The sequence below is a fragment of the Enterobacter soli ATCC BAA-2102 genome, assembly GCF_001654845.1.
In the GTDB taxonomy this organism is placed as follows: domain Bacteria; phylum Pseudomonadota; class Gammaproteobacteria; order Enterobacterales; family Enterobacteriaceae; genus Enterobacter; species Enterobacter soli.
In genome coordinates, this window is the sequence record NZ_LXES01000035.1 from 1 (window position 1) to 47,155 (window position 47,155).

The window sequence follows — 47,155 nt, forward strand, 5'->3', positions numbered from 1 at the left end:
TGGGGAGCCCTCGAAGAGGGAGCTTAAGCATTACGCGAGTTTCGGATACCCATCCGCAATATCATCACCGGTAAACTGCGCCACCCAGCCTTCCGGGTTATCGAAAATACGGATCGCCGTAAAGTTCGGCTCTGAACCCATATCAAACCAGTGCGGCGTGCCGGCCGGCACAGAAATCAGATCGTTTTTCTCGCACAACACCTGATACACCTCGTTGCCAATGTGCAGGCAAAACAGCCCGGCACCTTCAACAAAGAATCGCACTTCGTCTTCACCGTGGGTGTGCTCGTTCAGGAACTTCGCGCGTAGCGCTTCTTTTTGCGGGTTATCGGCGCGCAGGCTTATCACATCCCAACTCTGATAACCTTTCTCGGCCACCAGTTTGTCGATCGCGTGCTGATAGGCGTTGATCACCGTTTCCGGCGCAGGATCGCGGCCTAAATCACGATCGGCGACCCAGCGTTCAAAGCGGACGCCTTTCGCGTTGAGCTGTTGAGCGATCTCGTCGGCATCGGTGCTGTGCCAAAGGTATTCGCTCGCGTCTTTATCAGAATAAATGGTTAATGCGCTCATGAAGGGATCTGCTCCGGGTTAATCTCATCAAACTGGTGAACCTGATGGTGGTGGCTTGCGCCATCATCATCGCCACGAATAAGTTGCAGGGTACGGAAACCTGCCTGTTCAGCGGCGTCCAGCTCCTGATGAATATCCGACAGGAACAGGATCTGCGACGGGGCAATGCCCGTTTGCGCCGCAATATTCTGATATGACTGCACTTCTCGCTTGGCGCCAATGTGGGTATCAAAATAGCCGCTGAACAGATGAGTAATATCACCTTCGTCGCTGTAGCCAAATAACAGTTTCTGCGCTGCTACTGAGCCTGAGGAATAAACATACAGATCAATGCCTTGCGCTTTCCATTTTTCCAGCGCAGGCAGCACATCCGGGTAGAGATGGCCGGTAAAGTCGCCATTCACGTAGCCGTCATGCCAGATGATGCCCTGAAGGGCTTTCAGCGCCGTCGATTTACGGTCTTCATCCATAAACGCAAACAATGCTTCGGTCAGTTCGCTGGCGCTGGCGTGCGGATTGCTGATTTCATCACGCAGGTTGTCCAGAATGGATTTGACCGGCTCGGCGTACTGCTGAGCGGTCACAAAGGCCGCCAGACGCTCACGCGCATAGGGGAACAAAACATTATGGACAAAACGGATATCGCTGGTCGTCCCTTCAATATCCGTCACAATCGCGCGAATCATACTCTCTCCAGTTGTCGTAAACGCATTTCGCATTCAAATAAGAATTCAAGGCCTTCCAGGTGACGGCGGGCTTCTGCCACGTCACGTCCCCAGCAGGTTAAGCCATGACCGCGAAGAAGAAAACCATAATTAAGAGTACGTTCTTGTGCGTAATGGGCGATTCGCGAGGCGAGGGCGTCAATATCCTGGTCATTATCGAATACCGGGATGACAACGGTATCCAGATGCGTGGTCTGGCCGCTGAGAGATTTTTGCATTTCAAAACCGCTGATGTGCAGCTCGGGCGCTTTCACCAGACGCGACAAGACTGTGGCGTTTACGGTATGGACATGCAGCACGGCGTTAGCTTGCGGGAACAGGCGATAGATTAATGTATGTAGCCCGGTTTCTGCCGAAGGTTTACGCCCCGATGGCGCACGGTTAGTGGCGATCTCCACTTGCAGGAAATCATCTGTGGTAAGACTGCCTTTGTCTTTGCCTGATTCACTCAGCCAGCAAAGTTCATGATCCTGGCGAACGGACATGTTGCCGCCGGTTGCCGGAGCCCAGCCTTTTGCGCCAATCCAGCGGCAGGCGTCAACAAGGTGTGTGAGTTGCAGGTTGTCTGTCATGTTCCTTTTACCCTCTGTCTGCCAGGAATAATTATATGATATAGACGTCTAAGCGTCTTGATTGCCAAAGACTAACATCGTGTTATAGTGGCAGCAACATAAGTATTACAAGCAGGCACGACACAATGAGCAATAACGTATTGATTCCGCAGAGTAAACTCCCCAACCTTGGCACGACAATCTTTACCCAGATGAGCGCACTGGCACAGCAGCACAATGCCATTAACCTGTCGCAGGGGTTCCCTGATTTTGATGGCCCGGCGTATTTACAGGAGCGCCTGGCGTATCACGTTGCACAGGGCGCGAACCAGTATGCCCCGATGACGGGCGCACCGGCATTACGCGAAGCCATTGCGGATAAGACTGCGGAGTTGTACGGCCACAAGCCTGACGCTGGCAGCGAAATCACGGTAACGGCGGGGGCGACAGAGGCGCTGTATGCCGCTATAACGGCACTGGTGCGTACGGGTGATGAGGTTATCTGTTTTGACCCAAGCTATGACAGCTACGCCCCGGCGGTTGAGCTGTCTGGCGGCGTGGTAAAACGTGTGGCGCTCCAGCCTCCGCATTTCCGCCCGGACTGGCAGGCTTTTGCCGGATTGCTGAGTGAGAAAACCCGTCTGGTGATCCTCAATACCCCGCACAACCCGTCAGCAACAGTCTGGCAAAAAGCCGACTTTGCGGCGCTGTGGCAGGCGATTGCTGAACGTGAAATCTACGTGCTGAGTGATGAAGTTTACGAACACATCTGTTTTGCCAAAGAAGGCCACGCCAGCGTCCTTGCGCATCCTGAGCTGCGCCAGCGCGCCATTGCGGTGTCCTCGTTTGGTAAAACTTACCACATGACCGGCTGGAAAGTGGGTTACTGCGTGGCCCCTGCGGTGATAAGCGCAGAGCTACGTAAGGTGCATCAGTATCTGACATTTGCCGTAAACACCCCGGCACAGCTGGCGCTGGCGGATATGTTAAGAGCGGAGCCAGAGCACTACCGTGAGCTGCCGGAATTCTACCGGGCGCGCCGAGACCTGTTTGTGGATGCCCTGAGTGCCAGCCGTCTGGAGATTTTACCGAGCGAAGGGACTTACTTCTTACTGGCAGATTACAGCGCAATATCTGACCTGGATGACGTGAGTTTTTGCCAGTGGCTGACTAAAGAAGCCGGCGTGGCGGCTATTCCGTTGTCGGTATTTTGCGCCGATCCCTTCCCGCATAAACTGATTCGTCTCTGTTTTGCGAAACAGGAATCGACGCTGCTGGCGGCGGCAGAGCGTCTGAATACGCTCTGATTATTTCACCGTCCACGCTTCTGAGTAGCGACGGTCTGCAAACAGTTCCAGCAGGCCGTTGATTTGTTTCAGACGTAACACCTCGTCGCTATCCATTCCCAGTTCCTTGCCAATTTTTGTATCGTTCCAGCCCAGCAACGCCAGTTCGCTTACCAGTTCCGACATTGCATTAATCTGATGGCGCCCACGCGCACGGTTATGGCGAATGGTGGCCGCCATCCGGTCAAATTTTTGCTGACGTGTTTTACGCAGGCAAGTGACGGGTAGATAGCCTTTTAACTGACGCTTCATGGCGGCCCTGTTTTTACCGATCTCATGTCGATGAAAACCGTCCACAATCTCGTAATCCTGCGGGGCATTTTCCGTCACCACGATAGGCTGAGTGAAACCGTCGAGCTCCAGCGACGTGCTGAGCAGGCGCATTTCCGGTGGTGCAACGTTGTTAGGGTTGTAATCATTCACGGTAATGTTTTCTTGCTTGACCCACAGCACGCAGTCGATGGGCTGCTCGCGAAAGGGGCTATTGTTGTGAATGGCCTGACGAAAGGCATTGATGGCATCGATACGCTCCTCTTCCGGGAGCGATTGCAGGTAGCTTTCCATTTCTTTGATCAATCGTTGTTGCATAAGATCCCCCATTTCTGGCGTTTCGATTTTATCCGTTCGCTATAGCGCTGATAATGCTTGGGTTTGTTCGGGCTGAACGATAGCGCCCGGCACCAGTAGTCGTTATTCAGAAGCACTTTGCAGACACGTCGCCAGGAGGGGATATCTTTTGCGCCGATGTCGCCTTCCTGGGTGTCGGGGATATCCTCCATCCCTCTCTTTTGATACCAGTGCAGATAAATAGCTATTTTGTTGCGGTAATGCTCAGCCGTTTTTTGCGGCATACTGTCGAGCAACAATATGGCGTACTCTCGCCAGCAGAGGTGGTCAGGCTTGAGGATTTTGCGGTGGCCATAAAAGTGGTTATCCTGTCCGGCGTAGATGCCACCGCTACGTACACCGCTGACCCGTTCGCACATGGCTGCCCAGCGTTCCGGCTCGACAACATGGTAGAGCCACAGTCCCTGTCGCTGTTCAGGACCAAAAGGTTCACAAATGCGCATATAACGTGGCGGGACACCCGCCTGAAACATCAGATTGTAGAGCGGGTTGTAACAGTTGCCTGTCTTTGCAAACCACGTCCAGATATCCGCCGTTTTCCAGTCATAGAGCGGGTAGATATACCAGGCATGTCCACCTGGCGCGGTCGTAGTCCAGGGTTTATCGTCGGCAAAACGCTTTTTGCGCGCGTTCGCGATAGTCAGAAAACGGTTGAAGGACTCATCGGCGCGAATGCCGACTAAAACCGCCGCGGGCCGATTCTGGGCAAACCAGTCGGAAAACGCACGAACAAAGGCTTCAAATGTCATCCCTGGCTGATAAAAGTCAAAGTAACTAGGGTCGGTAATGGCCTCTTCAGGTGGTTGGCGTACCCAGTTTATACCAGGCTCCCAGCACTGCCATTCAGGTTGAAACTGAGACAGGGCATTTTGCGTGGTAAGCGGTAGTGCAACCCACCAGCATTTCTCAATAACATCGGCGTATTGCTGTTTCATGTTATTCACATGCTGAATGGTGCATGTGAACTGTGCCTCCCAGTCAATAAATAACAGATGAATTTTCTTGCCCTTTTTTCGGGCCTGCTGGGCCGTTAAATGGAGCATGATGGTGGAGTCCTTCCCGCCGGAAAATGAAACGCAGACTCTGGGTAAATTATCAATAACCCAGTTAATACGGTCCAGAGCGGCTTCAAGGACGTTTTTATCAAGTGGATATTTATACATTGACATAAGCAAACTCCTCCTGGAAATAAAAACCGGATAGGGCGTGTCAATACAGGAAGAGAGTAATAGTAGTGAAAAATTAAGTCAGGTAAATGAAAAAAAGAATTGTTTTTATAATCTATAAATGGCGGTTATATTTTGCCGGAAATGTAATAGCTGTGACAATCACAGCTATTTGCAGTTATTTCTTAGTGATTTTCTCAATGAACGCGGAGAATACCGAGCTGTTTAGTGCTGAACGGTTATAAATCATGAACACTTCTGTGGTGGGAAGTGTGTAGGGCCCATCTATTTTTTTGATCATTAATACGTCTTTGTATTTTTCATACAGAGACTCAGGTACATATCCGATTAAATGTGAAGCGCTGATCATAGTGAGAATCGTTAAAAGGGAGTCACAGCGAAAGCCGATGGTTTTGTTAGCATGTAGTTGCTCCGCTTGGGACTGATACGTCTTGATACCAGGTTCGTTACTCAGGAAAAACGTGAATTTTTCATCCTGGAGCTCCTCCACCGTGGCGGTATCTTTGATGCGCGGATGATCCTGACTGCACACAAGAATGACTTTGTATTGTGCGTAGGGAACACAGACCATTGAGCGGTTGTTTACAGGTGCCATTGAGAAAATTAAGTCTGCTTTACGGTAAGCTAGCAGGTCTTCCGCTGAATCCGCTGAAAGCAGCATATCATGAAGCTCAACTTCATAATTATGCTCTCTCATCAATATTTTCATTGGATATAGAAAGTGATTTGAAGTCAGAACCTGTGGGCAATAGATGATAAAATTCTTTTTCAACTCTGAGCCGTGCATAATGTTAATGGTTTGCTCAAGCTGGTTGAGGTTTTGCTCAAGGTGATGATGCAGATTGGTTCCGACAGTGGTCGGTGTGATCCCTTTACCGGAACGAATAAACAGATGGTCGTTGAGCTGTGTGCGCAGTCGCTGGAGCGACTGGCTGACTGCCGAAGGTGTGATAAAGAGTGTTTCAGCCGCCTTGCTGATACTCAGGTGCTGGTAGATACACTCAAAAATCACCAACAGGTTAAGGTCGAATTTTTTAAGGTCATAAAGATTTGCCATGTTTCATCCTGAGTGAGTTGTATTGCGTTATCACATCACTGATAACTATAGAACGAAGTTAACCATTTATCATCCGTGTGGTTAATTCGCTTAATCCAAATTGAACTAAGACTAAATATATCACGAAGACAGATTAATGAAATAGAACTTCAATCTTGATTAAGATGTTTTTATCTTTAAAAGTAAAAAATAAAATGAATAAAAATGGTTTCATTTATATGTTGATACTTAAATATCACTCGTTTTTATTTTTCCAGATCATAAGTTTCACCCTTTAAGAGACGAACTGTTCGATAAAACCTATCACAGCCATAGACCAGAATGCCTCTGCGATGCATTGCCCAAAGCGTGAACGGGTGTTGTAATCAGGACGCTGTTACGACCTTGATGTAAAGGTATGTAGAGCGCAACGCAACGCCAGTGTTTCTGGCACTGAAAGTTCCTGTGGGAAGTTCAGGTATCAGGGCCGCCCACCAGGGCGGCCTTTTTACTTTGGGGCTTTTAATCATTCAGTTCACAAGGTTGGTTCGTTCGGGTTGTTAGGTATGGCTGATTGATTTGATAAAGCAAACGCATTAGCCCACTTAACGAAAGTTGGTTACCTTACATCTCAACGAAAACACGGAGGAAATACAGATGTCCTTAATTAACACCAAGATTAAACCTTTTAAAAACCAGGCGTTCAAAAACGGTGAGTTCGTAGAAGTCACCGAGAAAGATACCGAAGGCCGCTGGAGCGTCTTCTTCTTCTATCCGGCTGACTTCACCTTCGTATGCCCGACTGAACTGGGTGACGTTGCAGATCACTACGACGAATTGCAGAAACTGGGCGTGGACGTTTACTCCGTATCAACTGATACCCATTTCACCCACAAAGCATGGCACGGCAGCTCTGAAACCATCGCGAAAATCAAATACGCGATGATCGGCGACCCGACTGGCGCCCTGACCCGTAACTTCGACAACATGCGTGAAGATGAAGGTCTGGCAGATCGTGCCACCTTCGTTGTTGACCCGCAGGGTATTATCCAGGCAATCGAAGTTACCGCTGAAGGTATCGGCCGTGATGCATCTGACCTGCTGCGTAAAGTGAAAGCGGCTCAGTACGTTGCTTCTCACCCAGGCGAAGTTTGCCCGGCAAAATGGAAAGAAGGCGAAGCAACGCTGGCTCCATCTTTAGATCTGGTTGGTAAGATTTAAGCCGCATAATTTGTAGGCCGGGTAAACGAAGTGCCACCCGGCAATCCATGGGCGCAACCTGCGCCCATTTCATTCCAGCACCATGATGCAAGTTGCATTCAGGCCGCCTGTATAAGGCAGCTTGCATGATGACGTTTTAAGAGAGGGAAGAACAATGCTCGACACTAATATGAAAACCCAGCTCAAGGCCTACCTTGAGAAACTGACTAAACCTGTTGAGCTGATTGCCACGCTGGATGACAGCGCTAAATCGGCGGAGATCAAGGAACTGCTGGCAGAGATCGCCGAACTGTCAGCAAAAGTGACCTTCAAAGAAGATAACAGCCTGGCAGTACGTAAACCGTCTTTCCTGATAACTAACCCAGGTTCAGACCAGGGGCTGCGCTTTGCCGGTTCCCCACTGGGTCACGAATTTACCTCACTGGTGCTGGCACTGCTGTGGACCGGTGGTCATCCGTCGAAAGAAGCGCAGGCGCTGCTGGAGCAGATCCGCGATATCGATGGTGATTTCGAATTTGAAACCTATTACTCGCTCTCTTGCCACAACTGCCCGGACGTAGTGCAGGCGTTGAACCTGATGTCGGTACTGAACCCGCGTATTAAGCACACGGCGATTGACGGCGGTACCTTCCAGAATGAAATCACCGATCGCAACGTGATGGGTGTTCCGGCGGTATATATGAATGGTCAGGAATTCGGCCAGGGCCGTATGACACTGACGGAAATCGTTGCCAAAGTGGATACCGGCGCAGAAAAACGTGCGGCAGACGAGCTGAACAAACGCGATGCTTACGATGTGCTGATTGTAGGTTCCGGCCCGGCGGGTGCAGCGGCGGCGGTTTACTCCGCACGTAAAGGTATTCGCACTGGTCTGATGGGCGAACGCTTTGGCGGCCAGGTGCTGGATACCGTGGATATCGAAAACTACATCTCCGTACCGAAAACCGAAGGCCAGAAACTGGCGGGCGCCCTGAAGGCACACGTCAGCGATTACGAAGTGGATGTGATCGATAGCCAGAGCGCTAGCAAGCTGGTTCCCGCGGCGGTTGAAGGCGGCTTACACCAGATTGAAACCGCCTCCGGCGCGGTGCTGAAAGCACGCAGTATTATCATTGCCACCGGCGCAAAATGGCGCAACATGAATGTGCCTGGCGAAGATCAGTATCGCACCAAAGGGGTGACCTACTGCCCGCACTGCGATGGCCCACTGTTTAAGGGGAAACGTGTTGCGGTCATTGGCGGCGGTAACTCCGGCGTGGAAGCGGCAATCGACCTGGCGGGCATTGTTGAGCATGTAACGCTGCTGGAGTTTGCGCCAGAGATGAAAGCGGACCAGGTGCTTCAGGATAAAGTGCGCAGCCTGAAAAACGTCGACATCGTGCTGAATGCGCAGACCACAGAAGTGAAGGGCGATGGCAGCAAAGTGACGGGGCTGGAATACCGCGACCGCGTAAGTGGCGATGTGCATAACGTGGCGCTTTCGGGCATTTTTGTACAGATTGGCCTGCTGCCGAACACCACCTGGCTGGAAGGGGCAATTGAGCGTAACCGCATGGGTGAAATCATCATCGACGCAAAATGCGAAACCAGCGTGAAGGGCGTATTTGCGGCGGGCGACTGCACCACCGTACCGTACAAACAGATTATCATCGCCACCGGTGAAGGCGCGAAAGCCTCTCTGAGCTCGTTTGATTATCTGATCCGTACGAAGACAGCATAATAAAAGAAAGTAAGACGACACCTGCAATACTAAAAGGCCACCGAAAGGTGGCCTTTTTTTATCTGACGACCAGCACCGGGATGTGGGTATGACGGATCACGCTGGAGGCATTCGAGCCCAGCAGGTGAGTGGTAATCGATGGATTTCGTGAGCCGATGACGACCATATCCGCTTTCAGTTCGTTCGCCAGCTCATTCACGGCATCACGCACGCTGCCAAATCTGACATGCGTTTTGATGCGGGCCGGATCGATGCTGAAATGCCCCACCATGGTTTGTAAACGCGTTTCGGCTTCATGTTGCAAATGCTCTTCGAAACGCCGCACATCGGCAGCAAAGCGATGCAGACTCAGGCTGGCGGACCCCGGTAAAACATGTAAAAGATGAATAACTCCGTTCTGCTGCGCAAGGAACTCGGCGTGGCGTACGGCCTTATCGCTTAGCTCCATCTCAAAAACATCAACTGGCATTATGATTCTCTGATACATACCCGTTTCTCCTTGTTTATAAACGCTAAAACCATTCAAGCACAAAATAATAGTGGTTTCTGATAGCTGTCTGGCACTTTTTCATGCCATATATTTATTTACTGTTTGAGAGGTTAAGCAGAAAGAGGGGTTACCAGTGACGTTCAAGATAAAGCACGGCCATGACGATAATCGCCAATAAAAACAGGAAAAACAGTACGATAGCCAGTTCTTCGAGCATGACCGTCCCCGCGGCACCAAAACAGATTAAGCGTGGATTAAGGGGGTTTTGCACGATATAAGACAAATGGGTGAATTTCGGAAAGAGGATGCGCGGGCATCCTCCGGGCAAAGCGGTGAGTCGCTTGTTCAGAAGGGATTAACGAAGGTAATCGCCGGCCGCTTCTGGCTGGTAAAGCAGTTCGAGCACTTCAAGATGCGCAGAAGTACCGCCAGGTAACTCCCAGTGGATGGTGTCGCCGGTACGCAAACCAATTAACGCGGCACCCACAGGAGCCAGAACAGAAAGCTGTGTGCTGCTGTCGGTCATTTGCGCCGGGTAAACCAGGGTGCGGGTGCGCTCTTCACCGGTGGTCAGGTCGCGGAATTTCACCTGGCTGTTCATCGTCACCACGTTATGTGGCATCGACTCAGGCGTACACATTTGCGCCCGATCCAGCTCCGCATTGAGCGCATCGGCAATCGGCAATGCTGCAAATTCTGGCTTCTCAAGAAGCCTGTCGATACGTTCTGCGTCGAGTTCATTAATGATAATAGTGGGTCTGGACATTTATTACTCCATGTCGTTAATGCTGCGCGTAACGCAGAAACCAATCCAAAAGAAAACCCTCGCCGTCTGGCAGCGAGGGTTTAACTCTCCCGATGATACTCACTGAGCACGCAAGTTTGAAGTGATGAAGGTCACATTCATCGGTCATATGAATTTTTGGCGAAAAACGTGATCACTCGCAAATTTGCATTATCCTTTTTAAGCGCCCTTATCAGGCGACTATCCGTATTCAGTGTTCCGTTGAGGAGATCTCATGAGCGATTACGACAAACTTACCTTGAAAGACGGCAGTTATTTGCATTTTAAAGACTGGGGCAGTGGGCAACCCATTGTGTTCAGTCACGGCTGGCCGCTGACGGCTGATGCCTTTGAAGATCAAATGTTGTTTCTGGGGTCAAAAGGATTTCGTGTGATTGCGCATGACCGGCGTGGGCATGGCCGTTCGGCACAGCCCTGGGACGGGCATAATATGGATCAATACGCTGACGACCTGGCTGAACTGACGGCGCATCTTAATCTTAAAGATGCGGTGCATGTGGGTCATTCAACAGGCGGTGGGGAAGTGGCGCGTTATATTGGCCGCCATGGTACGCAGCGTGTCGCGAAAGCCGTGCTGATAGGCGCGGTTACGCCGATTATGATCAAAACCGATTTCAACCCAAATGGGGTGCCGAAAGAGGTGTTTGATGGTATTCGGGAAGGCGTGGTTAACGATCGTGCGGCATTCTTCTACGAGCTAACCGCTGCCTTTTACGGTTATAACCGCCCGGGCGCGAAAGAGTCAAAAGCGGTACGTGAAAGCTTTGTGGAGCAGGGACTTCAGGGCTCAATTAAAGCACTGTATGACTGTATCAAAGCTTTCTCGGAAACCGACCTGCGCGGCGATCTGAAAAAGATGACCATCCCGACGCTTGTGATCCACGGTGATGACGATCAAATCGTACCGATCGATACCTGTGGCCGCGTGGCGGCGGAGATCCTGCCAGACGCGCAGCTTAAGGTTTATGCGGGCGGCTCGCACGGCATCTGCACCACGCATAAGCACCAGATTAACGACGATTTGCTGAAATTTATTCAGTCTTAATTTCTGGCGGATTGCGTTACGCTGAGTGTCCTGAAACAGGGCAATGAGCGAAGCGTAATTCGTGTCTGCCCCACCAATGAGAGAGCAACATGTATTTCTACCAACCTTCTCAGGGGCACGGCCTGCCGCATGACCCGTTGAACGCCATTATCGGCCCACGCCCGATTGGCTGGATCTCCTCTTGCAGTAAAGAGGGGCAACTGAATCTCGCGCCTTATAGCTTCTTTAACTGCTTTAACTATCGTCCGCCGATTATTGGATTTTCCAGCAATGGCTGGAAAGACAGCGTTCGAAATATTACTGAAACCGGCGAGTTTGTCTGGAACCTGGCAACGCGTGACCTGGCCGAGGCGATGAATGAAACGTCTGCCACGCTTCCCCACGGCGAAGATGAATTTACCTTTGCAGGATTAACCCCCGTTGCCAGCCAGCTGGTGAATGCGCCACGTGTGGCGGAAAGCCCGGTGAATTTTGAGTGTCGCCTGTCGCAGTGCATTCAGCTGACGGGAGCCGATGGCACGCCGGTGGACACCTGGCTGGTGTTGGGAGAGGTAGTCGGTATTCATATTGCCGAAACGCTGCTGGAAGAGGGCATTTACCAGACTGCGAAGGCGCAACCGATTCTGCGTGCGGGCGGACCGACGGCTTACTATTCCATAAGTGACAGCCACCGCTTTGACCTGGTGCGCCCTGATGCACGCAGGGGATAAGATGCCTGATAGCCGGCTTCCCGCCGATCAGCAGTTTTTTGCCGACCTGCTTAGCGGGCTGGTGCTGAACCCGCAGCAACTGGGACGTGTCTGGTTTGCGCACTCACCCGCTTCAGCCCCGGCCGGGAGTTTCCGTCTCGAATGGCCGCGGCTCGACGTGGTGCTGCGTGGTGTTTATGGCAATCCTCTGATCCCTGAGCAAAAAGCGATTCGTCAGGGAGAGATGCTGTTTATTCCTTCTCAGGCGGTAAACATGCCGCTGTTTGAAAAGCCGGTTATGCTGTTGAGCATTGTTTTTGCACCTTCCTGGCTGGGGCTGGCGTTTCAGGCTCCCCACAATGAACAGCCGCAGCGGAAAGTTGAGCTCCCTTATCCTGAAAAAGGCGAGTGTGCGGCTATGCTGATGGCGCTCACGTATCTGAGCGCGTCACCACAGGATCAGGACATTATTCAGCCTCTGGTGCTCAGCCTGCTTCACTGGTGTCGTAAAGCCGTCTCTTCACGTTCTGAGTCTGGGCTCTCGCGGGGCGATTTTCTTTATCAGAGTATTTGTAACTGGCTGCAAGATAACTATGCAGAAGTGGTTTCGCGCGAAAGCGTTGCGGCGTTGTTTAACATTTCCCCTAACCATTTGTCGCGCTTGTTTTCACAGCAGGGGACGATGAGTTTTGTCGATTACGTTCGCTGGGTACGAATGGGGAAAGCGCGCACCATCCTGCAAAAATACCATCTGCCGGTAAGCGAGGTGGCGAAGCGCTGCGGTTATCCTGACAGCGACTATTTTTCCCGGCTGTTCCGACGTCAGTTTGGACTGACGCCGGGGGAGTATCGCGCGCGTTTTCAGTAGCGGTCAGAAGCTGATTTCGGCGTTCAGCAATTCCAGGAGGCTATGCGGTGAATCCGCTGCGAACAGCGCCTCACGAAATGCTTTATTGACCAGCTTACGTGCCAGTTGGGAGAAGACTTTGACGTGGTTAATCCCTTCCTGGGTACCGAGCGTCAGCATGATAACCAGCCCGACGTCACCCATATCTGACTCCCAGTCAATCGGCTTTTCCAGACGAGCGATGCTAATGCTGGAGTGGCGGATCCACTGAGACTTGGTGTGCGGAATGGCTACCCCAAACCCGACGGCCGTCGTAACAATCTCTTCGCGCTGCCAGAGATCTTCCTCCAGCTCCAGCGGGTTTTCGGTGCGTCCCTGAATAGCCAGATTGCCGCACAGGAACTGGAGCACCTGCTCTTTTGAGGTGAGCGGCTCGTTGAATACGATAGTCTCCAGCGCCAGTAACGGGCGCGAGGGTTCTTCCGGGGTAAAATCACCCAATAACGTTTCGATTTCCTCTGCACTGCGACATTCACAGGCTTTCTCTGCGAGCTCCCGGCAGGCATTGTTCTCAAGCACGCGAAGCTGTGCTTTTACCGCCGGAATACGGGGCCCGCTCATACTGAACTCATCAATGCCCAGCCCCAGAAGAAGAGGAAGATAACGGCGTTCGCCGCCAAGCTCGCCGCATATCCCGACCCATTTTCCATGGCGATGTGCTGCGGTGACAATCTGGCGCACCATGCGTAAAAACGATGGGGTAATCGGATTATAGAGCGGGGAAACCCGCGGGTTGTTGCGATCGACCGCGTAAAGATACTGGGTCATATCGTTTGAACCAATGCTGAAAAAATCGACCTCCTCGCAGAAGTGGTCGATGATAAAACAGACGGACGGCACTTCGACCATAATCCCCAACGGCAGGTGTGAGGTATGCCGTAGCCCTTGCGATACAAGCTCCTCACGGACTTTTTGCAACTCTTGTTTAACCCACAAAATTTGATCAAGGCTGTGCACCATTGGGATCATTAACAATGCATTGCCGCTGGCACCTGCGCGTAAAATAGCGCGAAGCTGAGTGCGAAACAGATGAGCAAACTCCGGATAAATGCGTACCGCGCGATAGCCGAGGAATGGATTCTCTTCCTGCGGAATATTGAGATACGGGATCTGCTTATCGCCGCCAATATCCATGGTGCGGAAGATGACCGGGTTACCCACCGCCGAGAGCAACACCTGCTGGTAGGCTTCAAATTGTTCCTGCTCGTCCGGAGCTTTATCGCGATCCATATAGAGCATTTCAGTACGAAACAGGCCAACACCCTGCGCACCGCAGGCAAATGCGCCGGGTGCTTCCAGGGCACTGCCGATATTCGCCGCGATATCTACCGGAACGTTATCCCGGGTAAGGGCTGGCAGCCCGGCATCTTTGATTTGCTGCTGGTGGCGAATGTCGGCAAGGCGTTGCGCTACGCTGTAGTAGTGATGAACGGCCTCGTTGGGCTCCATTATCAGTACGCTACAGATCCCGTCCAGAATCACCGGTTTTCCTGTAAAGGGTTCCAGCGAGGCCACCGTCATGCCGCTCAGCACTGGAATCGAGGCGGCGCGGGCGAGAATTAAGGTGTGCGAGGTACGGCCCGTTTTTTCCAGTACCATCCCTTTCAGGTATCGGGTATCGAGGCTTAAAAACTGGCTGGGAGTTAAATCTTCTGCCACCAGAATGGTGGGCTCGTTCATGATAAAGGCAGATGCAGACTGAAGTTCAGGCCAGGTGATGCTCAGCAGTTGTTCAGTAATGTCGCGGATATCACTGACGCGCTCGCGAAGATAGTCGCTTGCCGAGAGCGAAAGCTTATTGCAGATCTGCTCCATGTTACGAATGATCGCCTCTGCAAGGCTCAGGCGTTCTTCATTCATCAGACGGCGGATGTTGCCACCGAACTCGTCATCCTGAATCAGCGACAGATGGGCGCTGATTATTGTTTTACTTTCGCCGCCCAGCTCGCGCAGGCGCAGGTTGAGCTGTTCTGCAAGCGTGGCCAGGCTGTGTTCCAGGCGCGTAATATCTTCCGGGGATGCCGGGTTCTGGCGATAACGTTGCAGGTTATCGCTCTGCCAGCCCCGCAATGTACCGGTGCCAATACCGCTGGCCAGCGTGATGGCGTGCTGAAGCTGCGGGTTAAGTCGCACGAGTGAGCGGGGAAGGGGATGCGCAACGTGCGGCGCATCGCCAGATGGGATACTGTCGCTGTCGATAAATGCCGAATTGACGTACAGCTCAAGCGCGCGTCTTGCCTGCTCTTCGTCGCTACCGCTGATTTCCAGCACGCAGCTGTCGTTAAACAAGGTACCTGTACTGATCAACGCCAGCGAACTTTTGCCATCGGCGTGGGTGTTGAGTCGTTTATTGATAAACCGTATATCGCTGCGCCACGCGCTGCACTGCTCTTTTAACGCCCAGGCCGGACGGGCGTGCAGGCCGTTAGGGAGTGGGCAGAAAAACTCAATCGAAAGCATACTTCCTCCTGACTGCGTGAGATCAGCATCTGAAATCCGTCAGATGAGCCACGGTCTCACGGTTCATACATGCCGCCAGCGCGACAAGCAATTGATGGGTACGGTCAATGTCTGTTTCATCGGCAATGGATGCCGCGCAATGTCCATGTCGGGTCGGGGGGCCCAGCACCACGGTTGGCACGCCTGTGCCGGACAGGTGTACCGCACCGCCGTCGGTTCCGCCGTTGCTGAACATATCTTTTTGCAACGGGATCCCTAAGGGACGCGCCACCTTTTCAATGAACGCCGTCAGTTTTGGCGGCGCAATAAGCGTCTTGTCATACAGCACCAGCATCGGCCCTGCGCCAATCTGGCGGTGATTTGCGTTGCCATAATCGAAGTTTTTTGACCAGCAGGCGGTATCGAGCACCAGCGCGATATCGGGATGAACGGCCCGGGTAGCAGTCTGCCCGCCGCGCAAGCCCACCTCCTCACTGGAACTTGCTACCAGCCAGAGCTCACAGTCGAGCGGGGCCCGGTGCAGTTCGCGCAGAAGAGTCATTAACAAGTAACAGCCCAGACGGTCATCGAAGGCTTTGCCCATCACCCGGTTGTGGGGGAGGAGGTGAAAAGGCGTATCAAAGGTGACTGAGTCGCCGGCATCAATACCACAGGCAAATACCTCTTCCGCGGAGGTTGCGCCAATATCGACGCGCAGGTTTTCGACCGAACTGCCTTTCACATCCCCATCCAGCAGTCCGGGGATTTTGACGCCAGCGCGCGTGGTGATCCGTACCGGCTGAAGTGTGCGCGCCATCATGCGCACATTGCCAATGGGCAGGACATCGATAGCCCCTTCCCGGGATATACTGCGCACCATAAAACCGACTTCATCCATATGGGCGCAAATCATCACCTTCGGTCCGTTGCTCTGGTTAACGCGAATCAGGACAGAACCCAGGCCGTCAAACTGCACCTCTTTGTGGTACTTATGCGCTTGTGCGATCAGGATGTTGCGCACCTCCTGCTCTGAGGCGGCAATGGCATCGGCTTCGCTCAATGCGCGTAGCAATTCTCTGTCCATCAGTGTTCCCCCGTCAGCATCAGTGTTTTGTCCATGGTGTAGAGCACCTCTGCGCCCGTTTCGGTCACCAGTACTACATCCTCAATGCGTACACCGCCAAGCCCTTCAAGATAGATGCCGGGTTCGACGGTCAGCAACATGCCGGGCCGCAGGAGTGTGATATCGGTTGGGGAGAAGCGCGGGTTTTCATGGACATCTATGCCGATGGCGTGCCCGGTATTGTGACCAAACTGCGGGCCATAACCGGCGCGCTCGATGACCGAGCGTGCCGCGCTATCAATCTGATAGCAGGGAACTCCCGGGCGAATCGCATGAATGGCGGCGAGTTGCGCCTCCAGCACGGTCTGGTAGAGGGCATACAGCGGATGATCCTCTGGACTCTGGTTTAGACCGGCGACAAGGAACGTCCTCGTCATATCCGAGCAATATCCCTGGTGTTGGGCGCCAAAATCGAGGGTGACAAACTCTCCGGCCATCAGTACTTTGTCCGACGCTTTCCCGTGCGGTAACGCGCTGCGTGCCCCGCTGGCAACGATGGTGTCGAAAGAGGGTTTATCCGCCCCCTGTTGTTTCATAAACCACTCCAGCTCGGCGGCAACGTCGCGCTCGCGCATTCCCGGCTGGATAAAGCGCCGGATATGTTGCGCGGCGCTGTCGGCAATCCGGCACGCCGCACGGATATGCGTGATTTCTTCCGCGCTTTTTATTTGCCGCAGATCGTCGAGGGAGATACTGCAAAGCGTCGCATTAAGCGCATCTCGCCACTGGCAGCCCGTGTGCCAGCTGACGTGATCGCCTTCGAAGCCGATTCTGGCGAGGTGTTCATCAGCAATAAGACGATTTATCGTGATGCTAAACGGGTTAGCGGCATCGATCAGATGCATCTGGTAGCCCGCCGTACGCGATGCGATATCGTTGTAGTAGCGAAAATCCGTAAGGATATGCGCACTCGTTCGCGTTACCAGCACGTAACCTGACCCGGTTGAAATGCCCAGATGAGGCTGTTTGTTCTGACGCGAGGAGATCAGCACGCCATCCAGTTTTTCTGCTGCCAGCCAGTCGCGAAGCCTTGTCAGTAAATCCATCTCGTTAACTCCGTTACAGCGTATCGATGGCGAGTTTTCCGCGCTTATGCATGTTATTGCGGATAGCCACTACCAGCAGGGCAGTAATAACGGCCCCCACCAGGATGCTGAGCATGTAGGCGCCCAGATTCGTGACCAGCGGCCACGCCCAGATGGCGGATTCCGGGAACCACTGAACGGCACCGAGTGCAGTCGCAGTCATTGCCCCGGCGATAGCACCCGTCATGTAAGCAGGAAGCGTAGCGAGCGGGTTTTCCAGCAGGAACGGAATTGCCCCTTCGCTGATCCCCATAAATGCGAGGAACATGGCGGTTTTCCCTTGCGGATAGAGCTGCGGGCTGAACAGACGTTTGCCGGTCAGTCGGTGGTCGATAAGCGTTGCCAGACCCAGGCCAATCGGTGGGATGACGATGGCCACGGCGCGTGAGGTAATCGGCAGCACGTGATCGGTAGTTAACCCCAGGCCGACAAAACCGGCCGCCTTGTTGATTGGCCCGCCGAGGTCAATGGCGGTTGCGGCGGCCATGCCGATGGCATACATCATCGAACCTGCCTGGCCTGCGGCGAGCAGCAGAGCGCGCATTCCGGCGTTTAACCAGCCACCAATTGGGGTAATGACGTAGTACATCGCCAGCATCACGAACAGCGCGGACAGAATGGGGATCAGGAAGGTACTTTTGAATGCCAGCAGATACTGCGGCACATTAATACGGGTGTTCAGCCATTTCACCAGATAGCCTGCCGCAATCGCAATAATCAGCGCACCAATAAAGGTGGACGGCACGGGTTTGGTGGCAAGCCAGGTGAGTTTTTCAGGATCAAAGTTCAATACCAGCGTTGGCTGAGTGGCGACCAGACCACCAATAAACCCGGCCGGGAAGGCCAGCTTACCGCCGATAGAGTTAGCGACAAACGCCGAGAACATCGGGATCGCAAAGCTAAACAGCAGCCCGCCGAACGATTCTGTCAGATACCCGAATTTTAATACGGAGAGGTTAAAACCGGTGAATTTGCCTGAGTTCAGCGCATCCATAATGCCGGTATCCGGCGGGATTTCCAGCCAGACATAGGCGATAAGTTGTGAAATGGCGAGGATCACCCCGCCCATAATCAGCGTTGGCACCATGCGGGAAATTCCCGACATAATGTGCTGTGGAAGTTCTTTCCAGAAGGTATTGCCTGTTACCGTGGGCGTTGATTTGATGGCGAGTGTACCGCCTTCATGATTTTCCGGGCGAACCGCACTGCGTTTTTTAATTGCCATGACGAAAACCCCTGAGTGTGAAGATTATTATTGTTCTGCGGCAATCAGCTCTTCGATCTCTTTCAGGGTGCCTGGCGCATTTTTGATGGCATCCTGAAGCGTGATTTCGTAAACATCGCGCGTTTCAAAACGTTCGTTATCTTCCGGGGTGATAGCGATGGCATGGATGATGATGTCGGCTTCGGCAATATCTTGCGCCGTTAAGCGATTCTGAATACCGTCCGCGCCCTGGGTTTCAATTTTGACTTCATAACCCGCTTCTACCGCGGCTTCTTCCAGTGCCTGAGCGGCCATAAAGGTATGTGCCAGTCCCATTGGGCACGCGCACAATGCAATCAGTTTTTTAGCCATGTGAAATTCCTCCAGTTGATGTCGATCCGATTATGGCGGTGAGGTTTGACCGGTGTTTATCGGATAAATGATGCAATAGCTGGAGAAATGAAGCAGGTGCGCGGAAGTGTGACGTTTATCGCCATATAACGGAAATCAATGAAATACCGGGCGAATGTCCGCCCGCTAGAAGATCAGTAGCCGACTTTATCGATAACGAACTGTTTGCCACAGTTGCCCGGGTGAGGCTGCGGCGCAAAGGATGATGCAGAGAGAGGCGCATTGATGGTGCCGGCGTTCAGCGAGAGCTGTATTTCGGTGAGATAGGCCGGATTACCGTTGCAGGTCAGTTTGACGGCTTTGATACTCTCTTTCCCCCAGGCCTTGCCGACGGCATCATCAAAATTGCTACGGTTAACGGTCTTACCGTAGTTATCCGACAGAAATTGCCCCAGCGGGCTGCTTTTCACTTCCTGGTTCATCCGCACCATGGTGCCGAAATAGGCGTCGGGGTCGAAGCCAAAGCAGACGCCGTGTTTGGCATATTCGTAGCGCTCAAGACAAGAGTTACCGCCGGCTCCCGGCATCACGCTATTGAGCTTAGCTGCCCCCGACAGGGATAACCCGGTTTCGGCGGCGGAACATTTACGGCTGGCTTTTACTTCCGGCATGTTGGGTATTGGGCGAGTGGCGCAGCCATAACGCATCCAGCGGCGTTCATCCACTCCGCGCGAGGCAATGGATTTTGGCAGGCCCGGCCACAGACCGTGCACGGTCAGGAAATCGGTTTTGGTCTTGCTCTCTTTTTGCAGGCGACACTCGTCCGGTTCGTTACGGTTGCGCTCAACCATGCTCTGACAAAACCCGGTTTGCCAGGAGAGCGCCAGAACGTAGCGATCGAAATCCCCATACTGTGTAGCCTTAAGAGGCTCAGCCTGGGTGGAGAAAACGCAGAGTGCAAGCGCCAGAGCGCCAGACGGAAAAACAATATCCTTCCTGAACATTTGAATTCCTGAATGATTGAAAACGGATTATTTCTGGAAGTTATTAAAGCACAAAAAGCGCCCGCAGGCGCTTTTTTGCGGGGGAAGAACTTATCCCACCGCCGTGCCTGGTACCAGCACTTCGGTGGCAATGATGACCACGATCAGGCCAACAAGGACGGGAACAGAGGTCCGTTTCACCACTTCAAACGGCGATATTTTTGCCATCCCGGCAACCGCAACCACCACACCGGAAACCGGGGAAATGGTGCGGCCCAGGTTGGACGCCTGCAACATCGGAATGGACAGATACGCCGGGTTGATGCCGGAGGAGTGCGCCAGTTTAGGGATCATCTCAACAAAGGCGTAGAACGGCGCATTACCGGAACCGGTGGTCATCGCGGCCAGCATGGTCAGGACCACCAACACCAGCATCAGGATAATGCTTGCTGAGCCGAAGGAGGTAGCAATGGAGATCAGGCTCTGGATAAAGCCGATGGTGCTCAGCCCCTGGGCAAATACGCCGGCGGCAACCAGCAGCATTACTACGCCTGCAAAGGCATCCGCCATACCGCGGTAGGCCACTTCCAGGCCGGAAAACACTTTCTGTGTATTGAAGCCACGTACAAATTCCAGCACCGCCGCCAGCAGAATACAGATCACCAGGATCGTAATGATATGCAACTGAGGGCCCCATTTGCCGTCAAAAATCAGCACGCCAATAATCGGTGTAAAAGGCAGGATGGCGTAGAAGGTTGGTGCGGTCGTGGTGATTTCAGCCACATCCAGCATTTCGTGGCTGATGTTCTCTTTTTTGTCGAGATAGCGCTGCCAGAAAAAGTGAGCAATCGCCATGGCGATAATGGCGGCAATCGAAATAGGCAGCGTGGTTTTAAACGCAAAATCGATCAGCGACATTTCGGCGGCTTTTGCTGCCAACACCACATCACCGGAAGTTGGCGAAAGAATAATAGCTGCCGGAGAGGCGCAAATAGCGGCCGCTGCGCCACGGCTGATCCCCACGTTGACCATGATAGGGAACAGTGTTGCCATTAACAGCACGCCAAGACCGGTGGCAGAAGAGACGGCCAGTGACATCAGGCAGGCCAGGAAATACGCGGCGATCATCAGCAGGTAAGGGGAGTTGATGAATTTCAACGGCCGGGATGCCAGCTTAACGACCATATCATTCGCGCCGATGTGGGTCATAAATGCTGCAAAACCGCACAGCATCATGATCATCATACCCAGGTCGCCGCCACGGCTCATGAGCAGGATTTTGATGTATTCGACAATGTCGGTCGCGGTATAACCCGTGCTGGTTTCGCTGGCGGGTAAGACTTTATGGCCCATTAAGGCGCTAACAATGAGCAGCGTCAGGCCGCCGACAAATAAAACCCCGGTGGCTGAGTAGCCTTTAATGATGTAGCGGGCTACACCGACAATGACAACGACTCCGATAAGGAGCTCGATAAACGTAAGCATGGTTTCCCCTGTATCCCTGCTGCCCGAGAGCACAAATAATCAATAAAAAAGAAGGATGAAATGTGCCGAATTAATGGTCTGCCATTGCTGATTAAAATCAATAAATATACTACTAAAGGAGAGAGTAACGATATTTTGCCATTGCCCTAACATTTGCATCGTGGCGATATTGACTCATTGCATCATTATTATATGTCATGGAAATGATATTGAAGTGTTAATGTATTTGAGGCTATTTATCAGGGGATTGATAAAGAACGTAAATCTCTTTAAAAGCACTTTCTATTCCTTCTTTACCCTGCATATACTCTGAGCACTTTTTTCAACCTGATGACGCCGATATGCACGCCAGCTGGACTTATCGCCTGCGCTTTTTCAAAAAACATCTGCTGATGTTTTTGATAGCCTTTGGCTGGCTGTTGATTCAGAGTCAGGTTGCTGTTGCCTCTCACGATTGTTCTATCGACCTTCGGGGTAACGTCGCGGCAATACAGCATATGGATATGATGGCTAAACCTGGCCCTGTTCATACTGCTGATGTCTCGCCGCTGTGCGAAAAGCACTGTGTGCCCGATCAGGCGCCAAAAGATCCCGCTCAGCCCCAACTGGTGGCGCTCCCTGCCGCCATGACCCTTACCCTGAATACGCCAGATTGCACGGTTGTACGTCAGTCTGCCTGGTCAGTCACCCCGCCCGCAGTGGGGCCACCGGCAACCATTCGGTTTTGCCGGTTCAGAGAATGAAAAAACCTGTTAATCCGTTGATTTTATTTTTAATTTACGTTTAACAGGAGCTTTATCATGCGTGCTTTATTCCTTTCCGCGCTGCTTGGCGCGTCCGTCTCTTTTTCTTCTTTTGCCGTCCAGGCGAATGAGGTGTCCACTCCGGCTGGACAACGCTGGCAAGGCCATGGCGTCGTCCAGGCGTTTTCCGCGCAGTCTGTCACTCTCGAACATGACGCCATTCCTGAACTGAAATGGCCTGCCATGACGATGCCCTTTACCTTGTCATCCGGTGCAGCGCTCAATGGTGCGAAACCCGGTGATCGTGTGACGTTCATCCTTGAACGTTCAGGTGACGGGTTCCAGATCGTCTCGCTGACGCCACAGCGCTAAGCGAGGACTTCATGAAACAACACACACTGGGCCTGTGGCTCGGTGGGGTGATGTTCGGGCTAATCAGCTCCGCCGTACAGGCGGAGCCGTGGACGCTCGACCAAACCCTGACCGAAGCGCAACGCTATTCCGCGGAGTTATCTGCCAGCCGTAATGAAGCACAGGCGCTGGATGCTATGGCGGATTCCGCGACTCAACTACCCGACCCCAAACTGAAGTTTGGAATTGAAAACGTACCGGTGCAGGGGAACAACGACAGGCGTCTGACGCGTGAAGGCATGACCATGCAAAAAATTGGCATCATGCAGAGCTATGTCAGTTCCGAAAAACGCGAACGTAAAGCGCAAACCTTCCAGGCACAGGCGCGAGGCGTGCTGGCCAAAGGAGAGGCTATTCGCGCAGCGCTTCAGCGTGATACCGCCCAGGCCTGGCTCGAACTGGCGTTAACGCAGCAGGCGCTGAAAAAAGCGAAAGCGCTGGTCAGCGAAACCGGGCGTCAGCGTGGTGTGCAAAAGGCAAGCGTGGGGGCGGGCAGTTCCACGCCAGACAGCGTACTGGCGCTGCAAATGACTCTGAGCGCAATGCGCGATAAAGAGACGCTTGCTCAGCGTGATGTGCAACTGGCGCAAAGCCGTCTGTTTCAGCTGACGGGGCAAACTATCACCGATGTGAGCGGGCCTTTGCCGCGTTACCAGCGGCTTCCCGCCGATGAAAAAACGCTGGAGGAGGGAATAGTACAGCACCCGGAGGTGGAAGCCGCCCGCCGGGAGGCCGACACCGCGAAAGCCCGCTCCGCGCAATCGGCTATTGCCGCCATACCTGACGTGGATGTTGAGGTGTTCTACGCCCATCGCGCGGAGGGCTATGACGATATGGCTGGGGTGATGTTCAGCGTTGATTTGCCGATTTTCCAGTCCAAAAGGCAGGACAAAGATTATGCCGCGGATGTCTCCCGGTCGATGCAGGCGGTAGACCAGCTCACGCTGATTAAACGTGAGCATATCGCTCAGGTGCAGTCGCTGGTGGCGCAGTATCAGGCGGCACAAACCTTATGGCAGCGTCAGAGTGAGGAGATCCTCCCGTTACAGCGGCAACGGCTGGATGTGCTGACGGCGCAGTATCGTTCGGGACAGTCCGAACTGCCTGCGTTACTGGAAGCACGCCGTAGCGTGCTGGATACGGAGCTCGCGGCGAATCAGGCGGAGCGTGAGATGGCGCGTAACTGGGCGGCGATCCAATGGCTGATCCCACAGGAGCTGGCAAAATGAAAACAACGACCTTAACCGCAGTCGCGATTGCAGTGTTAGTGGCGGCCGGGGGCGGCTACTTTTTGGGGCAAAAGCAGTCTCATCAACCTGAGGCGCAGTCGCAACCCACTGAGCGTAAAGTACTTTACTGGTACGATCCCATGATGCCCGGCCAGCGTTTTGATAAGCCTGGAAAATCCCCCTTTATGGATATGCAGCTGGTAGCGCGATATGCCGATGAGGAAAAGGCAGCGGCTGGCGTTGGGATCAGCGCGCAGCAGCAACAAAATCTGGGCATGAAGACAACGAAAGCCCAGTTGCACCAGCTGAATGTCCCGTTCTCCGCTTTCGCCACGGTATCAACGGATGAACGGGGAGTGACCGTGGTTTCAGCGCCTGCTAACGGCGTGGTAAAACGGTTGTATGTCAACGCCCCGCAGCAGCAGGTGAAAGCCGGTGAAGCGCTGGCGCAGCTGTGGATCCCACAATGGACCACCGCACAACAGGAATATCTGGCGGTACGTCAGCTTGGCGATGCCGGGCTGACCCGCGCCGCACGTGAGCGACTGGCGCTGCAATTTATGCCAGAGGAGGTGATCCGGGCACTGGAACGAAGCGGCAAACCGCAAACCACGCTGACGCTTAGGGCGGCGAAAGCAGGATATGTCGTTAAGCTGGATGTGCGTGAAGGCGCGCAAATTACAGCCACAGCGCCGCTGTTTGAAATCGCCAGTCTTGATCCAGTGTGGCTAGTTATTGATTACCCGCAAACGCAGGCGCAGTCCCTGAGCGTGGGCACTGAAGTGGTTGCCACGACGCAGAGCTGGCCGGGTGAGCAATTCCACGGCACGGTCAGTGAGTTACTCCCGCAGATGGAAACCACCACGCGAACGCTGAAAGCGCGCATCGTGTTGAACAACGCCGGGCAGAAATTAAAACCCGGGATGTATCTCAACGTGTCGCGCGCCCAGACAGCAGAACGCCCGCCAGTACTTGCTGTACCTGAAGAAGCGGTCATCAACAGCGGGGAATCCACACGCCTGCTGCTGGCTACCGGGGACGGCTATTTCCGCCCGGTCAATGTCAAAACAGGGTTGACTGCCCAGGGCTGGACGGAGATTACGTCGGGCCTGAAAGAGGGTGATGACGTTGTCACCTCAGGGCAGTTCCTGATTGATTCAGAAGCGAATCTGCGCAGCGTGATGCCGGAGGTGACCCAATGATTGCCGCGGTGATTCGTGCTTCATTACGTAACCGGCTGCTGGTGATCCTGGCGGCACTGATTATGGCCGGGTGGGGCTGGTGGGCGGTGCAACGTGCGCCGCTGGATGCGCTTCCCGATCTTTCTGATGTGCAGGTTATTGTCAAAGCCAGCTATCCCGGCAAAGCGCCACAGGTGATAGAGGACCAGGTCACCTGGCCACTGACCACGTCGATGCTCTCTGTGCCGGGGGCTAAAACGGTGCGCGGCTTTTCCATGTTTGGTGATGCCTATGTCTACGTGCTGTTTGAAGATGGCACGGACTTGTACTGGGCTCGCTCCCGCGTGCTGGAGTATTTAAGCCAGGTGCAGTCGCAATTTCCGGCGGGAGTGAAAGTCTCGCTGGGGCCAGACGCCACCGGAGTAGGCTGGATTTACGAATACGCCCTTGTCGATCGCAGCGGAAAACACAGCCTGGCAGACCTGCGGGCCATTCAGGACTGGACGCTGAAGTTTGAACTTAAAACCGTGCCGAACGTGTCGGAAGTCGCCAGCATTGGTGGGATGGTGCGTCAGTATCAGATTATGGCCGATCCGGCCAGGATGCGTGCGCTGAACATTACGCACAGCCTGCTTTCCAGCGCAGTGCAGGCGGCCAACAAAGAGAGTGGCGGCGCATTGCTGGAAATGGGTGAGGCTGAGTATATGGTGCGCACCACCGGCTATTTGCGGTCGCTGGATGATTTTCTCAACGTGGTGATCGCCAGCCGGGACGGTGTGCCAGTGCTGCTAAAAGACGTCGCGACCATTGGTTTTGGCCCGGAAATTCGCCGGGGCGTGGCGGAGCTGAACGGTGAGGGAGAGGTTGCCGGTGGCGTGGTCGTGATGCGCTATGGGCAGAATGCGCTGGACACCATTCACGCGGTGAAAGCAAAGCTCAGTGAATTGCAGAAAACGTTGCCAGAAGGTGTGGAAATTGTCCCGGTCTATGACCGCTCAACCCTGATTGAAGAGTCGGTTAAGACGCTGACGCATAAGCTGCTGGAAGAATTTGCGGTCGTGGTGGTGGTGTGTGCACTGTTTTTATTCCATTTCCGTTCGGCGCTGGTGGCCATTGTCTCTCTGCCGCTGGGGATCCTGGGGGCATTTGTGGTGATGCACTATCAGGGGATCAACGCGAACATCATGTCGCTTGGCGGGATCGCTATTGCTATCGGGGCGATGGTCGACGCCGCGATTGTGATGATTGAAAACATGCACAAAGTGCTGGAGCAATGGCGGCATGATAACCCGGATAAAACGCCGTCGTCCGGGGATTACTGGCACCTGGCGGAGCGCGCCGCCGTGGAAGTTGGTCCGGCTCTGTTTTGCAGCCTGCTTATCATCACCTTGTCGTTCATCCCTGTGTTTTCGCTCGAGGCGCAGGAAGGGCGTATGTTTTCCCCGCTGGCGTTTACCAAAACCTGGTCAATGGCGGTGGCGGCAGGGCTTGGCATTACCCTGGTGCCGGTCCTGATGGGCTATTTTATTCGCGGGCAAATCCCTGATGAAAAAGCCAACCCCATCAACCGGGTGCTGATCCGCCTGTATGAACCTTTGCTGGATAAGGTGCTCTCTTTTCCGAAAACTACGCTGGTGCTGGCTTTTGCGCTTTTGGTGGCGACACTCTGGCCGTTAAGCCGCCTGGGAAGTGAGTTTATGCCACCTCTGGATGAAGGGGATTTGCTGTATATGCCATCCACGCTGCCAGGCATTTCCGCCCGCGAGGCTTCGCGGTTGTTGCAGCAAACAGACCGGCTGATTAAAAGCGTACCGGAAGTGGAAAGCGTATTTGGTAAGGCCGGAAGGGCAGAATCGGCAACCGATCCGGCGCCGCTTACCATGCTGGAAACGACTATCCACTTTAAACCGCGCGCTCAGTGGCGCCCGGGAATGACAACGCAAAAACTGGTCGAGGAGCTGGATAAAACGGTGTCCATCCCCGGCATTGCTAACGTGTGGGTGCCACCTATCCGTAACCGCCTGGATATGCTGGCCACAGGGATCAAAAGCCCGGTAGGCATTAAGGTGAACGGCAATAATATTGCGGATATCGAGCGGGTCGCCCAGCAGATTGAACAGGTGGTGAAGCAGGTGCCAGGCGTCACTTCAGCTTTGGCGGAACGCCTGGCGGGTGGGCGCTATGTGGATATTCGTATCGACAGGCAAAAGGCTGCGCGATACGGCGTGTCCGTCGATGAACTACAAAGCATGGTTTCTACCTTAGTAGGTGGCGATAACATTGGTGAGGTCATTCAGGGGCGCGAGCGTTATCCCATCAACCTGCGCTACCCACGAGACCTTCGTGATAATGTGGATAAACTGCGCGTCTTACCCGTGATCGCCGCGAACGGCAGCCAGATTGCGCTTGGCGAGCTGGCGGATATCGTGGTGACGGAAGGTCCGCCAATGTTGAAAAGTGAAAATGCGCGACTGTCTAACTGGATTTATGTCGACCTGCGCGGGCGAGATCTGAAGTCTGCGGTAGATGAAATGCAAAAGCGGGTGGCGGAGCAGGTTGTTTTACCGCAGGGCGTGTCTCTCTCCTGGTCCGGACAATTCGAATATCTTGAGCGGGCCACGGCGAAGCTAAAAATAGTCCTGCCAGTGACCCTCATGATTATATTTATACTGCTTTGGTTAACCTTTAAACGCGTTTCAGATGTCCTGATAATAATGGGGACATTACCGTTTGCACTTATTGGGGGCGTGTGGTTACTGTGGCTGCTTGAATATAATCTGTCGGTGGCGGGGGCGGTAGGATTTATCGCGCTTTCCGGTGTCGCGGCAGAATTTGGCGTAATAATGGTGCTCTATTTAAATCATGCGCTGGATAAGTACCGTCAGCGGGAACCTGACGGCGGAAGTGCAATGGTTATGCGTGCTATCCATGAAGGAGCCGTGCTTCGCGTTCGCCCGAAAGTGATGACTGTAGCCACCATCATGGCAGGGCTGCTGCCCATTATGTGGGGGGGCGGCAGCGGTTCGGAGGTGATGCAGCGCATCGCGGCGCCAATGATAGGTGGGATGGTGACTGCGCCATTGCTGTCAATGCTGGTTATTCCTGCGCTGTATAAATTGTTACATCGACGTTAAATATGCATCCTGTATGCGCTTATTCAGACATACAGGATGACGCAACTTAAGAATATTCCCAGAACGAGTGGTGTTAATTAGGAATAACGCTGATGTCGTTAAGTCATCATTCAACTATTCTATGGTAAACTTTGCCCCGAATACTAAGAATGGTAATTGCATTGTGATCGTACGAAATAAGTTTTACTTGATTTTATTGTTTATTTTTGGGCAGTTAACATTTTCTTCTGTTGCTATGGCAGAAGAAAGCGCGGCGGATAAAGGCTGGTTCTCAACTTTTACGGATAACGTCGCGCAAACCTGGAAGGAGCCAGAGCACTATGATCTGTATATTCCGGCAATAACGTGGCACGCGCGTTTTGCGTATGACAAAGAAAAGACTGATAAATACAACGAGCGCCCGTGGGGGGCTGGTTTTGGTCAGTCCCGCTGGGACGAAAAAGGGAACTGGCACGGCATCTACCTGATGGCCTTTAAAGATTCCTTTAACAAGTGGGAACCGATAGGTGGCTACGGTTGGGAGAAAACCTGGCGACCATTAGCAGACGATAACTTCCACGTGGGTCTGGGCTATACCGCAGGGGTTACCGCACGCGATAACTGGAAATACATTCCTATTCCGGTGATCTTGCCGCTGGCGTCCATTGGCTATGGTCCGGCAACGTTCCAGATGACGTATATTCCAGGGACTTACAACAACGGTAACGTTTACTTCGCGTGGATGCGTTTTCAGTTTTAACTGAAAAAACTTTACGTGATGGCGAAAAAACGTACTGCCTTTGAATCATAAAGGATAAAAATCCGTCAGTGAAAATTAACGCGACTTTTGTCACTTTTTATCAAAGATCCGCTGGACAAAACGTCCCACAATTGTTGTACTGATACCCGACACAGCATTTGTGTCGTTTTTTAATGTAAAGGTAATTTTGATGTCTAAGATTAAAGGTAACGTTAAGTGGTTTAATGAGTCCAAAGGATTCGGTTTCATTACTCCAGAAGATGGCAGCAAAGACGTGTTCGTACACTTCTCTGCAATCCAGACTAATGGTTTCAAAACCCTGGCTGAAGGTCAGCGCGTTGAGTTTGAAATCACTAACGGTGCCAAAGGCCCTTCTGCTGCTAACGTAATCGCTCTGTAATTCAGACGCGTCAGCAAGAATTTCAAAACCCGCTCATTGAGCGGGTTTTTTTCGTTTTAAATCAGCCAAGAAAATAAATTTTCAGAAAGCTGGCGATGATCAGCACGCTCAGCAACACCATTCCTGCGCTCATCAAACTGTCTTTCATTCCGTCACCCTCGTTCAGTATTGCAACCAGAGTGACAGAGAAAAGTTAAGCCAACATTAACGCTCCTGAAGTTATTGAGGGCTGGCGGAGGAAAATAACCAAAATGCGATTGCCGTCATCGCAAATGAACCCAGCATGTTGACCGCAATGTTGGTCAATGCCCAGGTGAATCGCCCTTCCTGGAACAGGAACACCACCTCAGCGGAGAAGGTAGAGAATGTTGTCAGGCCGCCACAGAAACCGGTGGTGATCAAAACCTTCCACATCGGGTCGATATTCGTCATTCGGTTGAACCAGGCCAGCCCCATACCAATGATAAATGCGCCAATCAGGTTAGCGGCAAGCGTACCCATAGGGATTGCCTGATGCAGCGGATTAAACCGCATACTTAAGAACCACCGCGCAACGCTTCCTGTACCACCACCGATAAAAACGGCTAAAAGTAGTTGTAACACGCTAAATACCTGCTATTTGATGTGTAAGAGCATCGAGTTTAACGCTGATGATGAGTGAGGGACAAATATGTATGTTGCGGTAGGGCAGTTTGCGGTAACGCCGCGCTGGGAAGAGAATGCGCAAAAATGCGTGGCCCTGATGGCTCAGGCGCGGCAGAAGGGGGCATCGTTGCTGGTGCTGCCTGAAGCGCTGCTGGCACGTGATGATAACGACCCGGATATGTCGGTGAAATCAGCCCAGCCGCTGGATGGCGGTTTTTTGCAGCTGTTGCTTCATGAAAGCGCCGGTAATCAACTGACCACGGTGCTGACTATCCATGTTCCGTCTTCGCCGGGAAGGGCAGTGAACACCCTTGTAGCGATTCGTGACGGTGCGATTATCGCAAGCTACGCTAAATTACATCTCTACGATGCATTCAGTATTCAGGAGTCACGCCTGGTTGACCCTGGCGATGTCATGTCGCCATTGATTAACATCAGCGGCCTGAACATCGGGTTGATGACCTGCTACGATTTACGTTTTCCTGAGATGGCATTGAGCCTGGCTCTTAAAGGGGCTGATGTGTTGGTATTGCCTGCTGCGTGGGTTAAAGGCCCGCTTAAAGAGCACCACTGGGCAACGCTGCTTGCCGCCCGTGCGCTCGACACCACATGTTACATAGTGGCTGCCGGAGAGTGTGGGAATAAGAATATTGGCCAGAGCCGGGTTGTTGATCCGCTGGGGGTAACGGTCGCCGCGGCTGCGGAAGTACCGACTTTGCTGATGACCGAGATATTTTCAGCCCGAATAGCTCTTGCGCGCCAGCAATTACCTGTTCTGCAAAATCGCCGGTTTGCGCCACCGCAATTATTCTGATGTTTTTTTCAACAGTGCTTGATTCACCTTGTTACAGATTGCTATTGTGTGCGCGCGTCAAATGACCGTTAATAAGATCAGGTTTTTTGGCGCTGAATGCAGCCTGTTTTATGTAAAGAAGGTATCTATGGGTGAGATTAGTATTACCAAACTGCTGGTGGTTGCCGCACTGGTCGTCCTGCTGTTTGGTACCAAGAAGTTACGCACGCTGGGTGGTGACCTGGGTGCAGCAATTAAAGGCTTCAAGAAAGCGATGAATGACGATGATGCGGCTGCGAAGAAAAGCGCCGAGGATGACGTCCCTGCAGAGAAGCTTTCTCACAAAGAGTAAGAGCAATGCCTGAGGGCTTGCGAAAAAAAACCGGCTCAATGGCCGGTTTTTTTATGACGTAACTGTAAGTAAATATTTCTATATTATTTAACTTCTTCGCCTTTCGCCTGCATATCAGCGTGGTATGACGAGCGAACAAACGGGCCGCAGGCTGCATGGGTAAAGCCCATTGCCATTGCTTCGGCTTTCATTTCATCGAACTCATCCGGGCTAACATAACGCTGCACTGGCAGGTGATGGCGGCTAGGTTGCAGATACTGGCCCAGCGTCAGCATGGTAACGCCATGACGGCGCAGATCGCGCATAACTTCAATGATCTCGGCATTGGTTTCACCGAGGCCAACCATCAGGCCTGACTTGGTCGGGATATGCGGGTGCGCTTCTTTAAAACGCTCCAGCAGCTTCAGGGACCAGTTGTAATCTGCACCAGGGCGAACCTGACGGTAGATACGCGGTACGTTTTCCAGGTTGTGGTTGAACACATCCGGCGGCGTTGCGGTCAGGATATCCAGCGCGCGATCCATACGTCCACGGAAGTCTGGTACCAGCGTTTCGATTTTAATGTTTGGACTTTTCTCACGGATAGCAGTGATACAGTCAGCAAAGTGCTGAGCACCGCCATCACGCAGATCGTCACGGTCAACAGAGGTAATGACCACATAGCGCAGCGCCATGTCAGCAATCGTCTGAGCCAGTTTTTGCGGTTCGTTAGCGTCAGGCGCAACAGGGCGGCCATGTGCTACGTCGCAGAACGGACAGCGGCGGGTACAAATTGCCCCCAGGATCATAAAGGTCGCTGTGCCGTGGTTGAAACATTCAGCAAGGTTGGGGCAAGAGGCTTCTTCACAGACAGAGTGAAGGCCATTTTTACGCATCGCCGCTTTGATCCCCTGGATACGCGAAGAGTCTGCCGGAAGTTTGATTTTCATCCATTCCGGTTTTCTTAACAGCGCTTCGCGCTCTGTAGCCACGTTTTTAACCGGGATAAGGGCCATTTTATCGGCATCGCGGTATTTAACACCGCGTTCCATCACAATGGGTTTACTCATAGCGTGCGTGTTCCAGTTGCGAATATCGAAGGAAAGCGTTTCAATTCAAGGGAATGTTGTATTTATCAACTATTTTTGAACGAACGACAGGCAGTATATCATTGAAACGGTCGATAAAGCAGCCTGCCAGGTCGCCAAATTGTAAAATAGTTGTTGTTTTGTGCCTTTTGCCCCGCACCTGGCAGGGGCTTGTACTGAATGGGGTTGTCAGAAGGCCTGACGGATGACGTTAATGACAGTCTCGAGTACCGGATCGCGCAGGCTGAGTTTGTTGTAATGCAGAGAAATTTCAACAGATTCAGTGTTCAGCTGCGGTAAGGTGATGCTCTCCAGCGGCCAGCATTTGCACAGCAGGGAGAACAGTCGGGCAGGCATAACGCAAAGCATATCGCTACTGCTAATCAGTGACGCCATCGTAAACATATTGTAACTGCTGAAGCTCACCTGACGTTCCGGGAAAATCTCGTCTAAGCGCTGACGCAGAACGTTCATGCTTTGCCCTTCGGTCATGAACGATGAATGCTCATAGCCGCGTAAGTTCTCCAGCGTCAGGGGGTGGCTGAGCACCGGGTGATGCTGGCGACACACCAGCGTCAGGCTGTCAGCATAGAGGACATTCTGCCCCAGTGCTCTGGCGTTAAAATTATTGCTATCGATAATCAGGTCGGTCTGGAATTGCGAGAGCTGAATTTCAGGCTCACTGACGGGAACATTACGCAGCAGTAGCTGTGGTGCGTGTTGTTTCACCGCCTGATAGATGATGGGCATGACCAGAACGCCAACAGAAGGGGACGTACCGATGGTAATCGTTCTCTGCTTATCGTAGCTTCCGGTCAGGTCCAGCGCGCCCAGAATCGATTCCAGCCCCTGGCTGATGTACTCATGCAGGTGGGTCGCATAGGCTGTAGGCGTCACACCCTGGCCTTTACGGATAAATAAGGGATCGGGAAATATAGCGCGCAATTTCTGAATTGACTGGCTAATTGCAGAGGGCGTGAGATTAAGAATTTTCGCAGCGTTAACGATACCCTTGTGGACATATACTGCCTCAAAAATAGTCAGTAAATTGAGATCAATATTACGTAATGTCCGAAAAATTTGCGGTTTATCTTCACTACCGGGTTCATTCAGGCGTTTTGCTGGTAAATTATTATACTCCACGCTTTCACTCCGTATTCATTCACAATATGAATGATAGTTGAAATTATTTATTATGCCTGTAGAGATTCGTAAAGTGTTTTGTAGGCGCCACTTGTTTTTCAAAAACAAACAGTTGTGTGATTATCACGGAAGCTACATGAGCCTCTCAATCAGCTCTGGCTGTGGGCTAAATAATTTATAGCGCTAATATGCGGGCGCGTTCAGGCGCTTCGAAAATATAGAATCTGCGGATTATTGTAAAGCGTAAAAGCGGGAAATAAGTGATGGCTCGTCAAATAATCAAGCCATCATGTATGATATATTAAGCAGGGATATATTCGTGAGGTGGATTGTTAAGTAGTGCTAACAAGTTGTTCAACAGCACCGGTCGAATAATATCAGGTGTGGCTGTATCGACCCACTGACGCATTTGCGTCATTTCCATTCCGGCATATCCACATGGGTTGATGCGTAAGAACGGTGCGAGATCCATATTAATATTTAACGCCAGTCCGTGGAACGAGCAGCCCTTACGGATCCGCAGACCCAGCGAGCAGATCTTCATTTCTCCAACGTATACGCCTGGCGCATCAGCCCGGGGATGGGCATCTATGCCATATTCCGCCAGTGTGTTCACCACGGTTTGTTCCAGCAGTGTGACCAGTTCACGTACGCCAAGTTTTCTGCGTTTCAGGTTCAGCAGGACATACATTACCTGCTGGCCCGGACCGTGATAGGTGACTTGTCCACCGCGATCGCTCTGAATAACCGGAATGTCTCCAGTCGTCAGTAGATGTTCTGCTTTGCCAGCCTGCCCCTGAGTAAACACCGGCAGATGTTCCACCAGCCAGATTTCATCAGGTGTGGTTTCATCGCGAGAATCGGTGAAATCATGCATGGCCTGGGAGACAGGCTCGTAAGGTTGCAGCCCGAGTTGGCGGACAAGAATTTTATCCTGGTACAAAACTGTGTCTCCGAAGACAAGGGAGAAAAGGTGAGGGGATTATATCACAGCGAGGAGAGGGGTTACCCGGCAAACCGGGTAACCGCAGAGGGACTACAGCACCATACGAACAATTTCGATATTGCCGAGCTCTTCGTACAGCGTCTCAACCTGCTCAATGTGCGTGGCAGTGATGGTAATAGAAACCGAGTGGTAGTTGCCCTTGCTGCTTGGTTTTACTGACGGAGAGTAGTCGCCCGGCGCATGGCGCTGTACCACTTCAACCACCTGATCAACCAGCTCAGGTTTCGCCAGACCCATTACTTTGTAAGTAAATGAGGTAGGGAATTCAAGCAGTTCGTTAAGTTTGGTTTTCATGTCAGCTCCGGCGTAACGTCAAAAAATAATAACTCCCACGTCAGGTGGGAGTTATCAGGATAATTAGTATATGGGGATCAAAATCACACTTTCAAGTGTTCAATTTTTATCCAAACCAGTGATGGAACATCAATTTAATGTAATCAATGATTTTGCCGAAGAAATTGCCTTCAGGAATTTCTTGCAACACCACCAGTGGGCGCTGATCGATGGTTTTGCCATCCAGTTGGAAGTTAATGGTGCCCACAACCTGGTTTTTCTGAAGCGGAGCATGGAGCTCAGTGCTGTTCAGCACGTAGCTGGCTTTCAGATCCTTCATGCGGCCGCGTGGAATGGTCAGATACAGATCTTTGTCCACGCCCAGGGAGGCACGATCGTTGTCACCAAACCAGACAGGCTCAGAAGCAAATTCTTTACCTGCTTTCAGTGGGTTCACGGTTTCGAAGAAACGGAAGCCCCAGGTCAGCAGTTTTTTGCTTTCGGTTTCACGACCTTTAAAGGTGCGGCCACCCATAACGGCAGAAATCAGGCGCATCTGGCCTTCAGTGGCAGAGGCAACCAGGTTATAACCCGCTTTATCGGTGTGACCGGTCTTGATGCCGTCTACGTTCAGGCTGTTGTCCCACAGCAGACCGTTACGGTTGGTCTGGCGGATACCGTTGAAGGTAAACTCTTTTTCTTTATAGATGGAGTATTCGTTAGGCACGTCGCGGATCAGCGCCTGACCAATCAGCGCCATATCACGCGCGGAGCTGTACTGGCCATCAGCATCCAGGCCGTGAACGGTCTGGAAGTGGCTGTTTTTCAGGCCCAGAGCGGTCACGTAGCTGTTCATCAGGCCAACAAACGCATCCTGGCTACCGGCAGCAAAGTCGGCCATTGCCACGCAGGCATCGTTACCGGATTGCAGGTTGATACCACGGATCAGCTGAGATACAGGAACCTGCATTCCAGGTTTCAGGAACATCAGCGATGAACCTTTGAACACCGGGTTACCGGTCGCCCAGGCATCGTTACCGATGGTCACCAGATCGCTTTCTTTGAACTTACCGGCTTTCATTGCCTGGCCGATAACGTAGCTGGTCATCATTTTGGTCAGACTGGCCGGATCGCGGCGGGCGTCGGCATTCTGTTCTGCCAGAACTTTGCCAGAGTTGTAATCGATCAGGATGTAGGATTCCGCGTCGATTTGCGGAACGCCAGGGATCATGGTCTTGATATTCAGGTCATCGGCGTGAGCGGCAGAGAGTGCAGCTGCGCAAAGGGCCGTGGTCAGCGCCATGCGCTGCACAAAACGAGCAGAAAAAGTGGTCTTCATGGTCAGAACTACGACATCCGTGATGGAATTAAAAAAAGTGCCTTACTATAGCAAATGCTATACAGGCAGGCATCCGACTTTCAGTGCGAGTTTGTGAATGTTAGTTACACAAACCGACAATTCGGATACCGCCGATGAGTTATTTCGCAACAGCGATAAACGATTGCAATTGCGCTTCGCTTTGCAGGCGTTGTTGCAGGGCGGACGCCTGAGATTTGCTGGCAAACGGCCCCATCTGGATACGCCAGACTGCGCCATTTTGCTCAACGCGTCCTGGCACGCTGAATTGCTGACTCAAACGCTGTTGATACTGTTTTGCACGCGCCTGGTCACTTACTGCACCTACCTGTACGACAAAACCACCGCTGGCAGCCGCTGGTGCAGCGACTTCCGCGCTCTGGGTTGCCACTGGCGCTGTCACCGCAGCGGGTTGTGTTACCGGCGCAGCAACAACGGGCGCAGGCGTTGGCTCGCTCCCTTCCAGTACACCTGCCGCTAAGGTTGTCGGTGCACCGAGAAAGCCGCTGCTCTTCACTGGCGCGCCAGTGCTGTCATCGCTCTGCAAGGTATCATTGCTGATTGCACGGACTTCACCTTGAGGTGCAGCAGGTTCAGCCGGAGAGGATGCGCCACCCATACCACCGCTTAAGTCCGGGCGTGAAGGAAGGGCATAGGTCTGCTTGGCAACGGTTGTACAGGCTGTACCCGGGCCAGACAGCGTACCATCCTGCGCCACGATGATTGGATCGATACGCACTTTGGTGTTGTTCGACGTGTTCAGACGGTCAGCGGCAGCACGTGACAGTGAAATCACTCGGTCGTTACCGTAAGGACCACGATCGTTGATGCGCACGACGATCATACGACCATTCGCCAGGTTTGTGATACGGGCATAGCTTGGGATCGGCAGCGTCGGGTGTGCTGCGGTGATCTGCGCGGGATCGAACGTTTCGCCCGATGCCGTCAGGTTGCTACCTGGCTCTGCATCGTAGATGGCGGCAAAACCGGCCTGGCTAAAGCGCGACGGGTCTTGCACAATTTTGTAGCTCTTGCCATCGCGCTGATAATCCTGGTTTGCCGTTGCGTTCAGCGGTTCATAACTCGGATCGGCGCCGCTGATTTCAACAATCGGCCCATTACAGACCGCAGGCTGCGGCGGCGCGACGGTCGCCTGCTGCTGACCATCATCACTTGAACAGGCTGCAAGCAAACTTGCTGCGATGCAGATACCCAGCCACTGCTTACGCATTGCGATCCCCTTATTTTTATACGCTTTTGGACAACATTTTTCTGTGGGTATGGATCGACATCACGATACCAAACCCGGCCATCAACACGATCAGTGCCGAGCCTCCGTAACTGACCAGCGGCAGCGGTACGCCTACAACCGGCAGAATACCACTCACCATACCAATATTTACGAAGACATAAACGAATAAAATCAACATCAACCCGCCGGCCATCACGCGGCCGAACGTGGTTTGTGCGCGTGCCGCAATCCAGAGCCCGCGCATGATAAGCAGCACGTAGAGCGCCAGCAGGATTAAGATGCCAACCAGCCCCAGCTCTTCGGCCAGTACCGCAAAGATAAAGTCGGTGTGGCGCTCTGGTAAGAATTCAAGCTGTGATTGCGTACCATGGAGCCAGCCTTTACCGCGCAGACCGCCGGAACCAATCGCAATCTTCGACTGAATAATATGATAGCCCGCACCCAGCGGATCGGTTTCCGGGTCGAGAAGCATCATCACACGCTGGCGCTGGTAATCATGCATCAGGAAGAACCAGAGGATCGGGATGAAGGCGGCAATCAGCACAACCGCGATACCAATCAAACGCCAGCTCAGCCCCGAGAGGAACAGCACAAACAGACCGGACAGCGCGATAAGAATCGAGGTACCGAGGTCAGGCTGTGCGGCAACCAGTAAGGTTGGCAGGAAAATCAGCACCAGCGCGATGGCGGTGTTTTTCAATGAAGGCGGGCAGACGTCGCGGTTGATAAAGCGCGCCACCATCAGAGGCACGGCGATTTTCGCTATCTCTGACGGCTGGAAGCGGACTATGCCCAGATCCAGCCAGCGCTGCGCACCTTTGGAAATCGCACCGAAGGCATCTACCGCCACCAGCAGGACAATACAGAAAATATACAGATAAGGCGCCCAGCCTTCATAGACGCGCGGCGGGATTTGCGCCATCACGACCATAATCACCAGACCCATTGCGATCTGGCCGATTTTGCGTTCCATCATGCCGATGTCCTGGCCGCTGGCGCTCCAGATAACCAGGGCGCTATAGACCAGCAGAGCCAGCAGGATCAGCAGCATGGCAGGGTCGATGTGGATTTTATCCCACAGCGATTTTTTATTTGGATTATCCGTCATGATTATTGGTCCTCCGCCGCAGCGGATGCCGGGTTTTCAGTCGGCAATTCAGTGTTGTTGTCGCCCAGCATAATGTGGTCGAGGATTTGGCGCATGATCGTACCAACAGCCGGGCCAGCGCCGCCGTTCTCCAGGATCATCGCCACCGCAACCTGCGGGTTATCATAGGGGGCAAACGCCGTCATGAGCTTGTGGTCACGCAGACGCTCAGCAATTCGGTGCGCGTTATAGGTTTCGTTCGCCTTCAGGCCAAATACCTGCGCGGTACCGGATTTAGCAGCCACTTTATACGGTGCACCGGCGAAGTATTTATGGGCCGTACCGTTCGGACGGTTGGCTACGCCGTACATACCGTCTTTCGCGATTTCCCAGAAACCAGAGTGAATATCCCCAACCGGCGTTTCATGTGGCTGGTTCCACGGCACTTTCTTACCGTCTTCCACCGTGCTCATAAGCAGGTGTGGCACTTTTACTACGCCATCGTTGATGAGGATCATCATCGCTTTGTTCATCTGCAACGGCGTTGCCGTCCAGTAGCCCTGGCCGATACCCACAGGAATGGTATCACCCTGATACCACGGCTTTTTAAAGCGCTTCAGCTTCCACTCACGGGTTGGCATGTTGCCAGAGCGCTCTTCCGACAGGTCAACACCGGTGTAATGTCCGTAGCCGAACTTACTCATCCACAGTGACAGGCGGTCAATACCCATGTCATAGGCGACCTGGTAGAAGAAAGTATCCGCCGATTCTTCCAGTGATTTCGTGACGTTCAGATGACCGTGGCCCCATTTTTTCCAGTCACGGTAGCGTTTATCGGAACCCGGCAACTGCCACCAGCCAGGGTCAAACAGGCTGGTATTACGGTTAATGACACCTGCGCTCAGAGCCGAAACAGCCACATACGGTTTAACCGTTGAGGCCGGAGGGTAAACCCCCTGGGTCGCACGGTTGACCAACGGTGTATTCGGGTCGTTCAGCAGGCCAGAGTAGTCTTTGCTGGAGATCCCATCGACAAACAGGTTCGGGTCGTAGCTTGGCATCGACACCATCGCCAGGATGCCGCCACTGCGAGGGTCGGTCACGACAACCGCGGCACGGCTGCCTGCCAGCAGGGTTTCGATATATTGTTGCAGTTTCAGATCGAGCGTCAGGTAAACGTCGTGTCCCGCCTGCGGAGGCACTTCTTTCAGTTGGCGGATCACGCGTCCACGGTTATTGACTTCAACTTCTTCATAACCGGTCTGGCCGTGCAGGACGTCTTCGTAATAGCGCTCGATCCCCAGCTTACCGATATCGTGCGTTGCGGCGTAGTTCGCCAGCTTGCCGTCTTTATCGAGTCTGTCGACGTCTTTATCGTTAATTTTGGATACGTAGCCAATAACGTGCGTCAGAGCCGAACCGAAAGGGTAGAAGCGGCGTTTATAGCCTTTAACTTCAACACCGGGGAAGCGATACTGGTTTACCGCAAAACGCGCAACCTGGACTTCCGTCAGGTTCGTTTTTACCGGAATGGAGGTGAAACGGTGTGAACGCGCGCGCTCTTTTTTGAACGCTGCGATATCGTCATCGTTAAGGTCGACAACGCTTTTTAGCGCATCCAGCGTATCCTGCACATTGTCCACTTTCTCAGGCATCATCTCGATTTGGTAGATGGTGCGGTTAAGTGCAAGTGGCGTGCCGTTACGATCGTAAATAATGCCGCGGCTTGGGGCGATGGGTACCAGTTTGATACGGTTTTCGTTGGAACGCGTCTGGTAATCGGTAAAGCGGACAATTTGCAGATTATAAAGGTTGGCGATCAGCACGCCGGTAAGCAGCAAAATCCCCGTAAAGGCGACCAGCGCCCGGCGCACAAACAGCGCGGACTCAGCCGTATAGTCGCGAAAAGAATTCTGTAGTTTCATCCGCTGCTTAATCTACCCTGGTCAGTCACTACTCGCGGTGATATGGGTGGTTGGTAGTAATGCTCCACGCGCGATACAAGCTTTCTGCCACCAGTACCCGAACAAGCGGGTGGGGGAGAGTCAGCGCGGAGAGAGACCAACTTTGTTCTGCTGCCGCTTTACAGGCAGGGGATAACCCTTCTGGCCCGCCAATCAACAGACTGACGTCACGACCATCCTGCTTCCAGCGCTCCAGCTCATGCGCCAGTTGCGGCGTATCCCAGGGTTTACCTGGAATATCGAGGGTGACGATGCGGTTTTTGCCTGCGGCAGCCAGCATCAACTCTCCCTCTTTCTCGAGAATACGTTTGATATCTGCGTTCTTGCCGCGCTTTCCTGCTGGGATCTCCACCAGTTCGAACGGCATATCTTTCGGGAAACGACGCAGATATTCAGTAAAACCCGTTTGTACCCAGTCTGGCATTTTTGTGCCGACGGCTACTAGCTGCAACTTCACGCATTAACCCCAGAGTTTTTCCAGCTCATACAGGCGACGGCTCTCTTCCTGTAAAACATGGACAATAACATCGCCGAGATCGACAACAACCCAGTCAGCGGTGGCTTCGCCTTCAACACCAAGCGGCAAAAGGCCCGCCATACGCGATTCCTGAACCACATGGTTGGCAATTGACACCACATGGCGAGTCGATGTACCGGTGCAAATGATCATGCAATCGGTGATGCTGGATTTACCCTTAACGTCGATAGCGATGATGTCCTGACCTTTCAGGTCATCAATTTTGTCGATAACAAAATCCTGGAGTGCTTTACCCTGCAAGTTTTCCCCCTGGGTGAATGAGATTGTGCAACTATGAATTCGTGGCCAGACAGTATACCTGAACTGACGCCAGTGTCGGGACAAATGTCACCGGCCTGGCTTTTGAAGGCGGGTATCATCCCACCCTCCGCCTGAGATTGCATCGCCATTTTTGTAAAACAATTTCTGTAAAGCAATGATCGGCGGGAAAGTCTGGCAGCGGAGAATATCAGCATGGTCAGGCCTGTCAAGGCAGGATAGCGAATAACAGGCTTTTTCCTGCATCATGCTTATTCTTCGGTACTTTTCTGATACAGCCCGTGCTGGTGAATATATGCCAGCACAGCCGTTGGCAGCAGGTCATCACAGGCGAGCCCTTGTTGCAGGCGTTCGCGAATAATGGTGGCTGAAATATCAAACCAGGGTGTTTCTGCCAGATAAATCTTCCCGGCAGGCTGATTATGGAGATCTTCTACATTGTCTGTCAGGTGCGCTTCCAGCCACTGCTGATGTTGTTCTTCCCGCATGGTCAGCGGATAACCCGGACGGCGGCAAACCAGCAAATGACTGTTTTCCAGAATGGTTTCGTACTTATGCCAACTGGGGAAATTGAGCAGAGAATCCTGGCCAATAATAAACGCCAGCGGCTGTTGCGGCCCTTTTTCGGCGCGCCATTCCTGCAACGTCTGGGATGTCCAGGATGGCGTGTCGCGGCGCAATTCCCGCTCATCAAGCGTAAACAGCGGTTTATCCGCTATCGCCAGCGCCAGCATTTCTTTGCGCTGTTCGCTTGTGGCTTCCGGCTGAGGACGATGTGGCGGAACGTTATTTGGCATGACTATCACACGCTGCAAGCCTATCTGATTCGCCAGTATTTCCACCGGTTTCAGATGCCCGTAATGAACCGGGTCGAAGGTGCCGCCATACAGTGCCTGAAGAGAATGCATATTATCCATCGATAAAAACGTCTGCCAGCGCCTTGTGGCAAAGCAGCAGAGAAAGACTTTCCAGCTCAGCCCAGACCGACTGACCATAATCCTGTTTTAGCGTCAGCTCGGCGCGCATCAGCAATTGTATGGCCTGGCGAAGCTGTTCATGACTCAGGCGGTTTAATGCCTCGGTGGTCATGGCGCGGCGGTTTTGCCACACGCGGTGCTTGTCGAACAGGGAACGCAGCGGCGTGTGCGCAGACTGACGTTTCAGGTTGGTCAGCAGTAACAGCTCGCGCTGAACCGTCCGCAGCAGGATAACCGGCTCACTGCCTTCAAGACGCAGTTGCTGCAAAATATGCAGGGCGCGTTTACTCTTCGCCGACATCAGGGCATCTACCCAGTGGAAAGGGGTAAAGTGCGCAGCATCATTCACCGCCTGCTCAACGCGCGGCAGCGTCAGTTTGCCATCGGGCCACAGCAAGGAAAGTCTGTCCAGCGCCTGCGCCAGTGCCAGCAGGTTACCCTCGTAGCAGTAGCAAAGCAGCTGATTGGCTGCATCATCCAGCTGGAGATTGTGCTGTTTTGCCCGCGCGGCAACCCATTTCGGCAGATGTGCCTGTTCGGGTGTCTGACAGGTGATCAGTACGGAGTGCGCCGCGAGTTGGGTAAACCATGCCGCGTTTTCCTGGGCTTTGGTCAGCTTATTGCCGCGCACAATCAGCAACAGATCGCTGTGCAACAGACTAACAAGTGTTGCCAGTTGTTCATTGATGGCCGCGTTAGGACCATTGTCCGGCAGCAGGATTTGAATCGTCTGTCGCGATGCGAACAGGCTCATCGCCTGGCAAAGCGAGAAGAGGGCATTCCAGTCTGTGTTGTTATCAAGCTGGAAGGTGTGGTGTTCATCAAAGCCCTGCGCCGCCGCAGCCTGTTTGACGGCATCAAGACTTTCCTGAAGCAATAACGGATCGTTTCCGAGCAGCAGATAAGCCGCGCGCAGCCCTTCATTGAGCTGCGCGCGGAGTTGTTCAGGATACAACCTGATCATCAGTTACCCATCGAGGTAGAAACCGGCAGCGCATTGGCATCCGGTTTATCGATGATATCAGCACCTTCTTTAGAAGTTGCCTCAATGCTAGGCAGTTTACGGATCAGCTGTTCTGCTGCTTTGTCGTACATTTCGTTAATGATAATTTGCTGCTCGGCGTCTTTGGCCAGCGCAGTTTGTGGGTTATCAAAGAACGAACGGTAGACCTTCGTGCTGATTGGATAAATGTCTTTACCCGGGATCAGTACAGCAGCGTTAACCGACATCACCATCTGGTACTCAGCGGTACGGCCGTCCTGGAAGATAGACGCCGTGTCTTTGCTCAGGGTCATACCCAGAACACGCAGAGACGGTACATCCTGGCGCAGCGTTCCTTTCTCGATAAGCTCAACACCGTTCAGGCGCAGCTGGCTGCGAATTGCCCGGCTAAGCGGACCGTTCGGATCACCGGAATCGAAGATCATCGTTTTCATCTGGGCAGGCACTGCCGTGGTATTGCGCAGGTGCCAGCCACAACCAGCGGTGACAAGCACCGCCAGAGATAAGAGTATTGTTGCCAGTTGTCGCACGTTTCCTCCCGCGCTTAGCCAACGACCAGATTCAGCAGTTTACCTGGTACGTAGATAACCTTACGTACGGTAACGCCCTCAAGATACTTCGCAACCAGATGTTCCTGACCCGCGCGCTCGCGAACCTGTTCTTCGGTCGCATCAACAGCCACGGTAATTTTACCGCGTACTTTGCCGTTTACCTGCACCACCACAAGCGTGGTGTTTTCCACCATGGCTGATTCGTCAGCAACCGGCCATGGCGCGTTGTCGATATCGCCTTCGCCTTTCAGTTCATGCCACAGCGTGAAGCTTGCGTGTGGTGTGAACGGGTTCAGCATCCGCACAACGGCCAGCAGCGCTTCACGCATTAACGCGCGATCCTGCTCGCCTTCCTGTGGTGCTTTCGCCAGCTTGTTCATCAGTTCCATAATAGCCGCAATTGCGGTGTTGAAGGTCTGACGACGACCAATATCATCGGTCACTTTGGCAATAGTTTTATGAACATCACGACGCAGTGCCTGCTGATCTTCTGACAGTGCTGCCGCGTTCAGCGCAGGTGCATCACCCTGAGAGGTGTGCTCGTAAACCAGTTTCCAGACACGTTTCAGGAAGCGGTTAGCGCCTTCTACGCCAGATTCCTGCCACTCCAGCGTCATGTCAGCCGGGGAAGCAAACATCATAAACAGACGCACGGTATCAGCGCCATAACGCTCTACCATTTCCTGCGGATCGATGCCGTTGTTTTTGGACTTGGACATCTTGCTCATGCCGGTATACACCAGTTCATGACCTTCGCCGTCTTTGGCCTTCACAATGCGGCCTTTCTCGTCACGCTCAACAATCGCGTCTTTCGGAGAAACCCAGTTACGCTCGCCGTTCACGCCAACATAGTAGAAGGCATCTGCCAATACCATGCCCTGACACAGCAGCTGTTTTGCTGGCTCATCAGAGTTCACCAGGCCCGCATCACGCATCAGCTTATGGAAGAAGCGGAAGTAGAGCAGGTGCATGATCGCGTGTTCAATACCACCGATGTAGATGTCAACCGGCAGCCAGTAGTTAGCGGCTTTCGAGTCCAGCATCCCGTCCTGATACTGCGGGCAGGTGTAGCGCGCGTAATACCAGGAAGATTCCATGAAGGTGTCAAAGGTGTCGGTTTCACGCAGCGCAGGCTGGCCGTTCACGGTGGTTTTCGCCCACTCAGGATCGGCTTTGATCGGGCTGGTGATACCGTCCATGACCACATCTTCTGGCAGGATAACCGGCAGTTGATCTTCTGGTGTTGGCAGCACAGTGCCATCTTCCAGAGTGACCATAGGAATTGGTGCACCCCAGTAACGCTGACGGGAAACGCCCCAGTCGCGCAGACGGAAGTTCACTTTGCGCTCGCCAACACCTTTCGCTGCCAGTTTGTCGGCAATGGCGTTGAAGCCTTCTTCAAAGCTCAGACCGCTGAATTCACCAGAGTTAAACAGGGTGCCTTTTTCGGTCAGTGCCTGTTCAGACAGGTCAGGTTCAGAACCGTCAGCCGCCAGAATGACAGGCTTGATGGCCAGACCATATTTGGATGCAAACTCGTAGTCGCGCTGATCGTGGCCCGGAACGGCCATCACTGCACCTGTGCCGTACTCCATCAGAACGAAGTTTGCCGCCCAGACCGGAATCGCTTCGCCAGTCAGTGGGTGAATCGCTTTAAAGCCGGTATCAACGCCTTTTTTCTCCATCGTCGCCATGTCGGCTTCGGCCACTTTGGTTGTGCGGCATTCGTCGATGAAGGTAGCCAGTACCGGGTTATTTTCGGCAGCTTTCTGCGCCAGAGGGTGACCTGCGGCAACCGCCAGGTAGGTCGCGCCCATGAAGGTGTCCGGGCGAGTGGTGTAGACGGTCAGCGTTTGATCGTAGTTTTCAACGTTGAAGGTGATTTCCACGCCTTCAGAACGGCCGATCCAGTTACGCTGCATGGTTTTAACGGTATCAGGCCAGTGATCCAGATTATCCAGATCATTCAGCAGCTCATCAGCGTAAGCGGTGATTTTGATAAACCACTGTGGGATCTCTTTACGCTCAACTTTGGTGTCACAACGCCAGCAGCAGCCATCAATAACCTGTTCGTTCGCCAGAACGGTCTGGTCGTTCGGGCACCAGTTAACGGCAGAGGTCTTCTTGTACACCAGGCCTTTTTTGTACAGCTCGGTGAAGAATTTTTGCTCCCAGCGGTAGTATTCCGGGGTGCAGGTGGCCAGCTCGCGGCTCCAGTCGTAACCAAAGCCCAGCATTTTGAGCTGGTTTTTCATGTAGGCGATGTTGTCGTAGGTCCACGGCGCTGGCGCAGTGTTGTTTTTGACCGCGGCGCCTTCAGCAGGCAGGCCGAATGCATCCCAGCCGATAGGTTGCAGAACGTTTTTGCCCAACATGCGCTGGTAGCGTGCAATCACATCACCGATGGTGTAGTTACGCACGTGGCCCATGTGTAGTCGACCAGAAGGATAGGGAAGCATCGACAGGCAGTAATACTTCTCTTTGCTCTCGTCTTCGGTGACTTCAAAAGTGCGCTTCTCGTCCCAGTGTTGCTGGACTTTAGATTCTATCTCTTCCGGGCGGTATTGCTCTTGCATGGCAGCCAGTGGTCCTGTTTTCAATACAGCTACAAATGTAGCCAATGGATGTGGTATTTCAGATCCGCATAGCATAGCCCAAACATCCGCGTCAAAACAGCCTTTCACGCAAATGCGCTTTGCAGGAATTTACCGGGTCTGTGCTGCACCTGGCAAAGCGGCGATGAAATAAGGTCTACTATTAGAGATAGTTACTTACCCGGGAGGCAAAATGATGAACAAGGTTGCTCAATTTTACCGCGAACTGGTCGCCACACTCACGGAACGCCTGCGTAATGGTGAAAGAGATATTGACGCGCTGGTTGAACAGGCGCGAGTAAGAGTGATGCAAACGGGTGAGTTAACGCGAACGGAAGTGGATGAGGTAACACGTGCTGTGCGGCGCGATCTGGAAGAGTTTGCGCGCAGTTACGAAGAGAGTCAGGACGAAATCACCGACAGCGTTTTTATGCGCGTGATTAAAGAGAGCCTGTGGCAAGAGCTGGTCGATATCACCGACAAAACCCAGCTGGAGTGGCGCGAGGTGTTTCAGGATCTCAACCATCATGGTGTGTACCACAGTGGTGAAGTGGTGGGGCTGGGAAATCTGGTGTGTGAGAAGTGCCATCACCACATTGCGGTTTATACGCCTGATGTGCTGCCGCGTTGCCCAAAATGCGGGCACGATCAGTTCCAGCGCCGGCCGTTTGAGCCCTAGGTAATAGCAAACGGCAACACAGTTGCCGTTTTTAGTATTTGCTCCCTTTACCTGTGGGTTGAGGGAGTTCCAGTCATTTTTGTCCTTATTCAGCGATGACATTACACCATTGAAATACAAGACTTACCGCGGTGCCATGGTCCGGCCGAAAATCGCCGAAGCGTTTCCTGTAGGCCGGGGCGAGGCG

The 47,155-nt window shown here is 52.9% G+C and carries 47 protein-coding genes; 16 read left to right on the forward strand and 31 right to left on the reverse strand.

Going from position 1 to position 47,155, the window contains the following annotated elements; translation table 11 throughout:
- Positions 1-30: 30 nt before the first annotated feature.
- From M987_RS11525 to M987_RS11535, 3 genes are read right to left on the reverse strand one after another with little or no spacing between them, the layout of a single operon-like run.
- Positions 31-573 (reverse strand): 1,2-dihydroxy-3-keto-5-methylthiopentene dioxygenase, encoded by a 543-nt coding sequence (locus tag M987_RS11525; RefSeq protein WP_014069290.1) that lies wholly within the window; start codon positions 571-573, stop codon positions 31-33.
- Positions 570-1,259 (reverse strand): acireductone synthase, encoded by a 690-nt coding sequence (mtnC, locus tag M987_RS11530; protein ID WP_014069291.1) that lies wholly within the window; start codon positions 1,257-1,259, stop codon positions 570-572. The genes M987_RS11525 and mtnC overlap by 4 nt, the downstream gene beginning before the upstream one ends.
- Positions 1,256-1,870 carry a methylthioribulose 1-phosphate dehydratase gene (locus M987_RS11535; RefSeq protein WP_014069292.1) on the reverse strand — a complete coding sequence of 205 codons (615 nt, stop codon included), beginning with the start codon at positions 1,868-1,870 and terminating at the stop codon, positions 1,256-1,258. Before M987_RS11535 ends, mtnC begins: the two co-directional genes overlap by 4 nt.
- A 125-nt stretch (positions 1,871-1,995) precedes the next feature.
- Between M987_RS11535 and M987_RS11540 the strand changes: the two genes are divergently transcribed.
- Positions 1,996-3,156, forward strand: a complete 1,161-nt coding sequence (locus M987_RS11540) for a pyridoxal phosphate-dependent aminotransferase (protein ID WP_014069293.1) — start codon at positions 1,996-1,998, stop codon at positions 3,154-3,156.
- Here the strand turns inward: M987_RS11540 and M987_RS11545 are convergent, their stop codons facing one another.
- From M987_RS11545 to citR, 3 genes are all read right to left on the reverse strand, one after another.
- Complete coding sequence (locus M987_RS11545; RefSeq protein ID WP_041162012.1) at positions 3,157-3,795, reverse strand: IbrB-like domain-containing protein; 639 nt, start codon at positions 3,793-3,795, stop codon at positions 3,157-3,159.
- Complete coding sequence (locus M987_RS11550; protein WP_014069295.1) at positions 3,768-4,991, reverse strand: phosphoadenosine phosphosulfate reductase; 1,224 nt, start codon at positions 4,989-4,991, stop codon at positions 3,768-3,770. The genes M987_RS11545 and M987_RS11550 overlap by 28 nt, the downstream gene beginning before the upstream one ends.
- Positions 4,992-5,166: 175 nt before the next feature.
- Positions 5,167-6,066 (reverse strand): DNA-binding transcriptional repressor CitR, encoded by a 900-nt coding sequence (gene citR, locus M987_RS11555; RefSeq protein WP_064555860.1) that lies wholly within the window; start codon positions 6,064-6,066, stop codon positions 5,167-5,169.
- Between the two features lie 636 nt (positions 6,067-6,702).
- Between citR and ahpC the strand changes: the two genes are divergently transcribed.
- Positions 6,703-7,266, forward strand: coding sequence for an alkyl hydroperoxide reductase subunit C (gene ahpC / locus M987_RS11560; protein ID WP_014069297.1), 564 nt, complete (start codon positions 6,703-6,705; stop codon positions 7,264-7,266).
- 154 nt (positions 7,267-7,420) lie between these two features.
- Positions 7,421-8,986, forward strand: coding sequence for an alkyl hydroperoxide reductase subunit F (gene ahpF, locus M987_RS11565; protein WP_014069298.1), 1,566 nt, complete (start codon positions 7,421-7,423; stop codon positions 8,984-8,986).
- Positions 8,987-9,044: 58 nt separating this feature from the next.
- On the opposite strand, the gene uspG is transcribed toward ahpF, so the two are convergent.
- The 3 genes from uspG to rnk form a co-directional block, all read right to left on the reverse strand.
- Positions 9,045-9,473, reverse strand: coding sequence for a universal stress protein UspG (gene uspG, locus M987_RS11570; protein WP_014069299.1), 429 nt, complete (start codon positions 9,471-9,473; stop codon positions 9,045-9,047).
- Positions 9,474-9,603: 130 nt separating this feature from the next.
- Complete coding sequence (gene yldA / locus M987_RS25175; protein ID WP_280960247.1) at positions 9,604-9,693, reverse strand: small membrane protein YldA; 90 nt, start codon at positions 9,691-9,693, stop codon at positions 9,604-9,606.
- 138 nt (positions 9,694-9,831) lie between these two features.
- Positions 9,832-10,242 carry a nucleoside diphosphate kinase regulator gene (gene rnk / locus M987_RS11575; protein ID WP_014069300.1) on the reverse strand — a complete coding sequence of 137 codons (411 nt, stop codon included), beginning with the start codon at positions 10,240-10,242 and terminating at the stop codon, positions 9,832-9,834.
- A 253-nt stretch (positions 10,243-10,495) separates the two neighbouring features.
- Between rnk and M987_RS11580 the strand changes: the two genes are divergently transcribed.
- The 3 genes from M987_RS11580 (at position 10,496) to M987_RS11590 (ending at position 12,883) form a co-directional block, all read left to right on the forward strand.
- The gene (locus tag M987_RS11580) at positions 10,496-11,326 is read left to right on the forward strand and encodes an alpha/beta fold hydrolase (protein WP_014069301.1); all 831 of its coding nucleotides are present in this window, start codon (positions 10,496-10,498) and stop codon (positions 11,324-11,326) included.
- Positions 11,327-11,415: 89 nt separating this feature from the next.
- Positions 11,416-12,036, forward strand: coding sequence for a flavin reductase family protein (locus M987_RS11585; RefSeq protein WP_014069302.1), 621 nt, complete (start codon positions 11,416-11,418; stop codon positions 12,034-12,036).
- 1 nt (position 12,037) lies between these two features.
- Positions 12,038-12,883 (forward strand): helix-turn-helix domain-containing protein, encoded by an 846-nt coding sequence (locus tag M987_RS11590; RefSeq protein ID WP_014069303.1) that lies wholly within the window; start codon positions 12,038-12,040, stop codon positions 12,881-12,883.
- A gap of 3 nt (positions 12,884-12,886) precedes the next feature.
- On the opposite strand, the gene ptsP is transcribed toward M987_RS11590, so the two are convergent.
- The 7 genes from ptsP to dcuC all read right to left on the reverse strand — a co-directional run bounded on the left by ptsP (position 12,887) and on the right by dcuC (position 21,592).
- On the reverse strand, positions 12,887-15,382 hold the full coding sequence (ptsP, locus tag M987_RS11595; protein WP_014069304.1) for a phosphoenolpyruvate--protein phosphotransferase: 2,496 nt from the start codon (positions 15,380-15,382) through the stop codon (positions 12,887-12,889).
- A gap of 22 nt (positions 15,383-15,404) precedes the next feature.
- The gene (ypdE, locus tag M987_RS11600) at positions 15,405-16,445 is read right to left on the reverse strand and encodes an aminopeptidase (protein WP_014069305.1); all 1,041 of its coding nucleotides are present in this window, start codon (positions 16,443-16,445) and stop codon (positions 15,405-15,407) included.
- Entirely contained in the window at positions 16,445-17,530 is a 1,086-nt protein-coding gene (gene ypdF, locus M987_RS11605) for an aminopeptidase (protein ID WP_014069306.1), read from the reverse strand. The genes ypdE and ypdF overlap by 1 nt, the downstream gene beginning before the upstream one ends.
- A gap of 13 nt (positions 17,531-17,543) precedes the next feature.
- Positions 17,544-18,794, reverse strand: a complete 1,251-nt coding sequence (locus tag M987_RS11610) for a PTS fructose transporter subunit IIC (RefSeq protein ID WP_014069307.1) — start codon at positions 18,792-18,794, stop codon at positions 17,544-17,546.
- Between the two features lie 27 nt (positions 18,795-18,821).
- Entirely contained in the window at positions 18,822-19,145 is a 324-nt protein-coding gene (locus tag M987_RS11615; protein ID WP_014069308.1) for a PTS fructose transporter subunit IIB, read from the reverse strand.
- A 173-nt stretch (positions 19,146-19,318) separates the two neighbouring features.
- Positions 19,319-20,128 (reverse strand): ribonuclease I, encoded by an 810-nt coding sequence (rna, locus tag M987_RS11620; protein ID WP_014069309.1) that lies wholly within the window; start codon positions 20,126-20,128, stop codon positions 19,319-19,321.
- Between the two features lie 90 nt (positions 20,129-20,218).
- Positions 20,219-21,592 (reverse strand): anaerobic C4-dicarboxylate transporter DcuC, encoded by a 1,374-nt coding sequence (gene dcuC, locus M987_RS11625; RefSeq protein ID WP_014069310.1) that lies wholly within the window; start codon positions 21,590-21,592, stop codon positions 20,219-20,221.
- Positions 21,593-21,933: 341 nt separating this feature from the next.
- On the opposite strand from dcuC, the gene M987_RS11630 reads away from it, so the two are divergent.
- The 7 genes from M987_RS11630 to cspE all read left to right on the forward strand — a co-directional run bounded on the left by M987_RS11630 (position 21,934) and on the right by cspE (position 29,429).
- Positions 21,934-22,335 (forward strand): hypothetical protein, encoded by a 402-nt coding sequence (locus tag M987_RS11630; protein WP_014069311.1) that lies wholly within the window; start codon positions 21,934-21,936, stop codon positions 22,333-22,335.
- A 57-nt stretch (positions 22,336-22,392) separates the two neighbouring features.
- Positions 22,393-22,707: a copper-binding protein gene (locus tag M987_RS11635; protein ID WP_014069312.1), complete on the forward strand. Its 315-nt coding sequence runs from the start codon at positions 22,393-22,395 to the stop codon at positions 22,705-22,707.
- 11 nt (positions 22,708-22,718) lie between these two features.
- Positions 22,719-23,975, forward strand: coding sequence for a TolC family protein (locus M987_RS11640; RefSeq protein ID WP_014069313.1), 1,257 nt, complete (start codon positions 22,719-22,721; stop codon positions 23,973-23,975).
- Positions 23,972-25,177 (forward strand): efflux RND transporter periplasmic adaptor subunit, encoded by a 1,206-nt coding sequence (locus tag M987_RS11645; RefSeq protein WP_014069314.1) that lies wholly within the window; start codon positions 23,972-23,974, stop codon positions 25,175-25,177. Before M987_RS11640 ends, M987_RS11645 begins: the two co-directional genes overlap by 4 nt.
- A complete protein-coding gene (locus M987_RS11650; RefSeq protein ID WP_014069315.1) occupies positions 25,174-28,290 on the forward strand; it encodes an efflux RND transporter permease subunit in 3,117 nt (1,038 codons plus the stop codon). The genes M987_RS11645 and M987_RS11650 overlap by 4 nt, the downstream gene beginning before the upstream one ends.
- Positions 28,291-28,411: 121 nt before the next feature.
- A complete protein-coding gene (pagP, locus tag M987_RS11655) occupies positions 28,412-29,029 on the forward strand; it encodes a lipid IV(A) palmitoyltransferase PagP (RefSeq protein ID WP_014069316.1) in 618 nt (205 codons plus the stop codon).
- A gap of 190 nt (positions 29,030-29,219) precedes the next feature.
- Complete coding sequence (cspE, locus tag M987_RS11660) at positions 29,220-29,429, forward strand: transcription antiterminator/RNA stability regulator CspE (protein WP_000034825.1); 210 nt, start codon at positions 29,220-29,222, stop codon at positions 29,427-29,429.
- 219 nt (positions 29,430-29,648) lie between these two features.
- On the opposite strand, the gene crcB is transcribed toward cspE, so the two are convergent.
- Complete coding sequence (gene crcB, locus M987_RS11665; protein WP_014069318.1) at positions 29,649-30,032, reverse strand: fluoride efflux transporter CrcB; 384 nt, start codon at positions 30,030-30,032, stop codon at positions 29,649-29,651.
- Positions 30,033-30,099: 67 nt separating this feature from the next.
- Between crcB and M987_RS11670 the strand changes: the two genes are divergently transcribed.
- Both M987_RS11670 and tatE read left to right on the forward strand, forming a co-directional pair.
- Positions 30,100-30,888 (forward strand): deaminated glutathione amidase, encoded by a 789-nt coding sequence (locus M987_RS11670; protein ID WP_014069319.1) that lies wholly within the window; start codon positions 30,100-30,102, stop codon positions 30,886-30,888.
- Between the two features lie 127 nt (positions 30,889-31,015).
- Positions 31,016-31,219 carry a twin-arginine translocase subunit TatE gene (gene tatE / locus M987_RS11675; RefSeq protein ID WP_014069320.1) on the forward strand — a complete coding sequence of 68 codons (204 nt, stop codon included), beginning with the start codon at positions 31,016-31,018 and terminating at the stop codon, positions 31,217-31,219.
- 83 nt (positions 31,220-31,302) lie between these two features.
- Here tatE and lipA read toward each other — a convergent pair whose 3' ends face one another.
- From lipA to leuS, 14 genes are all read right to left on the reverse strand, one after another.
- The gene (gene lipA / locus M987_RS11680; protein WP_006809637.1) at positions 31,303-32,268 is read right to left on the reverse strand and encodes a lipoyl synthase; all 966 of its coding nucleotides are present in this window, start codon (positions 32,266-32,268) and stop codon (positions 31,303-31,305) included.
- Positions 32,269-32,475: 207 nt separating this feature from the next.
- Positions 32,476-33,429 (reverse strand): YbeF family transcriptional regulator, encoded by a 954-nt coding sequence (locus tag M987_RS11685; protein ID WP_014069321.1) that lies wholly within the window; start codon positions 33,427-33,429, stop codon positions 32,476-32,478.
- 301 nt (positions 33,430-33,730) lie between these two features.
- Complete coding sequence (lipB, locus tag M987_RS11690) at positions 33,731-34,372, reverse strand: lipoyl(octanoyl) transferase LipB (RefSeq protein WP_014069322.1); 642 nt, start codon at positions 34,370-34,372, stop codon at positions 33,731-33,733.
- A gap of 93 nt (positions 34,373-34,465) precedes the next feature.
- On the reverse strand, positions 34,466-34,729 hold the full coding sequence (gene ybeD, locus M987_RS11695; protein ID WP_006177135.1) for a DUF493 family protein YbeD: 264 nt from the start codon (positions 34,727-34,729) through the stop codon (positions 34,466-34,468).
- Positions 34,730-34,835: 106 nt separating this feature from the next.
- Positions 34,836-36,047 (reverse strand): D-alanyl-D-alanine carboxypeptidase DacA, encoded by a 1,212-nt coding sequence (gene dacA, locus M987_RS11700; RefSeq protein ID WP_014069323.1) that lies wholly within the window; start codon positions 36,045-36,047, stop codon positions 34,836-34,838.
- Between the two features lie 139 nt (positions 36,048-36,186).
- Positions 36,187-37,296, reverse strand: coding sequence for an endolytic peptidoglycan transglycosylase RlpA (gene rlpA, locus M987_RS11705; RefSeq protein ID WP_014069324.1), 1,110 nt, complete (start codon positions 37,294-37,296; stop codon positions 36,187-36,189).
- Between the two features lie 16 nt (positions 37,297-37,312).
- On the reverse strand, positions 37,313-38,425 hold the full coding sequence (gene mrdB, locus M987_RS11710) for a peptidoglycan glycosyltransferase MrdB (protein WP_014069325.1): 1,113 nt from the start codon (positions 38,423-38,425) through the stop codon (positions 37,313-37,315).
- A gap of 2 nt (positions 38,426-38,427) precedes the next feature.
- Positions 38,428-40,329: a peptidoglycan DD-transpeptidase MrdA gene (mrdA, locus tag M987_RS11715; RefSeq protein WP_014069326.1), complete on the reverse strand. Its 1,902-nt coding sequence runs from the start codon at positions 40,327-40,329 to the stop codon at positions 38,428-38,430.
- Between the two features lie 28 nt (positions 40,330-40,357).
- Entirely contained in the window at positions 40,358-40,825 is a 468-nt protein-coding gene (rlmH, locus tag M987_RS11720; protein WP_014069327.1) for a 23S rRNA (pseudouridine(1915)-N(3))-methyltransferase RlmH, read from the reverse strand.
- Between the two features lie 3 nt (positions 40,826-40,828).
- Positions 40,829-41,146, reverse strand: coding sequence for a ribosome silencing factor (rsfS, locus tag M987_RS11725; RefSeq protein ID WP_014069328.1), 318 nt, complete (start codon positions 41,144-41,146; stop codon positions 40,829-40,831).
- Between the two features lie 269 nt (positions 41,147-41,415).
- Positions 41,416-42,081, reverse strand: coding sequence for a nicotinate-nucleotide adenylyltransferase (gene nadD / locus M987_RS11735; RefSeq protein ID WP_014069329.1), 666 nt, complete (start codon positions 42,079-42,081; stop codon positions 41,416-41,418).
- Positions 42,074-43,105: a DNA polymerase III subunit delta gene (gene holA, locus M987_RS11740; protein WP_014069330.1), complete on the reverse strand. Its 1,032-nt coding sequence runs from the start codon at positions 43,103-43,105 to the stop codon at positions 42,074-42,076. The genes nadD and holA overlap by 8 nt, the downstream gene beginning before the upstream one ends.
- Positions 43,105-43,674 carry an LPS assembly lipoprotein LptE gene (gene lptE / locus M987_RS11745; RefSeq protein ID WP_014069331.1) on the reverse strand — a complete coding sequence of 190 codons (570 nt, stop codon included), beginning with the start codon at positions 43,672-43,674 and terminating at the stop codon, positions 43,105-43,107. Before lptE ends, holA begins: the two co-directional genes overlap by 1 nt.
- A gap of 14 nt (positions 43,675-43,688) precedes the next feature.
- Positions 43,689-46,271 carry a leucine--tRNA ligase gene (leuS, locus tag M987_RS11750; protein WP_041162015.1) on the reverse strand — a complete coding sequence of 861 codons (2,583 nt, stop codon included), beginning with the start codon at positions 46,269-46,271 and terminating at the stop codon, positions 43,689-43,691.
- A 214-nt stretch (positions 46,272-46,485) separates the two neighbouring features.
- On the opposite strand from leuS, the gene M987_RS11755 reads away from it, so the two are divergent.
- The gene (locus M987_RS11755) at positions 46,486-46,968 is read left to right on the forward strand and encodes a zinc ribbon-containing protein (protein WP_041162199.1); all 483 of its coding nucleotides are present in this window, start codon (positions 46,486-46,488) and stop codon (positions 46,966-46,968) included.
- Positions 46,969-47,155 lie beyond the last annotated feature (187 nt).

Excerpts from the sequence above, each read along its gene's own strand:
- M987_RS11525 (WP_014069290.1), bottom strand. The coding sequence starts at position 573 with ATGAGCGCATTAACCATTTATTCTGATAAAGACGCGAGCGAATACCTT.
- mtnC (WP_014069291.1), bottom strand. The coding sequence starts at position 1,259 with ATGATTCGCGCGATTGTGACGGATATTGAAGGGACGACCAGCGATATC.
- M987_RS11535 (WP_014069292.1), bottom strand. The coding sequence starts at position 1,870 with ATGACAGACAACCTGCAACTCACACACCTTGTTGACGCCTGCCGCTGG.
- M987_RS11540 (WP_014069293.1), top strand. The coding sequence starts at position 1,996 with ATGAGCAATAACGTATTGATTCCGCAGAGTAAACTCCCCAACCTTGGC.
- M987_RS11545 (WP_041162012.1), bottom strand. The coding sequence starts at position 3,795 with ATGGGGGATCTTATGCAACAACGATTGATCAAAGAAATGGAAAGCTAC.
- M987_RS11550 (WP_014069295.1), bottom strand. The coding sequence starts at position 4,991 with ATGTCAATGTATAAATATCCACTTGATAAAAACGTCCTTGAAGCCGCT.
- citR (WP_064555860.1), bottom strand. The coding sequence starts at position 6,066 with ATGGCAAATCTTTATGACCTTAAAAAATTCGACCTTAACCTGTTGGTG.
- ahpC (WP_014069297.1), top strand. The coding sequence starts at position 6,703 with ATGTCCTTAATTAACACCAAGATTAAACCTTTTAAAAACCAGGCGTTC.
- ahpF (WP_014069298.1), top strand. The coding sequence starts at position 7,421 with ATGCTCGACACTAATATGAAAACCCAGCTCAAGGCCTACCTTGAGAAA.
- uspG (WP_014069299.1), bottom strand. The coding sequence starts at position 9,473 with ATGTATCAGAGAATCATAATGCCAGTTGATGTTTTTGAGATGGAGCTA.
- yldA (WP_280960247.1), bottom strand. The coding sequence starts at position 9,693 with ATGCTCGAAGAACTGGCTATCGTACTGTTTTTCCTGTTTTTATTGGCG.
- rnk (WP_014069300.1), bottom strand. The coding sequence starts at position 10,242 with ATGTCCAGACCCACTATTATCATTAATGAACTCGACGCAGAACGTATC.
- M987_RS11580 (WP_014069301.1), top strand. The coding sequence starts at position 10,496 with ATGAGCGATTACGACAAACTTACCTTGAAAGACGGCAGTTATTTGCAT.
- M987_RS11585 (WP_014069302.1), top strand. The coding sequence starts at position 11,416 with ATGTATTTCTACCAACCTTCTCAGGGGCACGGCCTGCCGCATGACCCG.
- M987_RS11590 (WP_014069303.1), top strand. The coding sequence starts at position 12,038 with ATGCCTGATAGCCGGCTTCCCGCCGATCAGCAGTTTTTTGCCGACCTG.
- ptsP (WP_014069304.1), bottom strand. The coding sequence starts at position 15,382 with ATGCTTTCGATTGAGTTTTTCTGCCCACTCCCTAACGGCCTGCACGCC.
- ypdE (WP_014069305.1), bottom strand. The coding sequence starts at position 16,445 with ATGGACAGAGAATTGCTACGCGCATTGAGCGAAGCCGATGCCATTGCC.
- ypdF (WP_014069306.1), bottom strand. The coding sequence starts at position 17,530 with ATGGATTTACTGACAAGGCTTCGCGACTGGCTGGCAGCAGAAAAACTG.
- M987_RS11610 (WP_014069307.1), bottom strand. The coding sequence starts at position 18,794 with ATGGCAATTAAAAAACGCAGTGCGGTTCGCCCGGAAAATCATGAAGGC.
- M987_RS11615 (WP_014069308.1), bottom strand. The coding sequence starts at position 19,145 with ATGGCTAAAAAACTGATTGCATTGTGCGCGTGCCCAATGGGACTGGCA.
- rna (WP_014069309.1), bottom strand. The coding sequence starts at position 20,128 with ATGTTCAGGAAGGATATTGTTTTTCCGTCTGGCGCTCTGGCGCTTGCA.
- dcuC (WP_014069310.1), bottom strand. The coding sequence starts at position 21,592 with ATGCTTACGTTTATCGAGCTCCTTATCGGAGTCGTTGTCATTGTCGGT.
- M987_RS11630 (WP_014069311.1), top strand. The coding sequence starts at position 21,934 with ATGCACGCCAGCTGGACTTATCGCCTGCGCTTTTTCAAAAAACATCTG.
- M987_RS11635 (WP_014069312.1), top strand. The coding sequence starts at position 22,393 with ATGCGTGCTTTATTCCTTTCCGCGCTGCTTGGCGCGTCCGTCTCTTTT.
- M987_RS11640 (WP_014069313.1), top strand. The coding sequence starts at position 22,719 with ATGAAACAACACACACTGGGCCTGTGGCTCGGTGGGGTGATGTTCGGG.
- M987_RS11645 (WP_014069314.1), top strand. The coding sequence starts at position 23,972 with ATGAAAACAACGACCTTAACCGCAGTCGCGATTGCAGTGTTAGTGGCG.
- M987_RS11650 (WP_014069315.1), top strand. The coding sequence starts at position 25,174 with ATGATTGCCGCGGTGATTCGTGCTTCATTACGTAACCGGCTGCTGGTG.
- pagP (WP_014069316.1), top strand. The coding sequence starts at position 28,412 with ATGGTAAACTTTGCCCCGAATACTAAGAATGGTAATTGCATTGTGATC.
- cspE (WP_000034825.1), top strand. The coding sequence starts at position 29,220 with ATGTCTAAGATTAAAGGTAACGTTAAGTGGTTTAATGAGTCCAAAGGA.
- M987_RS11670 (WP_014069319.1), top strand. The coding sequence starts at position 30,100 with ATGTATGTTGCGGTAGGGCAGTTTGCGGTAACGCCGCGCTGGGAAGAG.
- tatE (WP_014069320.1), top strand. The coding sequence starts at position 31,016 with ATGGGTGAGATTAGTATTACCAAACTGCTGGTGGTTGCCGCACTGGTC.
- lipA (WP_006809637.1), bottom strand. The coding sequence starts at position 32,268 with ATGAGTAAACCCATTGTGATGGAACGCGGTGTTAAATACCGCGATGCC.
- ybeD (WP_006177135.1), bottom strand. The coding sequence starts at position 34,729 with ATGAAAACCAAACTTAACGAACTGCTTGAATTCCCTACCTCATTTACT.
- dacA (WP_014069323.1), bottom strand. The coding sequence starts at position 36,047 with ATGAAGACCACTTTTTCTGCTCGTTTTGTGCAGCGCATGGCGCTGACC.
- rlpA (WP_014069324.1), bottom strand. The coding sequence starts at position 37,296 with ATGCGTAAGCAGTGGCTGGGTATCTGCATCGCAGCAAGTTTGCTTGCA.
- mrdB (WP_014069325.1), bottom strand. The coding sequence starts at position 38,425 with ATGACGGATAATCCAAATAAAAAATCGCTGTGGGATAAAATCCACATC.
- mrdA (WP_014069326.1), bottom strand. The coding sequence starts at position 40,329 with ATGAAACTACAGAATTCTTTTCGCGACTATACGGCTGAGTCCGCGCTG.
- nadD (WP_014069329.1), bottom strand. The coding sequence starts at position 42,081 with ATGGATAATATGCATTCTCTTCAGGCACTGTATGGCGGCACCTTCGAC.
- holA (WP_014069330.1), bottom strand. The coding sequence starts at position 43,105 with ATGATCAGGTTGTATCCTGAACAACTCCGCGCGCAGCTCAATGAAGGG.
- leuS (WP_041162015.1), bottom strand. The coding sequence starts at position 46,271 with ATGCAAGAGCAATACCGCCCGGAAGAGATAGAATCTAAAGTCCAGCAA.
- M987_RS11755 (WP_041162199.1), top strand. The coding sequence starts at position 46,486 with ATGAACAAGGTTGCTCAATTTTACCGCGAACTGGTCGCCACACTCACG.